The 56926-nt window shown below is 67.5% G+C and carries 60 protein-coding genes and 1 pseudogene (2 of these 61 only partly in view); 31 read left to right on the top strand and 30 right to left on the bottom strand.

Features of this window, described 5'->3' with window-relative positions:
• Nucleotides 1-265, bottom strand: partial view of a malate dehydrogenase (quinone) gene (gene mqo, locus U3653_RS12675; RefSeq protein ID WP_195078774.1) — the 5' end (the start) only. 1250 nt of this gene lie to the left of the window's left edge; the window shows 265 of its 1515 coding nt (coding positions 1-265); it begins with the start codon at nt 263-265; its stop codon lies beyond the left edge, outside the window.
• 296 nt (nt 266-561) lie between these two features.
• Between mqo and U3653_RS12670 the strand changes: the two genes are divergently transcribed.
• The gene (locus U3653_RS12670; RefSeq protein WP_195078773.1) at nt 562-1623 is read left to right on the top strand and encodes an alpha/beta hydrolase; all 1062 of its coding nucleotides are present in this window, start codon (nt 562-564) and stop codon (nt 1621-1623) included.
• On the opposite strand, the gene U3653_RS12665 is transcribed toward U3653_RS12670, so the two are convergent.
• The 5 genes from U3653_RS12665 to map form a co-directional block, all read right to left on the bottom strand.
• Nucleotides 1603-2166 carry an alpha/beta hydrolase gene (locus U3653_RS12665; protein WP_195078772.1) on the bottom strand — a complete coding sequence of 188 codons (564 nt, stop codon included), beginning with the start codon at nt 2164-2166 and terminating at the stop codon, nt 1603-1605. The genes U3653_RS12670 and U3653_RS12665 overlap by 21 nt on opposite strands.
• Nucleotides 2167-2219: 53 nt before the next feature.
• Nucleotides 2220-2612 (bottom strand): type II toxin-antitoxin system VapC family toxin, encoded by a 393-nt coding sequence (locus tag U3653_RS12660; protein ID WP_039799424.1) that lies wholly within the window; start codon nt 2610-2612, stop codon nt 2220-2222.
• Nucleotides 2609-2896: an AbrB/MazE/SpoVT family DNA-binding domain-containing protein gene (locus tag U3653_RS12655; RefSeq protein ID WP_228826967.1), complete on the bottom strand. Its 288-nt coding sequence runs from the start codon at nt 2894-2896 to the stop codon at nt 2609-2611. Before U3653_RS12655 ends, U3653_RS12660 begins: the two co-directional genes overlap by 4 nt.
• 87 nt (nt 2897-2983) lie before the next feature.
• The gene (locus U3653_RS12650; RefSeq protein WP_195078771.1) at nt 2984-4522 is read right to left on the bottom strand and encodes a cobyric acid synthase; all 1539 of its coding nucleotides are present in this window, start codon (nt 4520-4522) and stop codon (nt 2984-2986) included.
• A gap of 37 nt (nt 4523-4559) precedes the next feature.
• The gene (gene map, locus U3653_RS12645) at nt 4560-5423 is read right to left on the bottom strand and encodes a type I methionyl aminopeptidase (protein ID WP_195078770.1); all 864 of its coding nucleotides are present in this window, start codon (nt 5421-5423) and stop codon (nt 4560-4562) included.
• 184 nt (nt 5424-5607) lie between these two features.
• Here map and U3653_RS12640 point away from each other — a divergent pair, with 184 nt between their 5' ends.
• Nucleotides 5608-6231, top strand: a complete 624-nt coding sequence (locus U3653_RS12640; protein WP_195078769.1) for a DUF4126 domain-containing protein — start codon at nt 5608-5610, stop codon at nt 6229-6231.
• 203 nt (nt 6232-6434) lie between these two features.
• Here U3653_RS12640 and U3653_RS12635 read toward each other — a convergent pair whose 3' ends face one another.
• From U3653_RS12635 to U3653_RS12625, 3 genes are all read right to left on the bottom strand, one after another.
• Entirely contained in the window at nt 6435-6794 is a 360-nt protein-coding gene (locus tag U3653_RS12635) for a DUF4254 domain-containing protein (RefSeq protein WP_195078942.1), read from the bottom strand.
• A gap of 544 nt (nt 6795-7338) precedes the next feature.
• Nucleotides 7339-7719, bottom strand: a complete 381-nt coding sequence (locus U3653_RS12630) for a DUF1304 domain-containing protein (protein ID WP_195078768.1) — start codon at nt 7717-7719, stop codon at nt 7339-7341.
• Nucleotides 7720-7812: 93 nt separating this feature from the next.
• Nucleotides 7813-8628: an amidohydrolase family protein gene (locus U3653_RS12625; RefSeq protein ID WP_195078767.1), complete on the bottom strand. Its 816-nt coding sequence runs from the start codon at nt 8626-8628 to the stop codon at nt 7813-7815.
• A gap of 284 nt (nt 8629-8912) precedes the next feature.
• Between U3653_RS12625 and U3653_RS12620 the strand changes: the two genes are divergently transcribed.
• Nucleotides 8913-12335 carry a protein kinase domain-containing protein gene (locus tag U3653_RS12620; RefSeq protein ID WP_195078766.1) on the top strand — a complete coding sequence of 1141 codons (3423 nt, stop codon included), beginning with the start codon at nt 8913-8915 and terminating at the stop codon, nt 12333-12335.
• 105 nt (nt 12336-12440) lie between these two features.
• Here the strand turns inward: U3653_RS12620 and U3653_RS12615 are convergent, their stop codons facing one another.
• The 3 genes from U3653_RS12615 to U3653_RS12605 form a co-directional block, all read right to left on the bottom strand.
• Nucleotides 12441-13718 carry a diguanylate cyclase domain-containing protein gene (locus tag U3653_RS12615; RefSeq protein WP_323124224.1) on the bottom strand — a complete coding sequence of 426 codons (1278 nt, stop codon included), beginning with the start codon at nt 13716-13718 and terminating at the stop codon, nt 12441-12443.
• A gap of 117 nt (nt 13719-13835) precedes the next feature.
• Entirely contained in the window at nt 13836-14948 is a 1113-nt protein-coding gene (locus U3653_RS12610) for a terpene synthase family protein (protein ID WP_195078765.1), read from the bottom strand.
• A gap of 287 nt (nt 14949-15235) precedes the next feature.
• Nucleotides 15236-15907, bottom strand: a complete 672-nt coding sequence (locus U3653_RS12605) for a PAS and ANTAR domain-containing protein (protein ID WP_195078940.1) — start codon at nt 15905-15907, stop codon at nt 15236-15238.
• 531 nt (nt 15908-16438) lie between these two features.
• Here U3653_RS12605 and U3653_RS12600 point away from each other — a divergent pair.
• The 3 genes from U3653_RS12600 (at nt 16439) to U3653_RS12590 (ending at nt 19392) form a co-directional block, all read left to right on the top strand.
• The gene (locus U3653_RS12600) at nt 16439-17308 is read left to right on the top strand and encodes a helix-turn-helix domain-containing protein (protein WP_195078764.1); all 870 of its coding nucleotides are present in this window, start codon (nt 16439-16441) and stop codon (nt 17306-17308) included.
• A 103-nt stretch (nt 17309-17411) separates the two neighbouring features.
• Nucleotides 17412-18800, top strand: a complete 1389-nt coding sequence (locus tag U3653_RS12595; RefSeq protein ID WP_195078763.1) for an APC family permease — start codon at nt 17412-17414, stop codon at nt 18798-18800.
• A 94-nt stretch (nt 18801-18894) separates the two neighbouring features.
• Nucleotides 18895-19392: a hypothetical protein gene (locus U3653_RS12590; RefSeq protein WP_195078762.1), complete on the top strand. Its 498-nt coding sequence runs from the start codon at nt 18895-18897 to the stop codon at nt 19390-19392.
• 1 nt (nt 19393) lies between these two features.
• On the opposite strand, the gene U3653_RS12585 is transcribed toward U3653_RS12590, so the two are convergent.
• Together U3653_RS12585 and U3653_RS12580 are read right to left on the bottom strand one after the other, a co-directional pair.
• Nucleotides 19394-19990, bottom strand: coding sequence for a DUF4254 domain-containing protein (locus U3653_RS12585; RefSeq protein ID WP_323124223.1), 597 nt, complete (start codon nt 19988-19990; stop codon nt 19394-19396).
• 583 nt (nt 19991-20573) lie between these two features.
• Nucleotides 20574-21332, bottom strand: a complete 759-nt coding sequence (locus U3653_RS12580; protein ID WP_397068856.1) for an SDR family oxidoreductase — start codon at nt 21330-21332, stop codon at nt 20574-20576.
• 68 nt (nt 21333-21400) lie between these two features.
• On the opposite strand from U3653_RS12580, the gene U3653_RS12575 reads away from it, so the two are divergent.
• From U3653_RS12575 to U3653_RS12565, 3 genes are all read left to right on the top strand, one after another.
• On the top strand, nt 21401-21745 hold the full coding sequence (locus U3653_RS12575; RefSeq protein WP_067808687.1) for a winged helix-turn-helix transcriptional regulator: 345 nt from the start codon (nt 21401-21403) through the stop codon (nt 21743-21745).
• Nucleotides 21746-22220: 475 nt separating this feature from the next.
• Entirely contained in the window at nt 22221-23276 is a 1056-nt protein-coding gene (locus U3653_RS12570; RefSeq protein WP_195078760.1) for a DNA polymerase III subunit beta family protein, read from the top strand.
• Between the two features lie 350 nt (nt 23277-23626).
• Nucleotides 23627-24127 (top strand): hypothetical protein, encoded by a 501-nt coding sequence (locus U3653_RS12565; protein WP_323124222.1) that lies wholly within the window; start codon nt 23627-23629, stop codon nt 24125-24127.
• Nucleotides 24128-24175: 48 nt separating this feature from the next.
• On the opposite strand, the gene U3653_RS12560 is transcribed toward U3653_RS12565, so the two are convergent.
• Nucleotides 24176-25486 (bottom strand): TIGR03118 family protein, encoded by a 1311-nt coding sequence (locus U3653_RS12560; RefSeq protein ID WP_397069171.1) that lies wholly within the window; start codon nt 25484-25486, stop codon nt 24176-24178.
• Between the two features lie 152 nt (nt 25487-25638).
• Here U3653_RS12560 and U3653_RS12555 point away from each other — a divergent pair, with 152 nt between their 5' ends.
• Nucleotides 25639-26136, top strand: a complete 498-nt coding sequence (locus U3653_RS12555) for a peroxynitrite isomerase (RefSeq protein WP_195078939.1) — start codon at nt 25639-25641, stop codon at nt 26134-26136.
• Nucleotides 26137-26142: 6 nt separating this feature from the next.
• Here the strand turns inward: U3653_RS12555 and U3653_RS12550 are convergent, their stop codons facing one another.
• Together U3653_RS12550 and U3653_RS12545 are read right to left on the bottom strand one after the other, a co-directional pair.
• Entirely contained in the window at nt 26143-26571 is a 429-nt protein-coding gene (locus U3653_RS12550) for a DUF4254 domain-containing protein (protein ID WP_323124221.1), read from the bottom strand.
• Complete coding sequence (locus U3653_RS12545; RefSeq protein WP_195078756.1) at nt 26568-27029, bottom strand: DNA-directed RNA polymerase subunit beta; 462 nt, start codon at nt 27027-27029, stop codon at nt 26568-26570. Before U3653_RS12545 ends, U3653_RS12550 begins: the two co-directional genes overlap by 4 nt.
• Nucleotides 27030-27279: 250 nt before the next feature.
• Between U3653_RS12545 and U3653_RS12540 the strand changes: the two genes are divergently transcribed.
• The 9 genes from U3653_RS12540 (at nt 27280) to U3653_RS12500 (ending at nt 33691) form a co-directional block, all read left to right on the top strand.
• Nucleotides 27280-28161: a helix-turn-helix domain-containing protein gene (locus U3653_RS12540; RefSeq protein ID WP_195078755.1), complete on the top strand. Its 882-nt coding sequence runs from the start codon at nt 27280-27282 to the stop codon at nt 28159-28161.
• Nucleotides 28158-28370: a DUF397 domain-containing protein gene (locus U3653_RS12535; RefSeq protein WP_195078754.1), complete on the top strand. Its 213-nt coding sequence runs from the start codon at nt 28158-28160 to the stop codon at nt 28368-28370. Before U3653_RS12540 ends, U3653_RS12535 begins: the two co-directional genes overlap by 4 nt.
• Before the next feature lie 198 nt (nt 28371-28568).
• Nucleotides 28569-29135 (top strand): DUF3558 domain-containing protein, encoded by a 567-nt coding sequence (locus U3653_RS12530; protein WP_195078753.1) that lies wholly within the window; start codon nt 28569-28571, stop codon nt 29133-29135.
• Nucleotides 29136-29176: 41 nt separating this feature from the next.
• Nucleotides 29177-29653: a hypothetical protein gene (locus tag U3653_RS12525; protein WP_323124220.1), complete on the top strand. Its 477-nt coding sequence runs from the start codon at nt 29177-29179 to the stop codon at nt 29651-29653.
• Complete coding sequence (locus U3653_RS12520) at nt 29653-30819, top strand: WXG100 family type VII secretion target (RefSeq protein WP_195078752.1); 1167 nt, start codon at nt 29653-29655, stop codon at nt 30817-30819. The genes U3653_RS12525 and U3653_RS12520 overlap by 1 nt, the downstream gene beginning before the upstream one ends.
• A 96-nt stretch (nt 30820-30915) precedes the next feature.
• Complete coding sequence (locus tag U3653_RS12515) at nt 30916-31692, top strand: ESX secretion-associated protein EspG (protein WP_195078751.1); 777 nt, start codon at nt 30916-30918, stop codon at nt 31690-31692.
• Nucleotides 31693-31767: 75 nt separating this feature from the next.
• Complete coding sequence (locus U3653_RS12510) at nt 31768-32604, top strand: hypothetical protein (RefSeq protein WP_195078750.1); 837 nt, start codon at nt 31768-31770, stop codon at nt 32602-32604.
• Nucleotides 32604-32924 (top strand): hypothetical protein, encoded by a 321-nt coding sequence (locus tag U3653_RS12505; RefSeq protein WP_195078749.1) that lies wholly within the window; start codon nt 32604-32606, stop codon nt 32922-32924. The genes U3653_RS12510 and U3653_RS12505 overlap by 1 nt, the downstream gene beginning before the upstream one ends.
• Nucleotides 32921-33691: a hypothetical protein gene (locus U3653_RS12500; protein WP_195078748.1), complete on the top strand. Its 771-nt coding sequence runs from the start codon at nt 32921-32923 to the stop codon at nt 33689-33691. The genes U3653_RS12505 and U3653_RS12500 overlap by 4 nt, the downstream gene beginning before the upstream one ends.
• On the opposite strand, the gene U3653_RS12495 is transcribed toward U3653_RS12500, so the two are convergent.
• Nucleotides 33684-33869 carry a hypothetical protein gene (locus tag U3653_RS12495; protein WP_323124219.1) on the bottom strand — a complete coding sequence of 62 codons (186 nt, stop codon included), beginning with the start codon at nt 33867-33869 and terminating at the stop codon, nt 33684-33686. The two genes, U3653_RS12500 and U3653_RS12495, sit on opposite strands and share 8 nt — an antisense overlap.
• Nucleotides 33870-33945: 76 nt before the next feature.
• On the opposite strand from U3653_RS12495, the gene U3653_RS12490 reads away from it, so the two are divergent.
• Complete coding sequence (locus U3653_RS12490) at nt 33946-34242, top strand: hypothetical protein (RefSeq protein ID WP_323124218.1); 297 nt, start codon at nt 33946-33948, stop codon at nt 34240-34242.
• A gap of 66 nt (nt 34243-34308) precedes the next feature.
• Here U3653_RS12490 and U3653_RS12485 read toward each other — a convergent pair whose 3' ends face one another.
• The gene (locus U3653_RS12485) at nt 34309-34611 is read right to left on the bottom strand and encodes a hypothetical protein (RefSeq protein ID WP_195078745.1); all 303 of its coding nucleotides are present in this window, start codon (nt 34609-34611) and stop codon (nt 34309-34311) included.
• Between the two features lie 710 nt (nt 34612-35321).
• Here U3653_RS12485 and U3653_RS33255 point away from each other — a divergent pair.
• From U3653_RS33255 to U3653_RS12455, 7 genes and pseudogenes are all read left to right on the top strand, one after another.
• Nucleotides 35322-35564, top strand: a pseudogene (locus U3653_RS33255) (IPT/TIG domain-containing protein); the annotation flags it as partial.
• Between the two features lie 9 nt (nt 35565-35573).
• Nucleotides 35574-36116: an IPT/TIG domain-containing protein gene (locus tag U3653_RS12480; protein ID WP_323124217.1), complete on the top strand. Its 543-nt coding sequence runs from the start codon at nt 35574-35576 to the stop codon at nt 36114-36116.
• 769 nt (nt 36117-36885) lie between these two features.
• Nucleotides 36886-37107: a hypothetical protein gene (locus U3653_RS12475; RefSeq protein ID WP_195078743.1), complete on the top strand. Its 222-nt coding sequence runs from the start codon at nt 36886-36888 to the stop codon at nt 37105-37107.
• A complete protein-coding gene (locus U3653_RS12470; RefSeq protein WP_195078742.1) occupies nt 37104-37541 on the top strand; it encodes a hypothetical protein in 438 nt (145 codons plus the stop codon). The genes U3653_RS12475 and U3653_RS12470 overlap by 4 nt, the downstream gene beginning before the upstream one ends.
• A complete protein-coding gene (locus U3653_RS12465) occupies nt 37538-37843 on the top strand; it encodes a hypothetical protein (protein ID WP_067808723.1) in 306 nt (101 codons plus the stop codon). The genes U3653_RS12470 and U3653_RS12465 overlap by 4 nt, the downstream gene beginning before the upstream one ends.
• 337 nt (nt 37844-38180) lie before the next feature.
• Nucleotides 38181-42113 carry a beta strand repeat-containing protein gene (locus U3653_RS12460; RefSeq protein ID WP_323124216.1) on the top strand — a complete coding sequence of 1311 codons (3933 nt, stop codon included), beginning with the start codon at nt 38181-38183 and terminating at the stop codon, nt 42111-42113.
• Between the two features lie 121 nt (nt 42114-42234).
• Nucleotides 42235-43239: a hypothetical protein gene (locus tag U3653_RS12455; protein WP_195078740.1), complete on the top strand. Its 1005-nt coding sequence runs from the start codon at nt 42235-42237 to the stop codon at nt 43237-43239.
• A gap of 18 nt (nt 43240-43257) precedes the next feature.
• Here U3653_RS12455 and U3653_RS12450 read toward each other — a convergent pair whose 3' ends face one another.
• The 5 genes from U3653_RS12450 to dxr form a co-directional block, all read right to left on the bottom strand.
• Nucleotides 43258-45045: a penicillin-binding transpeptidase domain-containing protein gene (locus U3653_RS12450; protein WP_195078739.1), complete on the bottom strand. Its 1788-nt coding sequence runs from the start codon at nt 45043-45045 to the stop codon at nt 43258-43260.
• 74 nt (nt 45046-45119) lie between these two features.
• Nucleotides 45120-45983, bottom strand: a complete 864-nt coding sequence (locus U3653_RS12445) for a GNAT family N-acetyltransferase (RefSeq protein ID WP_195078738.1) — start codon at nt 45981-45983, stop codon at nt 45120-45122.
• Nucleotides 45984-46050: 67 nt separating this feature from the next.
• A complete protein-coding gene (gene ispG, locus U3653_RS12440) occupies nt 46051-47208 on the bottom strand; it encodes a flavodoxin-dependent (E)-4-hydroxy-3-methylbut-2-enyl-diphosphate synthase (protein ID WP_195078737.1) in 1158 nt (385 codons plus the stop codon).
• Nucleotides 47209-47316: 108 nt separating this feature from the next.
• Nucleotides 47317-48516, bottom strand: a complete 1200-nt coding sequence (locus U3653_RS12435) for a M50 family metallopeptidase (RefSeq protein WP_195078736.1) — start codon at nt 48514-48516, stop codon at nt 47317-47319.
• 164 nt (nt 48517-48680) lie between these two features.
• A complete protein-coding gene (gene dxr / locus U3653_RS12430) occupies nt 48681-49820 on the bottom strand; it encodes a 1-deoxy-D-xylulose-5-phosphate reductoisomerase (protein WP_195078735.1) in 1140 nt (379 codons plus the stop codon).
• 144 nt (nt 49821-49964) lie between these two features.
• Between dxr and U3653_RS12425 the strand changes: the two genes are divergently transcribed.
• On the top strand, nt 49965-50231 hold the full coding sequence (locus U3653_RS12425) for a DUF2631 domain-containing protein (protein ID WP_195078734.1): 267 nt from the start codon (nt 49965-49967) through the stop codon (nt 50229-50231).
• A 132-nt stretch (nt 50232-50363) separates the two neighbouring features.
• Nucleotides 50364-50678, top strand: coding sequence for a hypothetical protein (locus U3653_RS12420; protein ID WP_195078733.1), 315 nt, complete (start codon nt 50364-50366; stop codon nt 50676-50678).
• A gap of 48 nt (nt 50679-50726) precedes the next feature.
• On the opposite strand, the gene U3653_RS12415 is transcribed toward U3653_RS12420, so the two are convergent.
• Complete coding sequence (locus U3653_RS12415; protein WP_195078732.1) at nt 50727-51647, bottom strand: LysR family transcriptional regulator; 921 nt, start codon at nt 51645-51647, stop codon at nt 50727-50729.
• A 61-nt stretch (nt 51648-51708) separates the two neighbouring features.
• On the opposite strand from U3653_RS12415, the gene U3653_RS12410 reads away from it, so the two are divergent.
• On the top strand, nt 51709-52122 hold the full coding sequence (locus tag U3653_RS12410; protein WP_195078731.1) for a DUF5997 family protein: 414 nt from the start codon (nt 51709-51711) through the stop codon (nt 52120-52122).
• Between the two features lie 63 nt (nt 52123-52185).
• On the opposite strand, the gene rlmN is transcribed toward U3653_RS12410, so the two are convergent.
• Nucleotides 52186-53295, bottom strand: coding sequence for a dual-specificity RNA methyltransferase RlmN (gene rlmN / locus U3653_RS12405; RefSeq protein WP_195078730.1), 1110 nt, complete (start codon nt 53293-53295; stop codon nt 52186-52188).
• 124 nt (nt 53296-53419) lie between these two features.
• Between rlmN and U3653_RS12400 the strand changes: the two genes are divergently transcribed.
• On the top strand, nt 53420-53764 hold the full coding sequence (locus tag U3653_RS12400; RefSeq protein WP_195078729.1) for a LapA family protein: 345 nt from the start codon (nt 53420-53422) through the stop codon (nt 53762-53764).
• A gap of 9 nt (nt 53765-53773) precedes the next feature.
• Here the strand turns inward: U3653_RS12400 and U3653_RS12395 are convergent, their stop codons facing one another.
• From U3653_RS12395 to tsf, 4 genes are all read right to left on the bottom strand, one after another.
• Nucleotides 53774-54688 carry a phosphatidate cytidylyltransferase gene (locus U3653_RS12395; RefSeq protein WP_397069173.1) on the bottom strand — a complete coding sequence of 305 codons (915 nt, stop codon included), beginning with the start codon at nt 54686-54688 and terminating at the stop codon, nt 53774-53776.
• A 195-nt stretch (nt 54689-54883) separates the two neighbouring features.
• On the bottom strand, nt 54884-55441 hold the full coding sequence (frr, locus tag U3653_RS12390; protein WP_195078728.1) for a ribosome recycling factor: 558 nt from the start codon (nt 55439-55441) through the stop codon (nt 54884-54886).
• A 50-nt stretch (nt 55442-55491) separates the two neighbouring features.
• Nucleotides 55492-56220: a UMP kinase gene (pyrH, locus tag U3653_RS12385; protein ID WP_039799499.1), complete on the bottom strand. Its 729-nt coding sequence runs from the start codon at nt 56218-56220 to the stop codon at nt 55492-55494.
• 195 nt (nt 56221-56415) lie between these two features.
• Nucleotides 56416-56926, bottom strand: partial view of a translation elongation factor Ts gene (gene tsf / locus U3653_RS12380; RefSeq protein WP_195078727.1) — the 3' portion only. It continues 314 nt past the right edge of the window; 511 of the gene's 825 nt are visible here — the last part of the coding sequence; the start codon falls outside the window, past its right edge; its stop codon occupies nt 56416-56418.

Raw genomic sequence — 56926 nt, 5'->3', positions numbered from 1 at the left:
GGGAGACCTGGAAACGCTCGTTGATGTCGACGGCCTTGGTGATGTCCACCGAGCCGTCGGGCGCCTGCGGGCTGTAGTTCAGCTCGCACAGCGCGGAGTGTCCGGTGCCAGCGTTGTTCCACGGATCGCTGCTCTCCGCCGCGGCGGCGTCGAGCCGCTCGAACAGGGAGATCGACCAGTCCGGCTGCAGCTGCCGCAGCAGCGCGCCGAGAGTGGCACTCATGATCCCGGCACCGATGAGTACTACATCGGTCTTTTCAGTCATGGCAGCGTTCGGCACGGGTAGATCGACTTCCTTGTCTGCGCGGGCCCACCGGGCGGGTGGACCAGCCTGGGCACGGTGTAGTTGTGGCTCGGTTCCGGCGTTCGCCGGCCCCGAACGGCATGGCGGGAGTTAGGTTACCCGTCGTTCACCTATGCCCAATTGTGCACCTCACCATGCCCCCATCCCGCAACGAACCTGCTGATTGTGCGGAATGCGACAGAGACGACCGTCACTTCGCCGGTCGGGCCGGCGGCTGCCGTCTGCCAGCGTTTGACACCGTCCAATAGATTGGTCGCGTGACGAACGAACAGTCGCTTGCCGAGCCGGTCGGCACCTCGCCGGATGGCGAAGGCTGGCGCCCCGACGTGCTGGGTCCGCACTATCAGCAGCGCACGCTGCCGCTTGGCCCCGATCCCGACGGCGAGGGCGAGGTGGTCGCCACGCTGGTGCGCTACGTGCCCTCCGGCGCCGTCGAGCAGACCGCCGGTGCGGTGCTCTACGTCCACGGTTTCACCGATTACTTCTTCCAGGAGCACCTCGCCGAGCACTTCGCCGCCCGCGGGTTCCAGTTCTACGCTCTCGACCTGCGCAAATGCGGTCGCTCGCTGCGCGAAGGACACACCCCGCACTATGTGACCGATCTCGCTTTCTACGACCGGGAGCTCGAGGAGTCGCTGCGGATCGTCCGCGCGGAGACCGGCGCTCCTGTCGTGCTCACCGCCCACTCCACCGGCGGCCTGGTCGTGCCGCTGTGGCTGGACCGGCTCAACCGCTCCCGGGGGACGGCCGCCGCGGGCATCACCGGCGTGGTGCTCAACAGCCCGTGGTTCGACCTGCAGGGCCCCTCCTACTACCGGACCGTCGGAACGCCGATCATCAAAGCGCTCGGCCGGTTCCGGAGGATGGTGCAACTGCCCGGCGGCAAGGTCAGCACCTACGGCGACAGCCTGCACCGGTCGGTGTCGGGCACGTGGGATTACAACCTGGACTGGAAGCCGTTGCACGGCTTCCCCGTCCGGTTCGGCTGGCTGCGCGCGATCCGCAACGGCCACGCGCGGCTGCACCAGGGCCTCGACATCGGGGTGCCCTCGCTGATCCTGCGCTCCCGGATGACCAAGTTCGCCAGGCGGTACGGTCCCGCCGTCGACGTGGCCGACGCGGTGCTCGACGTCAAGCAGATCCAGCGCTGGTCGGGCTGCCTGGGCGATCGCACCAACATGGTGCCGATCGACGGAGCCAAGCACGACGTGTTCCTGTCCGGCCCCGAAGCGCTGGCCCAGGCGTTCGGCGAGCTCGACAGCTGGCTCGACTGGCTCGCGGGCTACCAGGCCGCGACGTCACCAAAGGCTGGTGCGTAGCACGATCTCGGTGGCCAGCTCGTGGTCGGCTTCGGTGGCCACGTTGGTGACGTCGACCTCGACCACCCGGAATTCGCCGTAGACGAACCGCCCGGAGGTGTCGGCCACCGAGCGCGGCAGATTCTTGGTCACCAGAAGCGTGGTGGGCACCTCGACCGGGCCGGTGGCCGGGTCCGCGACCGTTCCGTCGGCGCCGGGCGTCGCCGGGTGGCCGCGATCGGCCACGACCAGGCTCTGGAAGCGGCCGAAGCCGCGTGCGCACGCCTGCCAGGCCAGCACCGCGCCCGCGCCGCATCCGGCCACGTTCACCCAGGGCAGTTTCAGCGCGTCGAGGATCGCGGTCACCCCGGTCGAGTCGAGGCCCTCGATCGATTCCACCGCGAAGGTGCGCAGATCCGAGGTGTGCAGGCGGGCGCACACCTGGTCGAAGACGTCCGCCGGCTCGCCCGCGTCGGGCAGCAGCAGCACGCTGTGCCGGGATTCCGGTCCGTCGATCCGCACGGTCCACGCCCGGTCACCCACCGTGATCTGCCGAGATTCCATGCCGATTCACGCTACACGGCTCGCGGGGCGGTGGCGGCGGGTCGGGGGCGGATTCAGGCGAGCAGGCGCATCCCGGCCCGCTCACCCGCGTTGTGATCGAAGGTGACGGTCAGCTCACACCCGGCCTCCTGGCCGAGTTGCTGAATCAGCGCGTCGGCGAAGTCCGCGCCGTCGGCGGCCCGGCGCAGCGCCTGGCGCACGGTGTCGGCGCGCTCGACCACGATCTCACTGGAGTCCAGCAGGCCGAGCAGCACGTCGGTGACGGCTTCGGGGTCCTGCTTGTAGCCGCGGCGCAGCACCCAGTGGATCTCGGCGAGCACGATCATGGTGACGTAGCCGGGTTTGCTCTCGCTGAGCCCGTCGATCACCTGATTGGCGCGGGCGGACTGCTCCGGGTCGTCCTGGGTGAGATAGCGGATCAGCACATTCGCGTCAAGGCCGATCATCGCGCCTTCCCTTCCACCACGTTGCCCGCGATGGCCTCGTTCATCTCCGCGAGGCCGATCGGCGAGCCGGACCAGCCGACGATGCCCTTCAGCGACTTGATCGTGCGCGTTTCGGGCACCAGTTCGTAGGTGCCGGTGGGCGTGGGAACGAAGGCGACCCGCACGCCGGTGCGCAGTCCCATCGCCACTCGCACGTCGATCGGGATGGTGATCTGCCCCTTGCTGGTCACCGTCGCCGACACCACATTGCCCCCTCGGCTGTTGGGTCTCTTCTCCGCCGCCATCATCCTCGCACCCGACCGCACTCGCTCGACCCAGCCTTACCTGGAGCCGAATTCCTTACTGCAAGGTAAGGCGCGGGGTGGCTCCCGTCAACCGATACGGTCGCTCGGGGCGAGCACGTCGGTGGCCAGGATCGGCAGACCGGCGGGCGCGCCCTCGGCCAGCAGGCGCTCGAGCGCGGCGAGGTCGAGATGGGCTTCGGTCAGATCGGCCAGCAGATCGAGTTGCGCGGCGCGCACCGCAGCGACCGAGACATCCTCGGCCACAGCGAAACCCGACCGCCGCGCCGCCGCGGCGACAGTGCGCAGCCACCTGCGGCGGAATTCGTCGGATTCCAGCAGCCCGTGCAGGTGCGTGCCCCACACCGCGCCTCGGACGCTGCCCTCCGGCTCGCCGTCGACGGTGAGCCACGCCGGGTCGCCACGGTGCGTGACGCGGCCGTGATGGATCTCGTAGCCGCGCACGGCGACGCCCGCGGCGTGCCCCGCGCTGCGGCGCAACACTTTCGGGTCGGCGAATTCGACGGTCAGGTCCAGCAGCCCGAGCCCTTCCACCTCGCCCGCGCCGGACTCGACCCGGTCGACGATACGAGCGCCGAGCATCTGATATCCGCCGCACACGCCCAGGATGGGATCGCCGGCGGCGGCCCGCGCCACCAGCGCGTCGGCGATGCCGGTACGCCGCAGCCACCCCAGATCCGACACCGTCGCCTTGCTGCCGGGCAGCACCACCAGATCGGCGTCCGCCAGCCGGGACGGCTCGCTCACCCAGCGCACCGCGACGCCGGGTTCGCAGGCCAGCGCCTCGACGTCGGTGGAATTGGAGATGCGCGGCAGCCGGATCGCGGCGACTGTCAGCCATTCGTCGCCCACCGGCGGCCGGGGGCGGCCCACCGGCGCGTCGGCGACGGTGCCCAGCGAGTCCTCCGCATCGATCCAGAGGTCATCTACGTAGGGCAGCACGCCCAGGGTGGGACGGCCGGTGAGTTCGGTGAGACGCTCCAGCCCCGGCCGCAGCAGCTGCACCGAGCCGCGGAACTTGTTGACGACGAAACCCGAGATCAATCGCTGGTCTTCGGGTTCCAGGATGGCCACGGTGCCGAACAGATGGGCGAGCACGCCGCCGCGATCGATGTCCCCGACCAGCAGCACCGGCAGCGCGGCGGCGCGCGCGAGACCCATGTTCGCCAGATCCGTCGCGCGCAGGTTGATCTCGGCGGGTGAACCGGCGCCCTCGCAGACGACCACGTCGAACTCGGCGCGCAGCGCGGCCAGCTCGGCGGCCACCACCTCGCGCAACCGGCGCCGATGCCGGAAATAGTCCTCGGCGCCGACCGTGCCGATCGCCCGGCCCCGCACCACCAGCTGGGAGCGGCGGTCGCTGCCCGGTTTGAGCAGGACGGGATTGAACCGCACGCTCGGCTCCAGCCCGCACGCCTGGGCCTGCAGCGCCTGGGCCCGCCCGATCTCCCCGCCGTCGAGGGTGACCACGGAGTTGTTCGACATGTTCTGCGCCTTGAACGGCGCGACGCGCACGCCGCGCCGCGCCAGCATCCGGCAGATCCCGGCCACGACGACGCTCTTCCCCGCGTCCGAAGTCGTGCCGGCGACCAGCAACGCGCCCTTCATCGCAGGCCGGTCTTCCGGAGCCCGGCCGCAGCGCCGGTCACGGGAGGGTCAGGATCTCGGCCCCGGACTCGGTGACGACCAAGGTGTGCTCGAACTGGGCGGTCCACTTGCGGTCCTTGGTGACCACGGTCCAGCCGTCGTCCCAGATCTCGTAGTCGATGCCGCCGAGGTTGATCATCGGCTCGATGGTGAACGTCATGCCGGGTTCGATGATCGTCTCCACCGCGGGCTGGTCGTAGTGCAGCACCACCAGCCCGCTGTGGAAGGTCGGGCCGACACCGTGGCCGGTGAAGTCGCGCACCACGCCGTAGCCGAAACGGTTGGCGTAGGACTCGATGACGCGGCCGATCACGTTCAGCGCCCGGCCGGGACGCACCGCTTTGATCGCCCGCATGGTGGCCTCTTCGGTCCGCTCGACCAGCAGGCGCACCTCCTCGTCGACGTCACCGGCGAGGAAGGTCTTGTTGGTGTCGCCGTGCACGCCGTTGATGTAGGCGGTGACGTCGATGTTGACGATGTCGCCGTCCTCGATCACAGTCGAGTCCGGGATGCCGTGGCAGATGACCTCGTTCAGCGAGGTGCAGCACGACTTCGGGAACCCTTTGTAACCGAGGGTGGACGGGTAGGCGCCGTGGTCGCACATGTACTCGTGCGCGATGCGGTCCAGCTCGTCGGTGGTGACGCCCGGCGCGACCGCCTTGCCCGCCTCTTCCAGCGCCTGCGCGGCGATCTTGCCCGCGATGCGCATCTTCTCGATCGTCTCCGCGGTCTGCACCCAGGGCTCGCGCCCCTCGTCGGCGGTCTTCTTCCACGCGTATTCCGGGCGCTCGATGGCGCGCGGGACTTCACGGGTGGGCGACAGCGTGCCCGGGACGAGGGGCTTGCGAGTGCGGACAGACATAGCGAACAGCGTAATCGGCCGACCACGCCGATGCCGAGGGCCAGCGGGAACAGTGCCGGACCGCGGTCCGGTTGACCGGGTCGCCGAGACCTGGTCGAAGTGGGGCCGCGGGGGCTCGCCTGCCCCCGGGCGGACTCGGTGCAGCGCAGGGCAGACTGTCACCCCGTCGCCATACCATGGGCTCGTGTCCGCACTCCCTCTCATCTTCACCGCAGGCTGGGCCAGCGGCGTGAACGCCTACGCGGTGGTGCTGCTGCTCGGCCTCCTCGGCCGGTTCGGATTCACCGATTCGGTGCCGGAAGGGTTGCAGCGCACCGATGTCCTGATCGCGGCGGCGGCGTTGTCCCTGATCGAGGCCGTGGCGGACAAGATCCCGTATCTCGACTCGTTCTGGGACGCGGTGCACACCGTGGTGCGGCCGATCGCGGGCGCCGTGGTCGCGGCTCTGCTGGCGGGACAGGACGGTTCGCTGCCGCAACTCGCCGCGGGCGCGGTCGGCGGTACGGCCGCGCTGGTGAGCCACTTGGTGAAGGCGGGAACCCGCATGGCGGTCAACACCTCCCCCGAGCCCGCCAGCAATATCGTGGTCAGCACCGCCGAGGACGTGACCGTCGCGGGCGTGGTCACCCTGGCCGTGTTCCACCCGCTGGCGGCGGCGGTGATCGCGGCGGTGCTGCTCGTCCTCGGCCTGGCGCTGGTGTACTTCTGCGCCAGCCGGATCCGGCGCTATCTGCGCAGACGCCGCGCCCGCAGGGCAGCGCGCATCGGCGGTCGAGTAACAGTCGCTGAACAGTTGCCACGCAGGTGAATCCGTCACGGGCGTGCCGCGCCAGTCGACCACGCGGCACGCCGGGCGGGGCGCCCCGTTGCGCCCGCCGTCACTGTGCCGGCGACAAGAGCGCCCGGCTGGAGCCACTGGTCGCGAGACTCGGCGCCGGGACGTCGCCATTCGGACGAGTGACGCTGCGGGGCAGTGTCACTACCGCGGACGAGACCACCGTCGCGACGAACTCACTGTTCGGGCAAACGGCGGCGGCCACCGGCCACGTCGGTTACCAGGTCAGTGTACCCGTCGACGAGTTCGGCCAGTTGGTACCAGTGTTTATGGGTGTTGTCGCTGCGCCCGCCCTCGGAGTGGATGACCTGATTGGCGTCCACCCAGCTACGTGCCATCCGGTCGACCACGGCGCCCAGGCTTTCGGTGTGCAACGAAGCCCCGTTGCGATGCTGCGGGATCTCCTGCGCGACCCAGTCGTTGATCTCGTCGACCAGTTCGCGGCGCCGGCAGTCGATCTCGGCGACGAGTGCGGCGTCCACCACCTGCGCGCGGCGCTGGTGCAGCTCGGCGAGTGCGTGCGCGGACCGCAGCAGTTCCCGGTCCTGGAAACGCCGTCCCTGGAAAGCACACAACAATTGCGGCGCGGTCGGTATGGCGCCGACCGTCGGCGCGCTCACCGCCACACTCCGAGTTGACCCGACCCCAACGCTGTTTCTACCAACATAATTGGCTCTCGATTCGGTTATCCCGGCCATCGGATGGGTTGTCACAACTAGGCTAGCTGGATCATGCACGTACAGATGCAAGAACGCAAGATTGCGTCCGCATATCTGCGGTCAAGGGCTGCTGACGACGCGCGGCCACTCAGAGCAGACCGGTCGCAACCTTTTTCGGCGCATCGACCGTGCACGCCCGGCACCGATCGGCGATGACGAGCGCTACCGGCTGCCCGCCATCCGTACGGCCGTTCACCGGCTCGCGCGTGCGAATTCGCCCACCGCTTCGAACTTTCGGTAGCCGAGAATGCGCTGCCGATTGATCGCGCGGCGTCGAAACCCTCGCCGAAGCAATCGCGCAGTCACACCGATTTCGCACCGCCCCACCGGCGCTCGGCCACCCGTCGGCTACGCGGACGGGTTACAGCTGGGTCACGGCGGCGAGCAAGGTCAGCGCGGGCAGCGCGCCCTGCACCACCGCGCCCCTGGCGAAGCGGCGGTCGTGTGCCACCAGCACCACCGCAGCGGCCAGCATCGACCCGCAACCGGCGAGCACCAGAGCCCACCCCGCCTCCGGCACCGTTCGCAGGATCGCCACGCCGACCAGCGTCGTCACCGCGAGAAACAAGTTGTAGAAACCCTGATTGAACGCCCACGGCCGCGCCGCTGCCAGCTCGGCTCCGGAAACCCGGAAGACCCCTTGGTACACCTTGGGGTCGCCGAACCGCACGGACTCCATGACGAAGATGCCGACATGGAGCAACGCGGCCGCGACGGCGAACACCTGTACAACCCAGAGCATTCGACCTCCTCACGATGCGCGCCGGGGAATCCTATGGCCCGAACCGCCCATCGTCGCGCAAACGCGCCGCCGACACGCCGCCGCGTAAGTCGGTCAACCGGCCAGTCCGAAAACCCTTCGGGCATTGCCGTCCAGATACAGCGCGCGCGTCTCGTCGTCCAAGCCGAGAGCGGCGAGGCCGTCGAGCGCGTGCTGCGGGAAGATCATCGGATAATTCGTGCCGAACAGCACCTTGCGGCGGCCACTTCCGGACTTCAGGTACGAGACCAATTCCGGCGGAAGTCGTTTGGTCGTGTACGCCGAGGTATCGATGACGACGTTCTCGTGCTTGCGCGCGACCGCGATCATCTCCTCGGTCCACGGATAACCGATGTGCCCGCAGACGATCGTCAACTCGGGGAAGTCGAGCGCGACCTGATCGATGTACGGGATGGGACGCCCGGTTTCCGACGGCCGCAACGGCCCCGTGTGCCCGACTTGCGTGCAGAACGGGATTCCCGAATCGACGCACGCCGCGAACAACGGATAGAAGCGCCGATCGGTCGGCGGCGCCTCCCACAGCCACGGGAGCACCCGCAGCCCCTTGAAGCCCTGGTCGACGCGGCGGCGCAGTTCCCGGACCGCGTCCATCGGCCTGCGCAGGTCCACCGACGCGACCGGAAGCAGGCGCTCCGGCGCCTCGGCCGCCCAGGCCGCGACCTCGTCGTTGGAGATGAGCACGCCTTCCGGCCCGTGCCACGCCGAGATGAACGCTCGTTCGACGCCCGCGGCGTCCATCGCGTCGAGGGTGAACGACAGCGGGATCTCGTCGGTGGGTATCACGGCTCCGGTCCACCGCCGCAGCGAGGCGAACATGTCGTCGGCGAGGAACCGCCGGGTCGGATGCTGCGCCCAGACGTCGATGGTCATGCGCGGATTCTGACATACGTCATAGCCACTCGAACACCCCCGCTCATAAAGTTCGCCATAGGCCGATTCCACGGCGAAATCTCTGCGCCCCAGCTCTTTTCACCGCGCTGGAAATGAGATTGCCGAATCGCGGCGACCAGACCGGATCGACAGGCGGGGGCCCGGCGACAATACCCTCCTCACCTCATTGTCTATATCAGGCGTAATAACCAAGGGTGCGGTTCGCTGGGCATAAACTGGGTATCCAACCGCAGGACTACAGACATCCGACACAGAGCAGGGCCATGGCAGGATCGGACCCGTTCGCCACACAGCACGATCGGCCTCCAGGTATCGAGCGGGAACTGGAGGGCGCGGGTCTCGACGATCCCGAAGTGATCGGCAAGGGCGGGTTCGGTGTGGTCTACCGCTGCAGGCAACGGGCGTTGAACCGCAGCGTCGCGGTCAAGGTCCTCACCGCACGCCCCGAACTGGAGCCGGAGAACGTCGAACGTTTCCTGCGCGAGCAGCAGGCCATGGGCGCCCTGTCCGGGCATCCGAACATCGTGCCGATCCTGCAAGTGGGCACCACCCGCAGCGGACGCCCCTACCTGGTGATGCCGTATCACTCGCGCGGTTCGCTGGAGAACCGCATCCGCCGGGAAGGCTTCCTGCCGTTGCCCGAGGCGATCGCGATCACCGTCAAGCTGGCGGGCGCTCTGGAGACCGCGCACCGGGCCGGCATCCTGCACCGCGACATCAAGCCGGGAAATGTGCTGCTCACCGACTACGGCGAGCCGCAACTGACCGATTTCGGGATCGCCCGGGTCGAAGGCGGTTTCGAGACCACCACGGGAGTGGTGACCGGCTCACCCGCGTTCACCGCGCCGGAGGTGCTGCGCTCCGGCGTTCCCTCGGTCGCCTCGGACGTCTACGGGCTCGGCGCGACGCTGTTCGCCATGATCACCGGTCACGCCGCCTACGAGCGGCGTTCCGGCGAGCAGATCGTCGCGCAGTTCCTGCGCATCTCCGCCGACCCGCTGCCGGACCTGCGGCTCGACGGCATCCCCGACGAGGTCGCGGCCGCCATCGAGGCCAGCATGGCGCATAATCCCGCGGATCGGCCGCCCTCGGCCGCCGCGTTCGGCGAGATGCTGCGCGAGTTCCAGCGCGGCAACGACATGCCGGTCGAGCACATGACCCTTCCCGCGGGCGCGCAGCCGGCGCCCGAGGACCTCAGCACCCGGCCGATGACCGCCACCGCGCGTTTTCCCACTCCCCACCCGAAGACGCCGCCGACTCCCGAGACGAAGTTCCGCCCTGCGATGTCCACCCGACCGCTGGTCCAGCGCGAGCGCCTGATCAACGCGTTGCAGACCGAGCCGCGACCCCGCCTGGCCGTCATCCACGCACCGGCCGGGTTCGGCAAGAGCACACTGGCGGCCCAATGGGCCAAGCGCCTCGCCGACACCGAGAACGTGGCGGTGGCCTGGTTGAACGTCGATCGCGACGACAACAACGTGGTCTGGTTGCTGACCCACCTGACTGAGGCGTTCAACCGTGTGAGCCCCACGCTGGCGCCCGGCCTGGCCCCGGTCCTGGAAGAGGGCGACACCGCCGCCGCGCGCTACGTGCTCACCACGCTGATCAACGCCATCGATGAAGGCGAGCAACGATTCGCCCTGGTGATCGACGACTGGGACCGGATCACCGATCCCGCCGCCGTCGACGCCCTGCTCTACCTGATCGACCAGGGTCCGCGGCACCTGCAGATCATCCTGACCAGCCGGTCGCTGGAGGGCCTTCCGCTCGGCACCCTGCGCGTTCGGCACCAGCTCGTCGAAATCGACGCCGCCGCATTGCGTTTCGACACCGAGGAGGCACAGGCCTTCCTCACCGAGCAGACCGGCCTCACCCTGGCCGACACCGAGAGCGCCGAGTTGCGCGACTACACCGAGGGCTGGGCGGCGGCGTTGCAGCTGGCCTCCCTGTCGCTGCGCGAGCACCCCGATCCGGCCTCGCTCATCGCTCACCTGTCCGGGCGCCATCACGCCATCGCGGAGTACCTGGCCGAGAACGTGCTCGACACCGTCGAGCCCGAACTGCGCGAGGTCCTGCTCGCCACCTCCTTTCCCGACCGGATCTCCGGCAGTCTCGCCACGGCGCTGACCGGGATGCCGCACGGGCAGTCTCTGCTGGAGAACCTCGAACGCCGCAACCTGTTCCTGCGCCGCGTCGACGACAGCGGCGAATGGTTCCGCTACCACCATCTCTTCGCGGAGTTCCTGCGTCAGCGACTCGAGCGCGACAATCCCAAGCGCGTTCGCGAACTGCACTGCAAGGCGGCCACGTGGTTCGGCGACCACGGGATGCTCAGCGAGGCCATCGACCACGCGCTGGCCGCGGACGACGGCGACATGGCCGTCGATCTCCTCGAGGGGAAATCCCGCGCTATGGTGCAGGACGGGCAGCTCGCCACGTTCCTGGGACTGCTGGCCAAACTCCCGCCCGCCATCGCCGCGACCCGTCCCATGCTCCAGGTCGGCGTCGCCTGGACGCACGTGCTGCTGCGGCGGCCCACCGAATTGCATGCCGCGTTACGGCTGGTGCGGGCGTCGCTGGACAACGATCCGGCCGCCGATCCCGATCTCACGCTCGAGGCCGACCTCATCGAGAGCGTGGAACGCGCGTTCGGCGACCATCCGGAAGGCTTGGACGCCGTGGTCGGCAAATGCCTGGGCCGGGCCGACACGTTGGGACCGTGGGCGCTGTGCGCGGCCGCCAACCTCGCCGCGTTCTCCGCGATCAGCAAGTTCGACTACGAGGGAGCGCGGGAGTGGAACGACTGGGCCACCCCCTTCTACCGGAAGAACCGCAGCACGTTCACCTTGATGTACAGCCACTGCCTGGTCGGCATCGCGGCCAGGGAACAGCTCGACATCGCCACGGCCGAACACAGCTTCCGCACCGCCGTCGAGATATCCACCAGTTCCTCGGGCCCGCGGTCTTATGCCGCCCGGCTGGCCGGCGCGCTGCTCGGCGAACTGCTGTACGAACGCGACCAGCTCGCCGCGGCCGAGCGCCTGCTCGACGAGGCGGGCAGGCTCGGCACCGAGGGCGGTCCGGTGGACTTGCTGATGGCCAACTACGCCACCGGCGCGCGGATCAAAGCCCTGCGCGGTGACCTGGCCGCCGCCGCGCGACGGCTGGACGAAGGCGCCGAGGTGGCGCGGGCCCTGAAACTGCCGCGCCTGGCCACCCGCGTGGCCAACGAGCAGGTGCGGCTCGGCCTGACGGCCACCTACGTCACCGAACCGCCGGCCGGGGAAGGCGGTATCGCCACGATGGCCGCGGAGATGCGCGAGGATTCCGCGATCCGCATGCTGCTGCGTTCGGGAGCCGCCAAGAGAGCCGCCGCCGCTGCCGCGCGCGCCGGTCAGCTGCGGGACTCCATCGACGCCGATCGACGCCCGCGCGCCGCGGCACAGGCATCGCTGCTGCTCGCGTCGTGCCTCGCGGCGTCGGGCAAGACCGAGGCGGCGAAGGACGAACTGGTCCCGGTCGTGCTCCGGTACGCCGACGCCGGTCTCATCCGGCCGCTGCTCGACGAGGGACCGTGGATCATCTCACTGCTGCACAGTCTGAGCTACGACCTGCGCGAAGGCCACTGGGACGAGGAACGGCCGATGGTCCCACCCGCGTTCCTGCACAGGTTGCTGGCCCGCTGAGCAACCATCGGCCTCCTGAACTCCCGCGCCGCGGCCGCTTCCACTCGAATGCGAACGCTCGGACACCACTCGGCCGCCCCTGCGCGCAAAGGATCGCACCGCCGTTCACAACACCGGTTGCGGGCCGAGGGAGGTGTCGGTGTCCAGAATGTGCAACACCCACCGGCCCTTGCCGTCGGCCTTCGCCCGGTAGAGGCCGGTGTCGGCCGCGTCGAGCAGCGACTCGGCATCCGCGCCCGCGACCGCGGTGACCACCGCGCCGATACTGATCGACATGCGTAGTCGCCGGTCACCAGCCGTGATCGGATCTACCAGCGCCTCCAGCAGGCTGTTCGCCACGGTGGCCACCCGGTGATCGCTGGCCGGCGGCGGGATCAGCGCGACGAACTCGTCCCCGCCGATGCGGGCGACCAGACAGCCGGTTCCGCGCACGCTGTCCTGCAGGCGTTCGGCGACCGCGGTCAAGATCTGGTCACCGGTGCCGTGGCCGTAGCGATCGTTGATGTGTTTGAAGCGGTCGATGTCGACGAAACACAATCCCGCTCGATCCCCGTTGCGCGCGTCGGCGATCATCGCGTCGATGCGTTCGATGAGGTGGCGACGGTTCGGCAGGCCGGTGAGCGGATCGTGCCGGGCCTGCCGATGCAGTTCCTCGCGCATCCGGTGCTGCTCGGTGACGTCCTCACCGACCGCGAGCAGGTAATCGCTCTGCCCGTCCGTGCCCTTGACGAAGGTGATGGCGAACGACGCCCACCCGTAGCTGTCGTCGGCGCGCCGGATGCGCTGCTCCAGTTTCACCGTGCCCGCGCCGGCCGGGACCAGCTTCTCGTACACCAGCGTGCGAATCGCCTCGCGGTCGTTGGGGTGGGCGAAGTCGTAGACCGACACCCCGCGCAGGCTCTCCACCGGGACCCCGATCATCTCGGCCAGACCCCGGTTGACATCGAGCAACGTCCCGTCGGTGTCCCCGATGGCGATGGCGATCGCCGCGTTGTCGAACACCACGCGAAAGCGCGCGTCATCGGATCGGCGCGCGTCCTCGTGCGCGCGCGTCTGCGCCTCGTAGCCCTGACCGACCTCGGCGAGCAGCGCCGCCAGTCGTCGCCCGGCCTCCGGGGACGCCGCGTGTTCGGCCAATCCGTACAAGACCTGGGCGGACGTACTCGGCACGGCCGGGTCGGCCAATCCGGTGGAGGCCAGCGCCGCGCCCACGCGCCTGCCCACGCTCGCGTCGAAAGGCTCGGCTTCCACGCCGGAAGCCAGTTCCTCCACCATCCCGAGCAGCACGATCTCGGGGTCCGGTACAGACGCGGACCCACCGGCGACGGCCTGCAGAGCGCGCCACCACAAGTTCGCCATCCTGGCGAGTTCGATCTGTTCCACCGCAACCCCCTCACCATTCAGGCCGGAGATAGCCCCCGACGCATCGTATCCACACATGTTCGAGACCGTCGAGTACTGCCGCCTGGAAGCATTCCCAGGAATGGTGAGGGCGGGGCGCTACTGTAACCCGTTCTCCCGGAAAATAGACGCACCCTTGTACCGCAGGGTCTTCACCTGCCAGACCCAGGTCGCCTGCACGCAGGCGATCAGATCGGTGATGTGGGTGGCGACGGTGGCCGCCAAGGCGGCGTCCTCCGCCGCGAGGCGGTCGCATCGTTCGGTGGCCGCCGCGCACAGTTCCCGGAACTCGGTCAGGCGCGCGCGCACGATCTCGGTGGCGCCAACCACGGCGTCCGCCAGCGCCCATCCGGGATGGTTCAGCAGCAGCGCCGGGATCAGGTTGAAATCGGCCAGATCGACGATGCACTCCTTCTCGAAGGAGAACACGTCGTTCATCAGCGCGCCGATCTCCACGGTCAGCACCCGTAGCCGCAGCAGCTCCTCGGCAGGCCCGGCCCGCCGGATCCGCTCCCAGGGCAGGTAGTCGTCCCGGCCGAACTCGCACAGCGCGATCGCCGGATACATGCCCGAGACCTGGGCCCGCAGATCGATGTACTCCGCGACGCTGAGCAACCCGCCGCGGGCGCGGGCGTTCTGATCCTGGATCGCGGGCCGCAGGTGCTCGATGGTGGATTCGACGAATCGGTCGAGCCAGTCCGCGTCCGCGCTGGCGGACAACCTCGTGAGGAACGCCGAGGTCGAGGTCTCCAGCGGGGTGGCGTCCCGCGGCGCCGACCGGGTGCGCAGCAGCACGCACAGCCGGTCGATCGCCACCCTCGCCTGTCGCTGTTCCTCGTCGCCGAGGTGCCCGAACTTCTCCCGTCCCACGGTGTCGTTGAGCCAGAACAGGATGGCGTTGTACAGGCCGATGATCGTCATCCGTTCGGCGCTGACGGCGCCGGGATGCAGATAGGGCGTCATGCTGTTGTAGTGCGGGCCCGCGGGCTCGAGCCAGATCCCGTGCTCGCGGCAGAAGCGTTCCACCTCCGCACAGGCTTGTTCCCCGAACCGGCTGGGCCGGAAGTCGCGGCAGTAATCGACGATGTCCCAATCGGGTGTGCCGAACATCGCGCGCAACGACCACTGCCGCCCGGTCCGCAGCAACGTCTCGTGTTGCGCGCGCATGTCGAGGATTTCCCGCTCGAGTGCCGATGTGTACTCACTGACCACAACGACTCCCTCCCACTATGGTTACTTCTAATGAATTGTCTCCGACTTATCGGTAGTGGGACCGGTCGAAGGGCGAAGATCACGCAACCCCCGCGCCCTGGATGACGTTGGCGCAGCGCGCATTCGGCGGCGACGCTGCGGCAAACGGGGAGTTCGCTCCGCGGCGCGCGGAGCCGTGGCACACGGAGGCAAGCGGCCGGTTCAGGACACGGCAGGGCGCTGCGGCGTTGATGTCACGGGAGCCGCGGGCACGGCTGCCTATCGGATCTCGGTCACCGGCGCGGCGCTCATTTCGTCGCCAGGACGTCGTGCATGGTCAGCAGCAGGTGGTCGAAGCGGGCCCGTTGGGCCGTGGGTCCGCCGCCCATCGCGGGGACCTCGCCGACCAGCTGGCGCGCCAGCGTCCGCAACTTGATGTTGGTTTCCTGGGAGCGCCATTGCAGCACCCGGAACGCCTGTTCGGCGTTGATGCCGTAGACGACCATGAGCACGCCCTTGGCCTGCTCGATCACCGCTCGCGATTCCACCAGTTCGGGCAGGGTGTCGTCGAGGATCTCCTGCCGGTTCTCCTCCAGCGTGCCGGACACGTCGATGAAATAACCCGCGGTGCCGATTATCAGACCCTGGTCGTCGAGCATGCGATCGGCGACGACGATGACGTGATGGACGCGCCCGGCGGTGTCGATGACGCGGTGGCGTCCGCAGAACGGCTCACCGGTGTGCACGGCGGTGGCGATGGAATCGGCGACCAGTGCGCGGTCGTCGGGATGCTTGTGCGCCAGCAACAGTTCCGTACTGGGTCGCGTGCTTCCCTCGGTGTAGCCGTATATCGCGGCCGCTTCGTCCGACCATTCCCATCGTTGATCCTCGAACCAGAAGCGGAAGCTACCCACGCTCTGCGGCGTGCCCGCGATGACGCTCTCTACCGCGGAGGCGCTTCTCAGCGCGAGGTCGTCCATCCTCGTCACGCGGTCATTATCCATCGGCGACCCGGGGCGATGGTCGGGAACACGAGATGAAACCAAATTGTGGCAAACTCTTGGCACACTTCAAAATGTGGCATCTACCTCGACATAGTTCTCCGATGGCATATGTATGAATACATTGGCAATTAATCTGCAATAGCTTCGCGACCCGCGGCCAGCGCTATTCCCGACGACCATCGCGAGCCGGAATCCCGTCGGACACCGGAGGCAGAGGTCGGCGACCATCGGGCGCGGGAAATGGCGTTCCCGCCGCCCGGAAAGCGACTCCGGGCAGTTCGGCGAGTCTCCGGGGGCCCGCGTAACCGAGCAGTCGGTCCGATTCACCCCGCGATGTCGCCCACCGGCCGCAACCGCGCGCGAAAACACCGACCATAACGTGGATCACGGGAGGTAGTCTCTGTTGCTGTGCCCACACCAGGCACAGATCCGCTGCACGCAGGCCGCATTCGAGGGCGAACGTCATAACACGTTCCAGCAGGTGCGCAGACCGAAGGGGTTGGACTGATGGCAGGCAAGCGCACCGTACTGACCGTCCGTTTGCGGCGGCTGGCGGCGATGCTGCACGAGATGCGCGAGAACGCCCAGCTGAGCAAGGAAGAGGTCAGCGCGAAGACCGGCATCAACGTCACCACGCTGTACCGGATCGAAACCGCGCAGGCGCGGCCGCAGCGGCGCACGCTGATGGCGATGCTCGACCTCTACCGTATCGGCGACGAACAGCGCGAGGACGCACTGGAGTTGCTGTCCGACGCGCTGAAGCCCGGCATGTCGCGCGCCTACGAGGGCAGTGTGTCGGAGGTATACGCCGCCTACATCAACTTCGAGTCCGAGGCGTTGTCCGCCCGGCACTACCAGACCTCCTTCATCCCGGGCCTTTTGCAGACCTACGAGTACGCGACAGCCGTGATCGATACCTCGATGCCCAAGCTGGAGGCGTCGGTCATGGAGAGCAGGGCGAAGGCGAGGATGGATCGCGCCGTCAACCTGACCAAGGAGGACCCGCTCGAACTGTGGGTCGTCCTGGACGAGGCGGCCATCCGCCGGACCGTCGGCGGGCCCGTGGTGATGCGCGGACAGCTCGAGCGGCTGCTGCAGGAGATCAAACGGAAGAACGTGATCCTGCAGATACTGCCCTTCGACGCGGGCGCGCACCCCGGCATGGCCGGCTCGTTCACCTTGCTGGACTTCCCCGACCCCGCCGATCCGGAACTGGTCTACGTGGAGGGCATGGCGGGTGACGAACTGATCGAGGGGCACACCGAGATCCGGCGTTTCGGCGTGATCTTCGATCAGCTCCGCGCCATGGCGCTGAGCCCGCGCGACTCCGCGGCCATGATCGTGGAGGCCGTGCGCGGGATGGACCGGGAGGATTAGCGGCCCGGCTCGTCCCGGGTGAACATCAAGCCGAATACCGCGCGGTGCCCGACTATTCCGCGCCGGAATGGGTACCCTCGGCCTACTGCCGAGGGGAGGACGCATGTCCGAAGTCACTGCCGATCCGACATCCGATTCCGGGCCCGAACTCAAACGGGTGATGGGGCCGGGATTGCTCCTGCTGTTCGTCGTCGGCGACATCCTCGGCACCGGCATCTACGCGCTCACCGGCAAGGTGGCCAACGAAGTCGGCGGGGCGGTGTGGGTGCCATTCCTGGTGGCGTTCCTGGTCGCGCTCATCACCGGGTTCAGCTATCTGGAGCTGGTCACCAAGTACCCGCACGCCGCGGGCGCGGCCTTGTACACGCACAAGGCTTTCGGCATCCATTTCCTCACGTTCATGGTCGCCTTCGCGGTGATGAGTTCCGGCATCACCTCCGCTTCCACCGCCTCGCGGGCGTTCGCGGCCAACTTCGCCGAGGCTTTCGACCTCGATCTCGGCAGCGGCACCGCGGTGACGGTGATCGCGCTGCTGTTCATGGCCGTGGTGGCGGCGGTCAACCTGCGCGGGGTGAGCGAGGGCGTGAAGCTCAACGTGGTGCTCACCTGCGTGGAGCTGACCGGACTGCTGATCGTCATCGGGATCGGCTGCTGGGCGCTCGGCGTGGGCGACGGCGACTTCTCCCGCGTCGTCGAATTCGACACCGGGGAGCGCAACGCGGTGGGCGGCGTCATCGTGGCCACCACGCTCGCGTTCTACGCGATGGTCGGTTTCGAGGACTCGGTGAACATGGCCGAGGAATGCAAGGAACCCACCCGGATCTTCCCGAAAGTGCTGCTCGCCGGGCTGATCATCACCGGCCTGATCTATGTGCTGGTGTCGATCAGCGCGGTCGCGCTCGTGCCCGCCGATCAGCTCGGCGCGGGCGACACCCCGCTGCTGAAGGTGGTCGAGGCAGGCGCGCCGAGCTTCCCCACCCACATCTTCGCCTACATCACCATGTTCGCCGTCGCCAATTCGGCGCTGATCAACATGCTGATGGCCAGCAGGTTGATCTACGGCATGGCCCGCCAAGGCGTGCTGCCCCGGCCGTTCGGCCGCGTGCACGAGCGCCGCAGGACGCCCTACAACGCCATCGTCTTCACCACGCTGCTCGCACTCGGGTTGATCCTGCTCGTCGGTGAGGTGCCCGAACTCGGTGGCACCACGGCATTGCTGTTGCTCGCGGTGTTCACGGTGGTCAACGTCGCCGTGCTGGTGCTGCGTCGAGACCCGGTGGGGCACAAGCACTTCAAGACGCCGACGCCGCTGCCCTTCGTGGGCGCGCTCAGCTGCGGCTTCCTCGTCACACCGTTCACCGACCGCAATCCGGCGCAGTACGCCATCGCCGGCGTGCTGCTGGCCATCGGAATCGCGCTGTGGGGCTTGAACTATCTGGCCATCCGGGCCATGCGGGCGCAACCTCTGGACAGCGGGCCCGCCGCGGAGTGATCCGATCGCGTTGGCCGGCGGCCGATCACCTTTCGACGGTATGCCCGGATTCCGCGGATGACTAGTCGCCGACCGATAGGTAAGGTGGGCGCCGATGACCAGCATGGAAGCTCGTTTCGGGGATGCCGCCCGGACCGTGCCCCTCCCGAACCCGTGGAACCTGACCGCTTATCTGGCCGCGGTGGCCGCCCACCGCGGACGCTCGATCAGCCTGCACCCGGTACCGAAGGCGATGTTGGCTGACACGGGTTGCGGCGGAGGCGGCCTGTGGGTGGCACGCAAGCACGACGACATCATCGTCTACGACGCCGCGGCGACCGGCCGCAACGCCGATCACGTCATCCTGCACGAGGTCGGCCACATGCTCCTGGGTCACGACAAGGACCGAGAGCGCGGCAACCCGGTGCCGCCCTCGTTGGCCGTGATCCTGCCGTCGATTTCGCCGCGCTCGATCGAACATGTGCTCGGCCGTGCCGATTTCGGCGTCGATCGCGAGCGGGAAGCGGAGGTCTTCGCCGACATGACCATGGTGTATTCGACCCTGCCGCGCCGACGCCGGCGCTCGTTCCGGCTGTTCGGACGGGGCCGATAGGCTACCAGCGGTCGTAGCGCCCCTCCGGTAGTCGTCTCGCTCCGGCCCGCAGGTCGTCGACGAGATCCTGGTAGCCGTCGGCCAATTCATCGATGCGGACCCACGCGTCGTAGAAGACCGATTCCGGCGCGTGCGCCAGCGCCACGAACGCCTGGGCGGCCAGCACGGCCAGTCGGTCCACGATATGGCCGACGGTCTCGGTGTGTTCGGGCGCGGCGGGCGGCGGGATCGGCGTCGCCAAGGTGACCCAGCGGTCGATGCCGCGCACGAGTTGCGCTCGGCGCCGGTCGAGTTTGTCGCACCGGCTCGCGGGAGTCCGCTCGCGCGTCTGGTGCAGCTGAGCCAGTTCTCCGGCCGCCTCCAGCATCGGATGATCCATGTGCGGCAAGCCGCGGAAGGCGGCCAGCAGGAGTTCCTTGCCCGGAATCACCCGGGCCTCGGACACCTGTTCCATTTTCCGGACCCCCATCTCGACCAGGGTGGACGCGTCACGAGCGCGTCCTCGATGCCTTGCCTCGCCGGTGTCCCGGCACTGCCCGAACATCCACATATGCCCAGCGTGACCGAGAGTGGCCCGGCCCGCGTCGAATTCGGTCACTTCCGCCACCGCGACACGCCCATTGACCGATTTATCCGGTCGCGCGCCGTCCCTCGAACTTCCGCAAACATTCAGTGACCTCACGGTTTTCGACGAGAGAGTCGTCTCTCCTGGGATTATCGCCAACCCAGCCGACACGCCAGCCACTCTTCGGCGACTCCGGCAAACAACGACTGATGCGTGCGCAACCGCGGCGAGCGCGGCGGCCCCGGCTTCCGGCAGGCCATTGCCCGATATCCGGCGAGCGCGCAGACGAAGGCGTCGACCGCCGCACGATCCACGTCGCGGGTGACCGGATGGGTGGCGAGGATCGGATCCGGGTCCACACCGGCGGCACGTCGATCAGCGGACTCGGAGTCAGCTCCGTGGCCAATCGCGTCATCAGGTCGAGGGTGTCGCGCAACTCGCCTGGCCGGTCGAACCGAGGGAACACCCCCGACATCATCGAACGGTGCGAAAATCGAAGTGCGCGTTCCGGTCGGCTCGGCGCTATCGCAACCACTTCAATCGACGCGGCGGGCTCGACGCCAGGGCGAGTCCAGTTCTACGACCGAGGTGAGCGCGGCTGCGGACCGGGTCGACCTCAGGAACCGACCTCCTGCGCGTCGAGGTAGTCCAGGCCGCCGATATAGATCGTGTGGCCGGGGTGGGCGGGGGCGGTGGTGGCATCGGCCACCGCGGTGGCGAACTCCGTGACCGTGGGCAAAGTACCGTGCTCTCGGCGCGCCGCGACGGCGGCGGGGTTTCGGCGCTCGAGCAGCTGGACGATGATCGTGCCGTCGATCATGTCACCGGAGACGACGTGCAAGGCGATGCCCGCGGCGGTGAGATCCGGGATCATGGCGCGCAGCGCGTCCTCGCCCGCGCGCTTGCTTGCGGCGATGGGTTCGTAGTCGGCGGGGACGGGCTTGCGGCCGTGGAAGTGCGCTTGGTGGCTGGTAACGAAAACGATGCGCGAGCCGGACGGCATGTGCGGCAACGCCAGTCGGACGATCCGTTCTTGCGCGTCACGATTGAGCGCCATCGCGTAGTCGGGGCGGGCATTGCGCTCCAGCCCGCCCGACGCATTCAGCACCAGCACATCCAGACGGCCGAACTTTTCGACGACCCCGGCAACCAGGGAACGAGCCGAATCCGCGTCGGCGATGTCGGCGCCCGCCGTCGTCGCGCTGCCGCCCGCCTGCCGGATCGACTCCGCCAGCGCGTCGGCCCGCTTGGCCTTCTCCCGGTAGTTGATCACCACGTGGTCGCCGCGCGCCGCGAGCACCCGGGCGGTCTCCGCGCCGATCCCGCGGGAGGCGCCCGTGATCAGCACGATTCGCCGTCCGATCCTGTCGTCCACCGTCACCCTTTCGGTCCGCCCGGCACCGGGCCGATGCTTCTGATTCAGAATCACTATGCTGGTTCTAAATGAGAAGCGCAAACGAACCCAAGCCGCCGCGCGGGCGGGACGACCCGGCGAACGCGCCGTTGCTGGCCACCATGGACCTGCTCGGCCAACGCTGGATCCTGCGCATCCTGTGGGAACTGGAACCCGACCGCCTCGGCTTCCTCGAGTTGCGCCGGCGCATGGGCAACTGCTCTTCGAGCATGCTTTCGGTGCGCCTGCAGCACCTGCAGTCCGCGGGCCTGATCGCGAAGAATCCGGACAAGTCCTATGAGCTGACCACCGCTGGCGCCGAACTCGGCACCGCACTCGGCTCGGTCTGGGACTGGTCGCGCCGCTGGCGCGTCACCCCCACCGAGGCCGACTGACTAGCACCGAGCGCGACCGCCGATGGTCTGGCCTCGCAGGATGGACGCCCCTGCACCGAGGCGGTTCCCTCGGCCCGAGGCAGTTCTGCGCCGGGATCACCGCGAGCACCACCAGCGCGGCGACGGCCAGCCGGGCGGCGGTTGCCGTTGGCGCGCAACGCGGCCGACCGATAGGCCAGTAGGGCGGCGACGGCCAGCCGGGCGGCGGTTGCCGTTGGCGTGCAATGCGGCCGACCGATAGACCACCGGCGCGGCGACCGTCACCGTGACCACAAGATCCCTCGTGCGTGCGTCCCGCGTGACAACAGCGAACGGAGCCGTCTGCCGCCCGGGTGTCACGTCCACGGGTATGCACCGCGCGGGTCCCAGCAGCCGACGCTGATGGTCCCGCGACTCCTCCCCGGACTGGCCGACGGTGTTGTCCCCGCCGGGAGGTTGACCTTCGAGTTGGTTGAGGCTCCATGATGACCGGGTGATGGGATTGGAATCGGCACAGTTGATCACGATCGGTGTGCTCGCGCGGGCCAGCGGGCTCACGGCGAGCGCGCTGCGGTTCTACGACGACTGCGGTCTGCTCGTCCCCGCCCGGGTCGATCCGCTGACCGGGTACCGCTACTACACCGAGGCGCAGCGGGAGCGGGCGGTGCTCATCCGGCAGCTGCGCGCGATCGACCTGCCGCTGGATGCCATCGCGGAAATCCTCGCCGGTGACAGCGAGCGGGCGCGCCGCCTGCTCGACCGTCACGTGGCGGAACTGGCACATCGAGCGGAAGAGGCCGCGCGCGTCGCCGCCGTGGTCAAACAGGCGCTCGGCACGCACGTGGCGGTCGATGCGGCGGCGCTGGCCGAGGCGCTCGACCAGGTCCGCACCGCCGCAGCGCGCACCCGCGAGATACCCGTGCTGGCAGGCGTCCTGCTGGAAGCGAGCGCGAACACGGTGACTCTGACGGCAACCGATCGTTACCGCCTGTCCACCCGCACCGTCGTGGCGAACCGGCAGCACGGCGGCGATTGGTCCGCGGTGCTCGATTCCAGCGGGCTCGAGTCGATCACCGAGCAGCTGCGCGGCATGCACGAGGTCGTCGTCGCACCGTCCGACGACGGACTGCTTCTGATGGGAGACGGCGCGCAACACCACTCGCCCGTCATCGACGGCCCTTTCCCCGACCACCGCGCCCTACTGGCGGGACTGGGACCGGTGCGCACCAGGGTCGTCGTCGCCCGGCACTCCATGCTGAATGTTCTCGAAAGCTCATACGGCACAATGCAATTCGCGATTCATCCGAACGAGATCGCAGTATCAGGGCTCGGAGAGGCGCACTGCCTGCCCGCGCAGGTCACCGGTTCCGCCGTCACGCTGTCCTTCGACCCCGCGACTCTGCTACCCGCTGTCCACACCGCGCTCGGTCCCGATCTCATGCTCGACGTCATCGCCGCCGATCAGCCGGTGGTCCTGCGCTCCGCCACCGACGGCGACCTCACCACCCTGGCCATGCCGGTCCGGCCCCTCCGCGAGAACGCCTCCGGATAAGTCGTCGGACACCGGCGCCCCTCACCCGTGCAACCGCCGCGCACGCACGACCCGCCCTTCGGTCCGACGACCGTGCAGGCACTGCGCACGCGCAACCGCGTCCCTCCGGTCCGACGACCGACAGCCGTGCAACCACTGCGCACGCACAACCGCGTCCCTCCACCGGCGGCGCGCGATCCGATTACTCGTCTCGCGATCGCGACGCCCACCCACGGCTACTTCCGATCGCCCAGACCGCCCCGCAGCCGCATCCGGCGGCTGCCCGCCCAGCCCCGACCGTCCACCGCCGAGCCGACCCGGCCGGACTCGCACACGAACAGGCATCTATCACCCCCATGAAGGAGACCCGAATGTATGCAGCACCCGACCACACCATGGAAACCATCACCAACGCCGTAGCCCTCGGCCGTGAGGGCCGTCCGGACGACGCACGGGAGGCTCTGCTCACCGTATGGGCCTCACTCGGGCCGCAGGGTGACCCACTGCACCGGTGCACCCTCGCTCATTACCTTGCCGACCTGTACGACGACGCCGCCGAAGCGCTCACTTGGGACATCCGGGCCTTGGACGCCGCCGACAGCCTCTCCGACGATCGCGCTCGAAGCTTCGACGGATCGCTGCGGGTGGCCGCGTTCTACCCGTCGCTGCACCTCAATCTCGCCGACGACTACCGCAGGCTCGGCTCGTTCGGTGCCGCGCAGCGCCAGATCGACGCCGCCCGCACATGTCTGCACACCCTCGCCGACGACGGCTACGGAGCGATGATCCGGACGGCGGTCGAGGAAGTCGAGTCCGCCATCCGCGAACGGCGCACCGAACCGCGAGCCTCCGCGCCGACCGGAGGCCGCTGAAGCGCGAGCGGCCCGCACCGAATCGGTACGGGCCGCCTCGCAGCGGGACTACTTCAAGCGGAGCTTGCCGAACAGACCGTCCTTCTCGTCGTCGGGTCCGGCGGTGAAGTACAGCGAGTCGGCGTCACCGAGGCTCTCGCCGTTGCCGAACATCAGCGCCCACAGTCCTTCTATGGCGACCGGCTTGCCGTCGGCGTCGCGCAGGTAGTCGGCGAACTTGCCGGTGATGTCGTCGTAGGCCAGCACGTGCCCCGCGCCGCCGAAGTTGCCGACCAGCAGTTTTCCGCTGAGGGGACCGAACCCGTCCGGCGCGATCGTCACCGCCCACGGCGCGTTGAGGCGCTTGCCGTCGTCGATGATGCGCACCAGCTTGCCGCCCGCGTCGAACTCGGCGAGCTTGCCCTTGTCCGGCTTGCCGCCTTCCTCGTCCTTGTCCAGCGAGTCCTCTTCACCGGCATCGAACTTGGTCGCGTCCTTCTCGTCCGGCTGAGTGGTGGCATAGGCGACGAAGACCCGGTTGCCGATGGTCGAGACGTTGAACGGCGCGGGGTCGCCTGGCTTGGCCTTCTTGCCCTTCTCCGGCGCGGCCGGGTCGATCGCGTCACCGGTGGCGAACGGGTTGGCGAAGCCGGTGGTCGGGATCAGCTGCCAGTTCTTGTCGAACGTCCGCACCTGCGGGTCGGCGCCGAAATCGGCCGCCAGCAGCTTGTCACCGGAGGGAGCCAGCGCGATCCCGAAGAACTGCATTCCCTGCGCCTGCCCGTCGAATACCAGGTTGGCGGGCCCGTCGTGGCGCACGATCCGGCCCTCGAAGCCCAGCTCGGTCCAGGCGGAGATCTTGCCGGAGTCGGTGGCGAAGATGAACCGCGCCGAACCGTTCAGCGGCCCGCCTTCGGCCTCCACCGGCTGGTCGTGCACCACGAACAGGTCGGAGGTGATCGGCGCGGGGTTGAACACCACGCCGGTGGTCTTGCCCGCGCTCTTGTCCGAGGTGTCGGCATCCGCCCCGGGAATGGTGACTATTTTCAAGTCGTCCTGGAACAGCTTGTGCAGCTTGTCGTCCGGGGACTTGGTCACGTCGCCGACGAACTGGAACGACTTGCCGCCCGCGCCGACCCAGAAGTGCCCGCCCGCGCCCTTGGGGCGGTTGGCCAGCCCCCAGGCGTTGACCAGGTCGGGGAAAACGAACTGCGCCTTGTACTCCGCGTTGTTGGCCGCGAGATTGGTCTGGACGTATTTGTTGCCGTCGAGCGCGGGCACCTCGTCCGGCTTCGAGTCCGAGCAGCCCGCCGCCACGACCAGCGCGACACCAAGCGCCGACGCGCGCAGCAGACCACGTCGGGTCCGCGACCGAGGCAAACCGCCACGGCGCGACTCATTCCAGCGTCCGTTCAACTTCTTGTTTCCTTTCCGACCACACCACATTGGTGATAAGGCGAAGCTAACCTTAGCCTGCAGCAAAATCGGGAGTACCCGAACGGTTGGACGAGCGCAGGTTTAGGCTGTTCGCCGTGGTCGAACCCCAGCCTGCTATTGCCCTGCACCCCGATATCGCTCCGCTCGCTCCACTGCTCGGCACGTGGCGCGGTAATGGGCAGGGTGAATACCCGACCATTCAGCCGTTCGGCTATGTCGAGGAAATCCGGTTCGGCCATCTCGGCCGGCCGTTCCTCACCTACCGGCAGAAGACCCGCGCCACCGACGACGGCAGGCCGCTGCACGCCGAAACGGGCTATCTGCGTTGCCCGCGCCCCGACCGCGTCGAATTGATCCTCGCCCATCCCACCGGAATTACCGAAATCTGCGAAGGCTCGCTCGCCGTCGAAGACGGCACGCTGCGCATGGAATTGGACTCCACCACCATCGGGCGCAGCAGCACGGCGAAACTCGTGACCGCCCTCGGCCGGTCGCTGCGCCTGTCCGGCGACACCATCGACTACACCCTCCGGATGGCGGCGGTCGGCGAACCACTGCGGCATCACCTCGCCGCCACCCTGTTGCGAAACTGACCCGCGCTAGAAAGCGCTCGGCAACCTGCGCCGCCCACTGCTCAGCTCGCCGACCAGATCCTCGTAGGCGACCGCCGCTTCGGCCAGCCGCTCCCACGCGAACCACAGGTCCCACTCCTGGTCGCCGGCCATGGCCGCGTAGGCACACGCGCTCAGCCGCGCCAAGCGATCGACCACCGAGCCGAACGATTCGGTGTGCAGATAGGCTCCGCCGCGAGCCACGGGCAAACGCGCCTCGACCCAGCGGTCGATCTCGCGGATCAGCCGCGCCCGGCGCTCATCGCCACCGCAGCCGCATCCTCGCTCCGAGCGGAGACGGCGAAAATGCAGGTCACTCAGCGTTCGCGCCTGCACGAGCACCGGATGCGCAGGCGGCGGCCCGTCCTCCCGGCAGGCCCGCAGCAGTTGACTCCGCGTCGGCAGACCCTCGCTCACGGCGCACCTTTCCCACCCGCGCGGGCCAGCACGCAATTCACGATCACCACTCCGGACGGACGAAACGTATCTCGCGGCGCGACCACCCATCGGCGAAACGCATTGCTCGCGTCGGCCGGTGAGGGCAGCGCGATTTCGCTGCCGAACGGCACGATCGAAACGTCCATCCGGAACAACGCGGCGAACAGCCGCACGTCGTCGGGCAGATCCGGCCTGCACAGGAAAGTCCACCGGCGAGAACGGATATGCGCGACGACAGGGCCGATCGCCTGGCCACGGAAAAGCATGTCGTCGCGCACGCACTGCCCCAGCCGGTCGGGCATCGTGATCCCACCCACCACGCCCGCCTTCACGACGATGCGGCCGATCTCCGGATGTATCCCGGCGGGCAGCCCACAGGTGCGGCGGTAAAACGCGCAGCGGGACGCGGGAGTGTCCGCGAATGCCGCATGATTCATTCGCCATCCTCGATTCACATAGTTCGGTACGCGAGATATCCCGGTCGCTGGACCTGGAACCGTTGGCGCGGTTAAGGTTTCAGCACTTCTTCGATTGGGTCCGGGCGCGTTCAGTGAAGCACCGGATATCGCTGGGCGGGAATGTTCTCAGTGGTGGAATCGGGCGGAAACCGCCCAGGTTCCAAGGCCCCCCGCCACATGGTTCCAGTTAGGTACCCGGCCGATAGTTTGGCTACGAAAGGGATTCGTCGTGAGTTCAACAGGTTCCACCCTGCCCCGCCGGATGCTGGGGCGTCAGCTGCGCGAGCTGCGGATCAAGTCGGGCGTCAGCGCGGAGTACGCGCGGGATGCGATCGACGTGGGCAAACAGACCCTCTGGCGGATGGAGACCGGACAGCCGGTCAGGCTGCATCCACTGTTCATCGAGCGGTTGTGCCAGGTCTACGGTGCTTCCGAAGAGCGCACCGCGATTCTGCTCAACCTGGTCGAGGAGACCAAACATACGGGGTGGTGGCATGCATACGGTGACACCATCGCCGCAGAGTTCAGCCTCTTCGTGGAACTCGAGGCGTTTGCCAAGCGTCTGGTCTCCTACCAGACAACCCTTCTGCCCGGACTCTTGCAAACCGATGAGTATCGACGAGCACTGATCTGGGTCGACCTCCCCTCTATACCCGGACCTGAAGTCGAACGAAGGATCGAGATGTTCAGGCAGCGAAAGGCTCGCGTGGACAGCGTCTCGAATCCCGTACTTCTGGAGGCTGTTGTCGACGAATCCGCGCTCCGACGCGCGATCGGCGGTCCCTCAGTCATGGAGCGGCAGCTTCGACATCTGATGGTTGTCGGTGAACAACCCAATGTTTCAGTGCGAGTGGTGCCCCTCTCGGCCCATGCGTACGCGGGCCTGGGCGCTGGCTCGTTTGTGATGCTCGACTTCCCGAAGCACCCAACAGCCCATCTCACCGAGCCACCGGTCGTTTACATGCAGGGGCTCACAGGTGACCTGTATCTTGAGAAGCCCGAGGAGATCCGGCGGTATCGCCAGACGTACGCCGATATCCAGCGATCGGCACTCGACCAGGAGCGAAGCCGCACTCTCATCGACCAGATCGCGAAGGAGTACGCCGAGTGAACGCCGACCTATCCGCTGCCAACTGGTTCAAGAGCAGCTACAGCAGCGCCGAGAAAGACTGCGTCGAGGTCGCGTTCCTGCGCGAAGGCTCTGTGGGTGTTCGCGATTCGAAGAATCCCAGTGGCCCTGCTCTCGTGTTCAGGCCGGGCGACTGGGACTCATTCACTGTTCGCATAACCAGCGGTGACCTGGTCCTTTCCCAGTCCTGACCGAGCCGCTCTCCTACAACCCCGGCCTCCTCCTCGCGCGAGGCCGGGGCTCTGGGCGGTCACTCACCTGCAAAGCAGGTCAGGTCGCTTGCACCCGGCAAACGCCGCCGGTAGCGTCAGGTTTCACTGCAGGGGGCGGAGGAGCCGGTCCGGCCCTGGATAGGCCAGGAACAAGACACCGGTGTGCGAGGGGAACCAATGACCTCAGGGCAGAGTTCGCGGCGACTGACCACCCTCGCCGTCGGCGCCGCACTCGTTCTGGCAGGCTGCGGTCCGGCTGATGACGGTGCAGCGTCAAGCGGAACCTCCTCCGCTAGCGCAACCCTCGCCCCTGACGTACCAACGGGCTACGACCCGTGCACCGACATTCCGCAGAGCATCCTCGATTCAGAGAATCTGCGCAGCAAAGACAAGCAGGACTCGAACGCGTCAGGGGGAGTCAAGTGGCGTGGTTGCGGCTGGGTCCAGACGGATGGATATGCACCTGTCATCAGAACGACGAATATCACCGTCGACATGGTGCGGGACAAGAAGTTCGCCGACACCCGTGAGTTCGCCATCAACGGACGTCGTGCGATCTCGACGCGGCAGGTCGAGGAGCACCCCGACGCCGTGTGCACGATAAACGTCGAGATGAAGGGCGGAAGCCTTGAGATCTTCCTCAGCAACCCGCCGTCGAATCGAAAGACAGGCCAACTCGACACCTGCGCACTTGCGAAGACTCTGGCGGAGAAGGTAGTCCCAACAATTCCTTCAACCGTTTGAAAATGCTGAAGCGATCGTGCTCACCGGGAGGGATTTAGCACATGAGTGACGACAACGCACAGCCACCTCGGCCGATGGGCAACATCTTGAACGCCGCACGAGAAGGGCAGCTAGGCATCCAGATGTCCCCGGAGGATTTCGTCTACATAGACCGGGACTGTCAGTATTTCAAGGACGCAATTCGGAAGATTCAGAGGTATATGGATCTCGTGTCAGGGCAGTCTCACTGGGGCCTGGGTGAGGGTAACGGCGACATGGTCTCGGCACAGACGCTGGTCGATAGGTTCAAGAAGAAGGCTCGGGGAGCCGAGGACCGTAACAGCGTCCATCAGATCATGGAAGAGCACTATCGCATCGTCGAGGACATCCAAGAAGTGCACCGGCTTGCCCGGGATCGAATCATGCAGGCAGACAGTAACTTTGCCGCGGAGTTCAATAGGCTGAACACCACGCTGCCCGAGCGCCCACCGGTCGGAGTCCAATTCTCGCCGCCCAGGCTCCCGAATGGAGCCAACTAATGAGCGGCTACGAGAACAAGCGCATCCCAAACGGTGGTGAGCACACCGACAGTTGGGAACACTCCCGGATCAACGACACGTTCAAGCCACTCGATCCCACCGACACGTTCACCCAAGCTGACACGTACTGGCAAGCTCGCAACGAGTGGGAGCGGGGTGTCGAAACCTTCGCGCGCTCGATCCAGGCTTCCATAGCCCAAGCCTGGTCCGGCCCCGCAGCGGAGCAGTCCAAGAGCGCCATCGCCAAATACACCAGCGACGCTCAGAATCTGACGACATCGCTGGAAGAGCTGTATTACCGAGTCCGCGACGCCGCCACCGCGATCACCAACACCAAGAAGGCGATCCCCGACCTCGTCAATATCCCGTTCGAGGATCGCATCTTCCACCCGCGACGCTGGAACCTGTCGAGTGAACGATTCCTGGCCGAGCAGTCGGCGCGGGTCGCGATGAACGAGTACTACGTACAACCGTTCAGCGAGATGGACGGCAAGATCCCGGTGCTGCCCACTCCGGTCGGCCCTACCGCGTCGGTGGACATCCCAGCTCCTCCGCCGGGCGGATACAAGAGCGACGACAGCGGCGGCCCCGCTTCCAACGACTCCGGCAACGGTCCTACCACCGATTCCGGCATTCCCGGCGACAAAGACGGCGACGGCAAGCCCGACGAGTCGAGTACCGAGGAACAGCAGCAGCAGTCCACCGACGAATCGACACAGGATCAGCAGTCTTCCGACACGTCGGCGTCCGACACCACTACCAAGCCCGCGGGCGTGGACCCCACCTCGACGACTCCCGCCTCCACCACGGACCCGACCAAGACCGTTCCGGCAGGCACCCCGACTCCGCACAGCCCCGGCACACCGGGTATGCCCGGCACGCCCAGCACAACGAACCAGCCGCAACCGGCCCGCAGTGTCCCGGGCACACCGGGAACGCAGAACCCAGCGATGAACCCGGCTGCTGCCGCGAGGGCGACCTCCGGACTCCGGGGCACGAGCGGCATGCCCGGCATGATGGCGCCCGGTGCTCGCGGCGGCGGCAAGGACGACGAATCCGAGCACAAGACGCCGGACTACCTGATCACCCAGGAGAACACCGACGAGTTGCTCGGTGAACCTCCGAGAACGCTGCCCGGCGGCGTCATCGGCGGCACGCCCGACTGATCAGCCGCAACCTTCTCGACTCCGCGCACGCCGGCCTCGCTCGCGGGCGTGCGCGCGCGGACATGGCCGCTTCGACGCGGCCGGATTGGACCTCACATGGCTGAATGGACCTGGGACCCGGACGACTTCGCCGCTCTCTGGTACGGCGACGCACACGATCGCATCCCCAGCCCATTGCGCTACACCAGCCGTTTCGCCTTCCGCGACGACTTCGCCGCCCACCGCACCGCCGTATGGCAGCGCTATTCCCCTGACGAACTCGACGAGATCGCCGCAGCCTTCCGCACCCTCGGCGACTCCGAGCTCCGGATCGAAATCCTCGGCGGCACCTGCAAGCACAAGAACAGCACCGGTCCCGACGACGTCCGCGAATACCGGATCCTCGGCGCCCGCGACAGCTACCACGCCGTCGTCCTCAGCCAAGCAGGCAACCACCACGAGCACGGCCCGATCCGCGCCCGCCTGTTCCCCGCCGACCAACTCCCCGCCCGCCTGGTCAACGCAATCCCCGCCTGCGCCCCCGGCAAAGAGAAACCAGCCACCTTCCACCCCGACGACCTGGTCCCCCGCCGCGACACCTACCTCCAGGACAACGCCCGCAACACCCCCCGCGAGCAATACCAACGCCTCCTCGGCCGCCCGGTCGACGGCGGCGGCACCGCCGTCCTCATCACCGCCCCCCTGCACACCCACACGAAACCCACCAAAGTCCTCCAGTGGCACGACATCTCCACCGACGGCCGCTACACCGAACACCGCACCGACCACATCACCATCCGCCCCACCACCCCCACCGACCTGACCACCCACTTCACAACCTGGATCACCCAAGCCCTCCAACGCCTCGAAGAGACCCGCGCCGAAAAGTGGTAGGTGCGTAGCGAACTCGTTGCGCAGCCGCTTGCCGACGGCCCGGCACGCCGGTAGTGTCTGGAACCCAAAGGGGAGTTGATCAGCCTGCATGAATCCATCGACAGGCTGCCGAGAGGGGAGTTTCGCGAGCATGAATACCGCAGCCGTCGAGTTCGCTGGACGACGACTTTCCGAGTATCAGGCACTGCCGAGTTCGAAAGCGGACAAGTGACGCCACACACCCCACCTCCGTGGGACGACCCAAATTATTGGGAGGACGAATCCGACGACAATCGGCGGCAGGATCAATCGGCCGCCGCCGATCGAGGTGGTTACGCTGCTGGTACCGAGCGCGACACGCTCACGGTGGCGCAGAAGTCGGCGTTGGTATCGGTAAAAATAGGTGAAGACTGCCTGCCCACCGAAGTGAAAATCAGTCGCAACTGGAAGGGCAGCTGGGAGCCGTCACGCTATGCGGAGAGCATCATGACCGCATACAAGTATGCTCTCTATGAGCGGCAACTCCGATATGCCGAGTCCGGCTCGATCCCCGAATCGACGATTCCATCCTTGCACGATGTCGCACCCGCGCTTCTGCGAACGCGAGACACTCATGACTATCAGGAGACCTTCGCGCGCCTGATTGGTCCAGTCACGTACGAAGCACACGGCCCCGGCTTGACCGAGTCCGATGAGCCCGCGCTGACCGTGACGGCGAATGAAAGAAGGATTATCGCCATCCGAATCGATCCGCGATGGGCCCAGTCAGCCGAACCTTTCACGATCGCCCACGACATTGTGGCATGCGCCGATAGGATCCGCGCGATGAAGCCGGTTTTCGTCAGAGATCCTTATCTCGATCGAGAACCAGAGGCCGAAGTTTCCAAGCGGCTTGCCGAGCACATTCGAAAACTGACCGAGAACGAGATCTGATGGCCGACAATCTCTCCGTAGAACTGGATCTACTCGAACGAGCATCGAAAGCCTGGACCGAAACCGTGGATCGGGCACTTTACAAAGCCGCGGATCAAATAGAGCCGCTGAAGTTCTCCAGGATTCAATTCGGGATTTTCCAGATACCCTGGGACCAGTACACTCAGACCGCTGCCTATATCCAGAACCGCCTCCGTGAAGGCGGCACCGAGGCCACCGAAATGGGCGTCGCATTGCACCGAGCGGCGGCCACTTACAGAAGCCAGGACGAGGCGAACGAAGGCGGCCTCAACAAATTGGATGTGGACTTCAGCATATGACCGAGACTCTCAAAAAGGAAGACCTGGACAAATCAATCGGCGACTTCGAGAAGGCGTGGGATGATTGGAACAATCTTCCGGACAAGTTGAACGACGCGGTGGACGGCCTGAAGTGGAAGGCGCCGCCGCTCTATGCGCTGGTGACTTCTAAACGTGACGACGCACAGGTAGAACTCAAGAAGGTGATGGATAAATTCGTCGAGATCGGCGAGGGAATTGCCGCCCCCTACCTGTTCATTCAGTACGCGGCCGACTGGCAAGCGGTGAGCGGGACGGTCCGTGGGGCGGAGAACGCACAATCCAATCCTTCCATCAGCCTGGACGGACATTGGACAGGAGCCGCCAAGGACCGGTACAGCGCGTCGCGTACAAGCCAGCAGCAGGCGATGGTCACCGCAGCAGAATTGTGTGACAAAGTGCACGACCAGTTGATCTCCTTGGCCAGGAGTGGGCATGCCCTCTACACCGAGATCGTCAAAGCCATTGCTGGGTACTACGGCAAGATAGTCGAGTTGATCGTCGATATCATCGAGGTAGTCGGAGCACTCGAGGCCGCTGGCGTAATCGGGCAAATGGCCGGCCAAGCATTCACCGCGATGGCGGATATCTTCACCGCCGCCGTCGGCAATCTGCAAGAGCAGGGGATCGCGGCGAACGAACTCAAGAATCTCAGGAACAACCCGCGCGGGATGCCGGAAAACACCTGGCCGAGCTCTGTTTCCAACACTTTCGAGGACCCCAAGCTGTGGGAGTTGGTGGTCAAATGATTTCACCACGTTGCACCGCCCGGCGATTCATGCGGCGCACTTCGACCATTGCGGCGATAGCCATCGCCTGCACCTCGGTCGGCTGCGGATCAACACCGGATACCGGTGGCAGCTCGATGAAGACAAGCACGGTGGCATCGTCGACAACCCCCGCGAAAATCGACAGTTGTCTTCCCACGCAGGAGATCGAAGAACCTGACCTGGCGAGATTCGCCGATGAACTCCGGCTCCCACCCGACGTCAACCTCTTCGACGTGAACTCAGGCATCGCACCCGATGATCGGGGTAGGGGCATCGTCTTGGTTCATCTCTGCGTACCGGCGTCGACGAATCCCGATACACTTCGGCCGATAGCGACCACCGTCGCCCACGCGTTGAAGAAAAGTGAATTAGGGGCGCGCACAGGGATCCTGTACGTCACCGACACCGGCTCCGCGAAAGTGAAATACCGAGCATATCTGGTGGATCACGACTTCCATGCGCATCCATGGGACGGAAGTCCCTCTCCGGAGGCTGAACTCGCGAGGTGGGAGATCTACGACGTGCCGTGACAACACGTGTAACCCAACCGCGATCCGTTCGACGGTATCGCAGCCAAGATCATCTGGATGCTGCGGCTATCGACGCCGCAGCATCGCGTGGTGGATGTAGTACTTGTCGACCTGGCGGGTGAAGACGCTCACCAGTTCCCAGCCGAAGTGCATGTCCAGCCATTCGATGCAGGAGGTCAGCGTCGACAAGCTCGCTTGGTGGTTGGCCTTCAGCAAGCCGATGTCCCACGCGAGACCTCGCCGGGGGTGCACGTAAATGACCAGATGCTTGCGCTGGTAGGTGCGCATGTCGACGGTTCCGTTCAGGACTGCCCTGGCCTCGAGCACAGATCCGGGGCCCGCAGGGAGCAGTGGGGGCTGGCCGTTCACGCTTCCATTCCTACCCGCGGGTCGACAGAGCCGTGCATCGACCGCACGTCAGCGGCGGCCGGCCGACCCCATGCATCGAATGCCGCGCCGGTAGTATCGGTCAACGAATCCCCCTCGGACACAACGTACTCGGACAGCACGACCGGGTCCACGATACCGCTCTCGAGCCGGTGCCGACGCCCTCCAGGCGTCGCCCGAGCTGCCACCGTTTTCACCTGGTGCCGCCGGAGCAGGTGACGCAGTCGGAAGGTCACCGCAGCGGGGTCCTCTCACGATGAGCCGTCACAGGGGGTGCAATGTTCCGGCGGGCAACGTCCCGGGCGACCTCGCCGCGAAGGCGGCGGCCTGTTCCCCACTTCCGACGCGATGCTGGTGCGCATGGTGACCAGCACCGATCCTTGCTCGCTCACCGTGACGGCATTGGTGATCGACCGCATTGCCCCGGCGCACAGCTCTCGTCCCCGCCGAGCGGCAACCACGGTTGGTGGAACTGGTCGAGCTCGAGACTGGGCGCTGCGGCCCCTCGAAGCACCGGATGAGGTGGCGGCCTTGCGGAGCCGAAGTCTTCCGGACGAGGCCGTCTGACTCGAGCGGTGATTCGCGCGAGCACACCGAGTCGGGGCTCGGATGAGAAACGGACAAAAACGGAGTGGGCGGAGCATTGCCGAAGTGGCGGTGCCGGGCGCTAATGGGAAGTGCCGGGCCACTGAGTGAGTCAGGGCGCCCCTCCCCCGGTGCTGAGAAACAATCTCCACAGAACGAGGAGGCATCGCCGTGCCCACCATCACATCAATCACCCGACCTCTGGCCCCACCACGGGAGGCACCAGCGTCACGATCGCGGGCACGGGCTTCACCGGCCCGCTGACCGTGCGCTTCGGCTCTACCGCAACGACCTTCACGATCGACTCCGCGATACAGATCACGGCCATTGCTCCCGCGGGGTCGGCCGGTCCGGTGCAGGTGACGGTCAGCGACTCGGGCGGGACCAGCAACGGGGCCACCTACACCTACCTCGCCGTCCCGGCCCTGAACTCCATCGCTCCCGGCCAAGGGTCCGCCGGAACGACGGTCACGCTCACCGAATCGGGACTGACGGGCGCCACCGCGGTCACTTTCGGTACCACACCGGCGACTTCGTTCACCGTCGACTCGGACACGCAGATCACGGCCGTCGCCCCTGCCGGGACGGGAATCGTGACGGTCACCGTCACCGCTCCTGGCGGCACCAGCAACGGCGCCACCTTCATCTATGTCGTGGAGCCCACCATCACCGCTGTCGCTCCCGCTTCGGGTCCCACATCCGGCGGTAACAATGTCACGATCTCCGGCTCCGGCTTCACCGGCCCGCTGACCGTGCGGTTCGGCAGCACCGCGACGACCTTCACCATCGACTCCGCGATACAGATCACCGCCGTCGCTCCCGGCGGAGCGGCCGGAGCCGTGCAGATCACCGTCACCGGCTCGGGTGGCACCAGCAACGGAGTCACTTACACCTACGTCTGATCCGGACAGCTCACGGGCCGTCGCCGGGATTCCGGTGGCGGTCCGTTCGCGTTGCCCGGCCGAGCATCCGGCACTATCGCGGCCCGATCCAATGGACCGCTCCGCGCGACCGGCCGGACCTTCCTGCACACCGGCGGATGGTCGCCCCGAGGCCGAGCAGGCACCCACACCCTGACAGCCACTGCGCGCGTGCGGATTCCGTCCATCGAGCGAATGGTGGACAGCGAGGACGACAGTCCCGGCCCGCCATACCGGCGAGAACAACTTCGCGGCAAGGCCGGACGCTGCGCACCCGGCGCGGCACGCGGCACTGGTCAACACGTGGCAACAATCCGGAAAACGGACAAAAACGGATCACCCGACACATTGCCGACGCGCCTTTCCTGCGGCATAACGGAGTTAACCGATCCGGCACCAGCTTCGCGCACCCCCGCTTCGGAGGAACCAGCAAACAGAGAGGCAGCGCCATGCCTACCTTCCTCCCCCCGCCTTCGGGACCGCACGCGCCGGATCCTCGTGCCACGGTGACGACCGGCATTCGACGGGACGTCACCGCCGCGGTGCGGGCGGGAATATCGCACCACGAACCGTCCTCCCCCGCACACGGGTTCAACTAGTTCCCCGGTCGGGGTAGGACGCCACGACACCGACGCGGTCAGAACTCCTGACCGTGTCCCAACGGACCCGACGATTGGGTGCATCCAGTGATCGGGCTTCGCGTTCGGCCGGCGGCGCCGTTGCCGCCGCCAAGAGAGAAAGGGAAGAACCGATGAACAAAGTGATCACGATCCTGCACAGCGAGCCCGTCCGCGCCTTGCTGTATCCACTGCTGGTCGCGCTGATCGGGTACGGGGTCACCAAGGGCGTTGTCTCGTCCGACCTTTCCGGGTTCGTCCTGGCCCTCGTCGCGGCGGCGCTGGGTCTGCCCGCGGTCGAGTCGGCGCGCCACCGGGTCAGCCCTGCGCCACCGGACAGCGGTGAACCAGCATGAAGGCCAGGAAGGAGAAGACCCGCCACGATCCCTTCGAGGTCGTGCTGTGCGCCGTCTTCGGTGCCTCGATGCTGTTGCAGTGCGTCTATGGGCCGCCGCCCGATTCGGCGTTCGCCGCCATGCCGCCGGGATTCCGCACGCTGTGGCTGGTCCTCATGCTGATCGGCTGCGCCACGACACTGGTCGGTCTGTTCGCCCGGCGGGTCTGGGGCTATCTGATCGAGCAGGTCGGTCTGGGCGCGCTCGGCTGGTCCCTGGTCGCCTTCGGCGCGCAGCTGCTGCTGTTGCAACTGCAGCACGGAACCCTCGGCCCGGCGACGGTTCTCGGAGGGCCGCTGCCGATCGCGTTGGGTCTGGCGTTCCTGTGGAAGCGCCATCAGGTGTTGCAAGACGTTCGAATACTGCGCGCCGTGAAGCTGAGGGAGGCGTCATGAATCTGGTCCAGCAGTCGCCGATCTTCGCGGCGCTCGTGCTCATCGCCGGCTCGTCGGCCCTGTCGGCGGCGGTGACGGCGTGGTTCAAACGCGGCGACGTCGACGCCCACATGACCAAGACGAAGGCGGACGCCGCGAAAGTATTGAGCGACCTCGCCATTTCGCAGACCCAGCAGATGTCCCAGCAGATGGGCGAGTTCCGTATGGCACTCCGGGTGCACCGCGAGTGGGATCGGAAGATGGTGTCCCGAGCGCGACAGGCGGGCATCGAATTCGACGATCCGCCGGAACTGTTCCTGTAACCCGGAAAGGGCTGGCGAGCCCGGGATGCCGACGGACTTTCCGGATGGTCGCCAACCGTTCGCCGAGACCGAAGATCTCGGCATGCTGCGTGCTAGCGGTGTACTCATCGGCAGCGGCGTAGCACCGTCGAAATTTTTGCTGCCACAACACCTGCCAGGATGTTCGCGCCGCTACCCGACGTGCCACCGGCGAACCGAAAACGGACCAAAACGGATCGCGAGATACGTTGCCAGCCACCAATCCAAAGGCGTTAATGGAGATAGCCGGGCCGTTGAAGAGCGGCGGGCGCCCCCCGGTGCAGAGGAATCATCACCACGGCAAAAAGGAGGCAGCGCCATGCCTACCATCACTTCCCTCTCCCCGACATCAGGGCCCGCAACGGGTGGAACCAGCGTCGTTATCACGGGTACCGGATTCGGCGGTCCGACGACCGTGCGGTTCGGCGGTACCGCGACCACTTTCACGATCGACTCACCCACTCAGATCACGGCCATCGCCCCGGCCGGCTCGGTCGGTACGGTGCAGGTCACCGTCAGCAACGCGGGGGGAACCAGCAACGGCCTCCCCTACACCTATGTTCCGGTTCCCGCGCTCAACAGCATCAGCCCGAACCAAGGCTCCACCGCGGGCGGGACGACGGTCACGCTCACCGGATCGGGCTTCACGGGAGCTACCGCGGTCAATTTCGGCAGCACACCGGCGACCTCGTTCACGGTCAACTCCGACACCCAGATCACGGCTGTCACGCCGGCCGGTACAGGGATCGTGCCGGTCACGGTCACCGGTCCGGGCGGCACCAGCGGTGCGGTGCCGTTCATCTACGTGGTCGTCCCCACCATCACCTCCATCTCGCCGACCGCAGGGCCTGCCTCGGGAGGTAACACCGTCACGATCACCGGCACCGGGTTCACCGGCCCACTGACTGTCCGGTTCGGCAACACCGCAACCATTTTCACGGTCAATTCGCCCACTCAGATCACCGCCATCGCGCCTCCCGGAACGGGGAGCGTGCAGGTCACGGTCACGGGTTCGGGCGGGACCAGCAACGGTGTCACCTACACCTATGCCGGCGTCCCCGCGCTGACCAGCCTGGTACCCACGACCGGTCCGACAACCGGCGGAACAACGGTCGTCATCACGGGCACGGGCCTGTCGACTGCCACCGCGGTGAACTTCGGTGGCACACCGGCGACCTCGTTCGTCGTCAACTCCGACACCCAGATCACCGCCGTCTCTCCGGCCGGAACGGGGACCGTTCAGGTCACCGTCACCACTGCCGGCGGAACCAGCAACGGCCTTCCCTTCACCTATGTGGCGGTGCCCGCCATCACCACGTTGGTGCCCAACGCCGGTCCGGTCACCGGCGGGACGACGGTCGTCATCACCGGCACGGGCCTTACGGGAGCGACAGCGGTCAACTTCGGCGCCACACCGGCGACCTCGTTCGTCGTCAACTCGGCCACTCAGATCACGGCGGTCGCCCCGGCCGGGACCGGAACCGTGCAAGTCACCGTCACGACACCCGGCGGAACCAGCAACGGCCTGGCCTATACCTACATCCCGGTGCCCGCCATCACCACGGTGGTGCCGAACGTAGGGCCGGTCACCGGCGGAACCACGGTCGTCATCACCGGCACGGGCCTGACCGGAGCCACCGCGGTGAACTTCGGCGCCACACCGGCAGCTTCGTTCACCGTCAACTCCGACACCCAGATCACGGCCGTCGCACCCGCCGGAACCGGAACCGTGGGAGTCACCGTCACCACCGCTGGCGGAACCAGCAACGCCGCCGCTTACACGTACGTCGCCGTGCCCGCCCTGACCACGGTGGTCCCGAGCGTAGGGCCGGTCACCGGCGGAACCACGGTCGTCATCACCGGCACGGGCCTGACCGGAGCCACCGCGGTGAACTTCGGCGCCACACCGGCCACCTCGTTCACCGTCAACTCCGACACCCAGATCACGGCCGTCGCACCCGCCGGAACCGGAACCGTGGGAGTCACCGTCACCACCGCTGGCGGAACCAGCAACAGCGTCGCCTACACCTACGTCGCGCTGCCCACTGTCACCGCGGTGGTACCGAACGCGGGCGTGGAAGCAGGCGGGACAACAGTGGTCATCACCGGCACAGGATTGACCGGCACCACCGCGGTGAACTTCGGCGCCACACCGGCCACCTCGTTCACCGTCAACTCCGCCACCCAGATCACCGCCGTCGCCCCGGCGGGGACCGGAACCGTGCAAGTCACCGCTACCACCCCCGGCGGAACCAGCAACGGCGTCGCCTACACCTACATCCCGGTCCCCGCCGTCACCACGGTCGTGCCGAATGTGGGTCCCGCGACCGGTGGCACGACAGTCGTGATCACCGGCACGGGATTGACCGGAGCCACCGCGGTGAACTTCGGCGCCACACCGGCCACCTCGTTCACCGTCGATTCCGCCACCCAGATCACCGCCGTTGCCCCGGCGGGGACCGGAACCGTGCAGCTGACCGTCACCACCCCCGGCGGAACCAGCAACAGCGTCGCCTACACCTACATCGCGGTGCCCACCCTGACCACGGCGCTTCCCAATGTCGGCTCCGTATCGGGCGGAACGACAGTGGTTCTCACCGGAACAGGACTGACCGGCACCACCGCGGTGAACTTCGGCGCCACACCGGCCACCTCGTTCACCGTCGACTCCGCCACCCAGATCACCGCCGTCGCCCCGGCGGGGACCGGGACCGTGCAAGTCACCGCTACCACCCCCGGCGGAACCAGCAACGGCGTCGCCTACACCTACATCCCGGTCCCCGCCCTGACCACGGTGGTGCCGAACGTAGGACCGGTCACCGGCGGCACGATCGTCGTCCTCACCGGGACAGGGCTGTCCACCACCTCCGCGGTGAACTTCGGCGCCACACCGGCCACCTCGTTCATCGTCGACTCCGACACGCAGATCACGGCCGTCGCCCCGGCGGGGACCGGAACTGTTCAGGTCACGGCCGACACGGCGGGTGGAACCAGCAACGGCGTCGCCTACACCTACGTCGCGCTGCCCACCCTCACCGCGGCGGCTCCGACCCTGGGCTCGGTGTCCGGCGGCACGACAGTCGTTCTCACCGGCACCGACCTGACCGGTACGACAGCGGTGAACTTCGGCGCCACACCGGCCACCTCGTTCACCGTCGACTCCCCAACCCAGATCACGGCTGTCGCCCCGGCGGGGACCGGAATCGTCCAGATTACGGCCACCACCCCGGGCGGAACCAGCAACGGCGTCGCCTACACCTACGTCGCGGTGCCCACCCTCACCACGGTGGCTCCGAATATCGGCACGGAAGCGGGCGGGACAACCGTCGTCCTCACCGGCACGGGCCTGACCGGAGTTACCGCGGTCGACTTCGGCGGCACACCGGCGACCTCGTTCACCGTCGACTCCGCGACACAGATCACAGCCGTCGCCCCCGCCGGGACCGGAACCGTCCAAGTCACCGCGACCACCGTGGGCGGGACCAGCAACGGCGTCGCCTACACCTACATTCCGGTGCCCGCCCTCACCGTGGGCGTGCCCAGCGTAGGACCGGCCTCGGGCGGCACAACGGTCGTTCTCACCGGAACGAACCTGACCGGAACGACCGCGGTCGATTTCGGTGGCACACCGGCGACCTCGTTCACCGTGGACTCCGCGACGCAGATCACCGCCGTCGCGCCCGCCGGTACCGGAATAGTGCAGATCACCGCCACCACCCCGGGCGGAACCAGCAACGGCGTCGCCTACACCTACATCGCGGCGCCCAGCCTGACCGCCTTGCTTCCGAACGTAGGCGTGGAAGCGGGCGGCACGATCGTCGTCCTCACCGGGACGGATCTGACCGGCACTACCGCGGTCGATTTCGGTGGCACACCGGCGACCTCGTTCACGATCGACTCACCAACTCAGATCACCGCCGTTGCTCCCGCCGGGACCGGTACGGTGCAAGTCACCGCCACCACCTCCGGCGGAACCAGCAACGGCCTTGCCTACACCTACATCGCGGTACCGACACTCGCGGTCGTGCTTCCGAATGTAGGGCCGGCGGCCGGTGGAACGACGGTCGTCCTCACCGGGACCGACCTGACAGGCACCACGGCCGTCGATTTCGGCGGCACACCGGCAACCTCGTTCACCGTCGACTCCGCAACACAGATCACCGCCGTCACTCCCGCCGGAACGGGAACAGTGCAAGTCACCGCGACCACCTCCGGAGGAACCAGTAATGGTCTCCCATTCACCTACATCTGACGGCTGAAGCGGCTGGGCCGTCGGCAGGCACTTGCCGGCGGCCCAGTTTCGTCGCGGTTGAGCGAATACGACATGAGTCTCCGTCACCGTGGACGGAGGCTGCAGGGGTAAGGGGGTTTCGTTGGCGACCGTACTCAAGATGCTGCTGGCGGAGCGGCATCTCAAAAGTCATCACGATTTTCTGGCCGCGTACGACCGGTGCGCGGCGCGGCTCGATCCGCCCATCCCGCCTGGGCACGGGCCTGCGAAGGCGCAGTACTACCAGTGGCTGTCCGGACGCATGATCGGATTGCCGCGCGACTATCACTGCCGGGTGCTGGAACGAATGTTCCCGGGCTGGACCGTCGAGGGACTGTTTCAAATGGCCAACTCCACACCCGTCGACCGTTCCCAGGAGACGGGTTTCATCGGCGTGGACGCCTCACTGGAGGCATTCCTCGGGGCGGAGGCGACCACCGACGGAACGACGCTGGTCTACCCGGCGTACGAATTGGCGCAGTCGTCGGTGGAAGCGCTTCGAGCGGCCCGGATCAGCCGACAGCGTGTGTTCCAGAAACCGGGCGGCGCGCTCGGCAACCGGTACGCCGACCTGCCGTCGGTAGTGGCGGAGAACGATCTTCGCGGATTGCTGTACGTGCTGTCCTTCCTACAGCGTCACACCAGCGTTCCGGTCGACGTTCGCAGCGACCGCGATGTCCGCGCGCACCGCGACCGCCCGTACATCAGCTTCGGACTCATCGGCAACGACTGCCTGCGGCTGTATCTGGACACCGCCCAGCGCCCGCTGTTCACCGTGCGGGAGAGCCCCGCCGACGACGGCTCCCAAGCCGTGCGGCTGCGGCTGGCCGACGGGAGCGGGTACGACTCCGGCGACGACCGCAATATCGGCGTCGTCGCCCGCGTGCGTCCCAGTCCGCAGCGGCATCCCGGCCGCTACTGGATGTACTGCGGCGGTTTGGGTCCACGCGGCACCGCCGGAGCGGGGTGGTACCTCGCCCACTCGTGGGGCGCGTTGCAACAGCGTGCCGGTGATCGGGACTTCGTCGCCGTCATCGGCGTCGACGAGTACTCCGACCACACGGTCAGCTTGGAACATCTGCTGATCGGGCCGCCCCCCGATGACTGACGACCGAGCCCGCACAGGTCAATACTCGGGTGGCAGCGCCGCCAGCATGTCGCGTGTCACCGCGACGGCGTTGTCGGAGCTGCCACCTTTGACCAGGAGCGTCGCGAAGGCGAGGTCGCCGCGGAAGCCGACGAACCAGGAGTGCGACCCGCCGTCCACTTCGGCTTCGCCGGTCTTGCCGTAGACCTCGCCTTGATCGGCGATCCGCTCGGCCGTGCCGCCGACGACCACCTGGCGCATCATGGTGCGCAGTCCCTCGATGACATCGGGGGCCAGCGCAGGACGGTCGCCATCGATCTGGGTGGGCCGCCCGGCGATCAGGTACGGCACGGGCGCCGAGCCGTGCGCGATGGTGGCCGCCATGAGAGCCATGCCGAACGGGCTGACCACCACTTTGCCCTGGCCGATCCCGTCCTCGGTGCGCTGGATCAGGTCGTCCGACGCGGGCACCGAGCCGGAGGTCGTCGGCAGTCCCACCACCGAATAGGTGGGCCCGACACCGAGCTTCGCGGCGGCCTCGCGTAATGCCGGACCGGGCAGAGCACTGGCGAGTTTGGCGAACGAGGTGTTGCAGGACCGCTCGTAGGCCGTCGACATCGGCACATTGCCGACGGTGAACAGGTTGTAATTGGGAATGGTCCGCTCGCCGATCACGATTCGGCTCGGGCACGGCAGCACCGTGTCGGGAGTCGCGAGGCCGTTCGACATGGCCGCGGCGGCGGTCACCGTCTTGAACACCGACCCGGGCGGATACTGACCGATCGTGGCGAGGGGGCCGTCCCGATCGGCGGCCTTGTTCTGCGCGACCGCCAGAATCGCGCCGGTGGACGGGCGCAGCACCACCATCATGGTCTGCTCGGTACGCGGCTGCACGGCGCTCTGGGCGGCGTTCTGCACATTGCGGTCGATGCTCAGCGAGAACGACGGCGCCGGCTGCGAGGGCACCTCCATCAGGACATCGGTGTCAGCCCCGTTGGCGTTCAGGGTGACCACGCTCCACCCGGCCTTGCCGTCCACTTCCGCGATCACCGTTTTGCGCACCTGGGTCAGCAGATCGGGCGCGAACTCCCGATCGGTGGCGACCAGATCCCATTGCTGCGTCACCGTGACGCCGGGCAGCCCGATCAGATCGGTAGTCACCTGGGCGGATTCGAGGTCGTTGAGCAGCGCGACCGTATAGGGGCCGTGTGCGGCCTCGGCCGCGTCCAGAATGGACTGCGGCGTCAGCGATTTGTCGAAGCGGTACAGCGCGGCCGACAGCGCGGTGGCCACGCTTTTCGGATCGGCGGCGTCGGCCGCGACGAACGCGACCCTGGACACCTTGCCCGGCACCATGACGTCGCTGCCGGATTGCTCGTTCACCCGCGCCCGCGGCGGTGGATCCGAGCGCAACGCCATGGTCTGGGTGTCGCCGAGTCTGGGATGGATGTCGGAGGAGGTCCAGCGCACCATCCAGCGCCCGTTGCTGCGTCCCATCTGCAGTTGGCCGGAGTACTTCCAGATCCGGTTCTTGGGCAGCCGCCACTCGTAGGTGTAGTCGACGGTCGCCGTGTCACCGGTCACGCGCGCCGCGCCGGTACGGGCGGTGAGCTGTTCGGCCTGCAGCTGATCCCAGGCGGAACGCAGCGCGGCGCTTGCCTTCTCCGGCAGATTCGTGAGGTCGGCGGCGGCGCTCACCCGGTGCTCGGCGAACGCTGTGACGAACGCGTCCGCGACGGGGACCGGCCCCTGCGGCTTGCTCGCGCAACCGGCGGCGACCACCGTGACGGCCGCGACGGCGAGCGAGAGGAGCATCCGAGTCGACATCGGCACCGATGGTAGTAGTGACTCACGGGCAAACGCCTGCGGCACTCCGGGATTCGCCGCGCGGACGGCCACGCTCAGTCGACCAGGACGGTGGCGAAGGTCGCGATCTGCCGGAATCCGACACGGCTGTAGGCGCGGCGAGCTATCGCGTTGTAGTCGTTCACGTACAGGCTCGCGGTGCGGCCCGAGGCGACCACGGCGTTCGCGACCGCCGCGGTGCCCGCGGTGCCGTACCCCCTGCCCCGGTGATCCGGGTGCACCCACACGCCTTGGATTTGGCCGGTGCGCCGGGACACGGAGCCGACCTCCGCTTTGAAGACCACTTCCCCGTCCTCGAAACGAGCCCAGGCACGGCCGGATTCGATCAAGCTCTGGATGCGCCGGCGGTAGCCACGTCCGCCGTCACCCGCGCGCGGATCGACGCCGACCTCCTCGATGAACATGGCGATCGCGGCCGACAGATAGCGGTCGAGTTCGTCCCGACGCACCCGGCGGACCTCCGCGTCCGGCGTAGCCAGCGGCGGCTGGGCCAGCGCCAGCAGCGGCTGTTCCCCGCGTAGCTCGCGCTCCGGACCCCAATGACCGGACAGCATCTCCCACAGCGGCAACGTCAGTTCCCTGCGCCCCACCACCGAGGAACAGACCCGAGGCCAGCGGACAGCGCGGTCTGCGAACGCGCGCAACGCGTCGCGATCCCCCAGCAACGGCACCAGGTTCGCCCCCGAGAAACACAGCGACTCCGCCGGACCGCCCCTGCTCCACAGCTCCCCTTGGCCGCACCGGTTGTCCAGGCCGAACTCCTGTAAGCGGGCCGCCACCATGCACGAGGCCACCGGATCGGCATCCAGCACACGCAGCACCTGGGCAAGATCCCGATTAGCGAGCTGCCGCGCAGGGGCGTATTTGGCCCGACGCGCCGGCTCCAGCAGACTCCGCACGGTGACAGCCTGCCACGAACCGGCGCGATGCGGTATGGCTATGCCGAAAGCGCTGGTAGGCGTGTCCTCAGCGAACGGTGACGACCGGTTCGCCGGTGCCGGCCTCCTCGCCCATCTCCTCGGCGATGCGCATCGCCTCTTCGATGAGCGTCTCGACGATCTGCGCCTCCGGGACGGTCTTGATGACCTCGCCCTTGACGAAGATCTGGCCCTTGCCGTTGCCGGAGGCCACGCCCAGGTCGGCTTCGCGCGCCTCGCCGGGCCCGTTCACGACACAACCCATAACGGCCACCCGCAGCGGCACCGCCATGCCCTCCAAGCCCGCGGTCACCTCGTTGGCCAGCGTGTACACGTCGACTTGGGCGCGCCCGCAGGACGGGCACGACACGATCTCCAGCTTGCGCGGACGCAGGTTCAGCGATTGCAGGATCTGCCCGCCGACCTTGACCTCCTCGGCGGGCGGCGCGGACAGCGACACGCGGATCGTGTCGCCGATGCCCTCCGACAGCAGCGCGCCGAACGCCACCGCCGACTTGATCGTGCCCTGGAACGCCGGGCCTGCCTCGGTGACTCCGAGGTGCAGCGGGTAGTCGCACTGCGCGGCCAGCTGACGGTAGGCCTCCACCATGATCACCGGGTCGTTGTGCTTGACCGAGATCTTGATGTCGCCGAACCCGTGTTCCTCGAACAGGCTCGCCTCCCACAGCGCCGACTCCACCAGCGCCTCCGGCGTGGCCTTGCCGTACTTCTCCAGCATCCGCTTGTCCAGCGAACCGGCGTTCACGCCGATGCGGATCGGGATGCCCGCCGCGCCCGCGGCCTTGGCGACCTCCTTGACCCGGCCGTCGAACTCTTTGATGTTGCCGGGGTTGACCCGCACCGCGGCGCATCCGGCGTCGATCGCGGCGAAGATGTAGCGGGGCTGGAAGTGGATGTCGGCGATCACCGGGATCTGGGATTTCGCGGCGATCGTGGCCAGCGCGTCCGCGTCCTCCTGACGCGGGCAGGCCACCCGCACGATGTCGCACCCCGACGCGGTGAGCTCCGCGATCTGCTGCAGGGTGGCGTTCACGTCGTGCGTCTTGGTCGTGGTCATGGACTGCACCGAGATCGGGTGGTCGCTGCCAACCCCGACATTGCCCACCATCAGCTGGCGGGTCTTACGCCGTGGAGCGAGCACTGCCGCGGGGGCGGTCGGCATCCCCAATCCGATTGTGCTGGTCACCTTCGGCTGCCTACTTTCGTCGTGTCCGGCCGGTTCGGTGCCGAGTCTAGCCGTGGTGCGCTAGGCCCACCGTACGTCACCGGTCACACCAACGATCGGCGGCCTCGGTCAGAACAGCTTGATCGGGTTGACGATGTCGGCGGCCAGGGTGAGCAGCATGTAGGCGCCGCCGATCACCACCACGACATAGGTCGCGGGCAGCAACTTCAGGTAGTTCACCGGCGCTCCCGGCGCGAGCCCCTTCCAGCCGCGGATGGTGTTGCGGATCTTCTCGTAGATCACCACCGCGATGTGCCCACCGTCGAGGGGCAGCAACGGCAGCAGGTTGAAGATGCCGAGGAAGAAGTTCAGGCTGGCCAGCACCAGGATGAAGATGTTCCACAGGCCGCGTTCGGCGGTCTCGCCGCCGATCTTGCTGGCGCCGTACACGCTGACCGGGGTTTCCGGATCACGCTCACCTCCGGTCACCGCGTCCCACAGCGCGGAGACCTTCGCAGGCATCTGGGTCAGCGAGTCGACCGTGCGCAGGAACATGTCGCCGGTGAAACCCGCGGCCGCCGGAACGGCGCCGAGCAGGTCGTATTGCACGGGGTCGTAGCGCTCCGGCGCCACGCCGATGGCGCCGACCACGCGGCCCTCGCCCCCGCCTTCGGGGTAACGCACGACGCGCTCCGGGGTCACCGGAATGGTGAGCGTGCGGCCGTCGCGCTCGATGACGTAGGTGAACGGGCCGGTCTGCTTTTGAGTCTCGGCCTGGAACTGCCGCCAGGTGTCCACCTTGACGCCGTTGACCTCTTTGACGATGTCGCCGCGCTGCAGTCCGGCCCGCTGCGCCGGGCCCGTGCCGGTGCAGGGCTCGCTCGAGCCGTCCGGCTTGCCTTGCGGCACGCAGCTCATGACCCCCAGCGCGGTCGCGGGCGGTTCCTTCAGGTTCGGCAACCCCCAGCCGACGGCGAGCACCACGATCAAGATGAAGCCGAGCACGAAGTTCATCGCGATGCCGCCGGACATCACCACCAGCCGCTTCCAGGTGGCCTGGCGGTACATGGCGCGGTCGAGTTCCTCCGGGCGCAGTTCGTCGAGCGCCGTCATGCCGGCGATGTCGCAGAAACCGCCGAGCGGAAGCGCCTTGAGGCCGTATTCGGTCTCACCGCGGCGGAACGAGAAGATCTTCGGCCCGAAGCCGATGAAATACCGTCGCACCTTCATGCCGGTCGCCTGGGCGGTCCACATGTGCCCACATTCGTGCAGCGCGATCGACACCGTGATGCCCAGTGCGAACAGCACGAACCCCAACGCGAACACCATTTGCTCTACAGCCCTCCTGCGTATGCGCAGCTCGTATATCCCGCCCGCACGCGTCCGCTCCTGGCCGCGAGCACTCTGACCACCCTAATGGGACAAAGTCCGGTCCTGTGTGTTCAGTGTGCCAGGACGCCGTCGCCGCGCGCGTCCGATCCGGCGCCAGGGCGTCACGCGCGCACCCGGGCTGCGGCGAACTCCCGCGCCCAGGCGTCCGCGGCGAGGACTTCGTCGAGCGAATCGGGCTCGGCGCGCCACTGCCCCGCGGCCTCCACCGCGGCGGCCACCGTGCCGACGATCTGCGGGAAACGGATGACGCCGTCCAGGAAAGCCTGCACCGCCACTTCGTTGGCGGCGTTGTAGACGGCGGTGACGCTGCCACCGGCCTCACCGGCGGCGCGCGCCAGCTCCACCGCGGGGAAGACGTCGTTGTCGACCGGTTCGAACGTCCAGGTGGACGCGGTGGCGAAATCGCAGGCCGCGGCGGCGCCCGGCACCCGGTCCGGCCACCCGAGCGCCAGCGCGATGGGCAGCTTCATGTCCGGCGGGCTGGCCTGGGCGAGCGTGGAGCCGTCGGTGAAGGTGACCATCGAGTGCACGATCGATTGCGGGTGCACGGTGACATCGATGCGGTCGTAGGGCACCCCGAACAGCAGGTGCGTCTCGATCAGCTCGAGTCCCTTGTTCACCAGCGACGCCGAGTTGAGGGTGTTCATCAAACCCATCGACCAGGTGGGATGCGCCTTCGCCTCGGCGGGCTCGACCGACTCCAGCATCTCGGCGGTCCAGCCGCGGAACGGGCCGCCGGACGCGGTCAGCACCAGCCGGTCGACCTCGTCGGCGCGGCCGCCGCGCAGGCACTGCGCCAGCGCGGAATGTTCCGAGTCCACCGGGACGATCTGCCCGGGGGCGGCGGCACGGGTGACCAGGGAGCCGCCCGCGACCAGCGACTCCTTGTTGGCCAGGGCCAGGCGCGTACCGGATTGAAGGGTGGCCAGCGTCGGCTCCAGCCCGAGCGAGCCGACCAGGGCGTTGAGCACCACGTCCGCCTCGGTGCGGCGCACCAGCTCGGTCACCGCTCCCGGACCGCCGAGGGGCAGGTCCAGCCGCTGGGCCGCGGCCGGGTCTGCCACGGCCACATTGCGGGTGCCCGTTGCGGCCATCTGGGCGGCGAGCAGCTCGGTGTTGCCGCCGCGCGCGGCCAGTCCGACCACCTCGAAGCGGTCGGGATTGGCGGCGATCACCTCGAGCGCTTGAGTGCCAATGGATCCGGTGCTGCCCAGCAGCAGGACTCTCACGATGTCGGACACGCCTTCATTGTGTCCTACCTTCGAAACACGTTCGACGGGCGCGGGCCGACTTACAACGACGCACCGTCGTATGTCACGATATGCGGCAGCAGCTCATCGAGGGTGTACCGGAATCGCGGTACAAGTAACAGCTAAGGAGCGATCGTGGCCGCCACGGAACTCGAACACGTCGAAACCGAGCGCGTCGTCACTCGCGTCGATCCCGCCGAAGTTCCCTCCGCGGCCTGGGGCTGGAGCGGCGAGTCGCGCCGTACCTTCCGGATCGCGGGCTGGATCGTCGCGCTGATCCTGCTCGCCATGCTGGTCGGCAACCACAAGGGCAAGGTCGAGGACATCTTCCTCGTCGGCTTCGCCGTCCTGATCGCGGGCATCCTGATCCGCGACTCGCTGCTCCAGCGCAAGCCGCGCTAGCCGAGAATCCTTCCCGCACAAGTTCATTCGTCCTGTACCGCGGGCCATGGCCCGGTACCGTGTGCGTCCGAGGTCCGCGTCCCAGCCGGGTCGCGGACCTCGGTTTCTGTTCCCACGACCACTTAGGACGCAATGATCAAGACCTGTTCGGCCGCCCTGCTCGCCGTGAGCGCGTTCGGCTCGCTGCTGCTGTTGCCCGCCGCGCCCGCGCATGCCCAGTCACCGGCCTGCGGCGCGGCCGTCGACGCGATCAACGCCGCCATCGACGAGTCGGGCGGCAATCTGGACCCGACCGTGCAGCAGTCGCTGGCCGCCAAGCTGTCGGCCATCCCGGCAGAGGGCGCGGAGAAGGACGCCATCGCCGCCTATGCCCGCGCCCTGACCGATGACAAGGTCACGAGCATGGACGCCGCGACCGACGAACTGAACCGAGTCTGCAAGGGCTGATCGCCGGGCGGCGCGGACCCGGGCCGGTTCGTGCCGCCGCCGGACCGGCTACCGTCCGCGACGCCGGGCGGGCTTCTTGGCCGGGGCCGGGCGCCCTCCGGTCTTCTTGACGGCAGCCTTCTTCCGCGGCTCGGTCTTCTCGGCTCGGGCCTGGCCGCGGGAGCTGCGCTCGGAGCGGCCACGGACGACCCCGATGAAATCCTCCACCAGATCGGTGGTGCGATCGGCGGGCCAGGCCAGCGCGACCTCGGTGTCGGGGATGTCGAGCATCGGACGGTAGACGAGGTCGCGGCGGTGATGCAGGCGAGCGAGCGAGTGCGGCACGATCGCCGCGCCACCGGCCGCGGCGACCAGTTCCAGTGCGCCGCCGACCGCGTCGACGTCCGAGGTGTCCTGCAGCCGCTCGTCGGCCAGGTCGGCCATGCGCACCTCGTCGAACACCGACAGCGGGTGCTCCTTCTGCACCACCACGACCGGAACCTCCCGGTAGAGCGGGATCGCGCTCATGCCTTCCCGGTCGATCGGGAGCCGGACGAAGCACATGTCCACCCGGCCCGCGCGCAAAGCCGCTTCCTGATCCGCCTGCGCCAGCGCGCTCACCTCGAGTGGGACGTCCGGGAACCGCTCGGCCCAGATCCGGGTCCACTTGGACACCGTGACACCCGGCACGAAACCAACCCGCAGGGGGGCCGGAGCCTCCGGCTCGTCCCGCCGAGCCACCGATTCGGCTCGGGCGATGATCTCGCGCGCCTGCTCCAGCAGCTCCCGCCCCTCATCGGTGAGCTGGGTCGGCTGCGCGCCCGGCACGAACAGCTTTGTGCCGAGCTCGTTCTCCAAGTCGATGACGGTATGGCTGAGCTTCTGCCGCGAGATGTGCAGCGAGTTCGCCGCGCGCGCGAAGTGCAACTCCTGCGCGACCGCGACGAACCAGCGCAGGCGCACCACATCGATCGACTCCAACCGGCTCATTCGTGGAAGCGTATGCCACCGCACAGTCGGGCCCCGCCGCGCCGCCCAGTAAGCTGGCCCGGTGAGCCCGGACCAGAAATCGCAGATGATGAAGCCGTTGACGGCGGCGGACAAGCTCGGCATCTATCTTCCGGCCGCACCCGAGGAGTTCCGCAACGCGCCGATCTCCCGCGCCCAGCTCGACGCGCTGCGCAACGATCCACCCGAATGGCTCACCGAACTGCGCCGCACCGGCCCGTTTCCGCGCGATGTGGTGGCACGCAAACTCGGCGTCTCCAACACCGGCCTGACCCGCGCCGGGGTCTCCGACCACCTCACCGTCGACGAGATCGACGCCTTGCTCGCCGACCCGCCGGAGTGGCTCGTGCGCGAGCGGGAGAACTACGCCGCGGTCCGCGCGGAGAACGAGCGCATCAAGGCGAAGGAAGCCGAACGTCGCGCCGCGACCAACCGTCCGGCGAAGAACCGCGGGTAGGGCGTCCGTCGACCGTCGCCGTCAGCGAGCGACGACAAGCCGGGGTCACGCCGACCAGGTAGCTCAGTTCTCCGCGGCCAACTGTCCGCAGGCGGCGGCGATCTCCTGGCCGCGGGTGTCGCGGACCGTGCAGGGCACGCCCTTGGCATTCACGCGGCGGACGAACTCCTGCTCGACGGGCTTGGAGCTGGCGTCCCACTGGGACCCCGGAGTCGGGTTGAGCGGGATGACGTTGACGTGCACCCGTGAGCCGAGCGCCTTGTGCAGCTTCTCGCCGAGCATGTCCGCGCGCCATGGGTGGTCGTTGATGTCGCGGATCAGCGCGTATTCGACCGAGACGCGGCGGCCGGTCTTGTCGGCGTAGTAGCGGGCCGCGTCGAGCACTTCGGCGACGGGCCAGCGATTGTTGACCGGAACCAGGGTGTCGCGCAGTTCGTCGTCGGGCGTGTGCAGCGACACCGCGAGCGTGACGGACAAGCCCTCGTCGGCCAGTTTGCGGATGGCCGGAGCCAGTCCGACGGTCGAGACCACGACATTGCGCTGGGAGATCCCGAGGCCGTCCGGCGCGGGCGAGGTGATCCGGCGGACCGCGGCGACCACTCGCTTGTAGTTCGCCAGCGGCTCCCCCATGCCCATGAAGACGATGTTGGACAGCCTGCCCGGCCCACCCGCCACTTCCCCGTCCCGCAGCGCGGCGGCCGCGGCCCGCACCTGGTCGACGATCTCCGCGGTGGACAGGTTGCGGTTCAGCCCGCCCTGGCCGGTGGCGCAGAACGGGCACGCCATGCCGCAACCGGCCTGGCTGGAGATGCACAGGGTCGCCCGATCGGGATAGCGCATGAGCACGCTCTCCAGCAGCGTGCCATCGCCGGCGCGCCACAGCGTCTTGCGGGTCTCCCCGTCGTCGCAGGCCACATGCTTGACCACGTCGAGCAGCGGCGGGAACAGCGCTTCGCCGATCTTCTCCCTGACCGCGGCGGGCAGATCCGTCATCTGCGCAGGATCGGCTTGCAGACGCGCGTAGTACTGCCGGGCGATCTGATCGGCGCGGAATTTCGGCAGGCCCAGTTCCGCGACGGCCGCGCGCCTGCCCTCGGCGTCGAGGTCGGCGAGATGACGCGGCGGCATGCCGCGGCGCGGAGCGTCGAAAACCAGGGGCAGGGAGACGGTCATAGTTTCTCCATTCTCCCATCCGGAGCAATCTCCCCCGCACTCGACCACGTGCGGCGGCTCGACACCCCCGGTTCGTCACGAGGAAATACCTGCGGGCGGGATGGCCGTCGGCCATGATCGAGATATGTCCACGCCTCCCGAACACCCGCTGGAACCGGACCCGGATCTGTCCCAGCGTCAGCGCCCGACGCCGCCGGGCGTCCCGCCCGCCGTCCCGGTCAAGAAGTCTCTTGCCTCGCGCACCGGTTACGCCTGGACCGGGCTCGTCGCGGGCGTCTTGATCCTGGTGCTGTTGCTGATCTTCATCGTGCAGAACCTCGAACAGGTCCAGGTGCACTTCTTCTTCTGGGACTTCTCGCTGCCGCTCGGCGTCACCGTGCTGCTGTCGGTGATCGGCGGCGCACTCGTCATGGCCTCGGTGGGCGGTGTGCGCATCCTGCAACTGCGCCGCGCGGCCAAGAAGGTGTGACGCGCGGGCTCACAGCAGCGTGGACAGCACCAGCCAGGAGACGAACGCCGAGGGGAGCATCGAGTCGAGGCGGTCCATGATGCCACCGTGGCCGGGCAGCAACGTGCCCATGTCCTTGATGCCGAGTTCCCGCTTGATCTGCGATTCGATCAGATCGCCGCAGGTGGCCACCAGCACCAGGCCGACGCCGAGGACGACGCCGATCATCGAGTTGGCATCCAGCAGCAGCGTCACCGTGAGCAGGCCGCCGATCACGCTGAACACCAGCGAGCCGCCGAAGCCCTCCCACGACTTCTTGGGACTGATCGAGGGCACCATCGGATGCTTGCCGAACAGCACGCCGGCCACATAACCGCCGACGTCGGAGCAGACCACCAGGATCATGAAGGTCAGCACCCGCAGGTTGCCGTCCGGTTCGAGCAGCAGCAGCGTGGCGAACGAGGCGAGCAGCGGAATCCAGGCCAGCGTGAACACCGTGATGGCGGTGTCGCGCAGGAAGTTTCGCGGTGCGGTCCGCAAGCCGTGGTCGAACAGTCGCCATACCATGCAGATCAACGTGGTCGCGGCGAACGCGCCCGCCACCCCGCTGGCGCCGTACGGCCAGCCCAGCCAGAACACCGCCTGGCCGCCTGCGATCAGCGGGACCCGCGGAACGAGCACATCGGCCTCGCGCAGCCGCTTGGCGACCTCCCAGGTGGCCACACCGACCCCGGCCGCCGCGACGCCGATGAACACCTTCGGCACGAACAGCAGGATCGCGATCAGCGAGAGGCCGAGTCCGAAGCCGACGGTCAGCGCGGCGGGCAGATTGCGACCCGCGCGTGAACCGCTCGACGCGGGAGCCGGATTCGCCGCGGCAGGATTCGCGGGACTGCTTAGCGGTTCATGACCGGAAGCATCAGCATCGTGCGCGTGCTGTCGCATCGCATCGGCTGTCCCGTTCACCGGCGGCTCCTCTGCCGCACCGGTCGCGGCGGCGTTCTCGGCCACGATTGTCCCGTCGCTCAACTCGTCGTTCCGTTCGTCCCCCGCCCGGGTGGGCCTCGGCGCAATCACCGGCGGCACTCGCGGTGACCTGGGCCTCCTCCGGGCCCGGTCCCGCGTGCCGACCGATCCGCGTCAGACCTCGAGCAGTTCGGCTTCCTTGTGCTTGACCAGTTCGTCCACCTGGCCGACATACTTGGCGGTGGTCTTGTCGAGCTCCTTCTCGGCACGCCCGACCTCGTCCTCGCCTGCCTCGCCATCTTTCTGGATGCGGGCCAGTTCGTCCATCGCCTTGCGACGGACGTTGCGGATGGCGACCTTGGCGTCCTCGCCCTTGCCCTTCGCCTGCTTGGCGAGTTCACGGCGGCGCTCCTCGGTCAGCTGCGGCACCGAGATCCGGATGATGTCGCCGTTGTTGGTGGGGTTGACGCCCAGATCCGAGTTGCGGATCGCGGTCTCGATGGGCCCCAGCTGAGCCGCCTCGTAGGGCTTGATCACGACCATGCGCGGCTCCGGCACCGTGATGCTGGACATCTGGGTGATCGGGGTCGGCGAGCCGTAGTAGTCGACCACGACCCGGGAGAACATGCCCGGATTCGCCCGACCGGTACGAATGGTTCCGAGATCGTCCTTCGCCACCGAGACGGCCTTCTCCATCTTCTCCTCGGCGTCGAAGAGCGCTTCTTCAATCACGACCGTTTCCTCCACAGCGTCGTCATGTCATGATCCGCGGTCGGCGGGTATCAGGACCGAACCAGTGTGCCGATCTTCTCACCGGCGACCGCGCGGGCGATATTGCCCTTGGTCAACAAATTGAACACCAGAATCGGCATCTGGTTGTCCATGCACAAGCTGAAGGCGGTCGCGTCCGCGACCTTGAGGTCGCGCTCGATGACCTCTTTGTGGGTGATCTCGGTGTACATGGTCGCGGTCTCGTCGACGCGCGGGTCGGCGGTGAACACTCCGTCGACCGCCTTGGCCATCAACACCACGTCCGCGCCGATCTCCAGTGCGCGCTGCGCGGCGGTGGTGTCGGTGGAGAAGTACGGCATGCCCATGCCCGCTCCGAAGATGACCACGCGGCCCTTCTCCAGGTGCCGCTTGGCGCGCAGCGGGAGGTAGGGCTCGGCGACCTGACCCATGGTGATCGCGGTCTGCACCCGGGTGTCCACGCCTTGCTGCTGCAGGAAGTCTTGCAGCGCAAGGCTGTTCATCACCGTGCCGAGCATGCCCATGTAGTCCGAGCGCGCGCGTTCCATGCCGCGCTCCTCGAGTTCGGCGCCGCGGAAGAAGTTCCCGCCGCCGATCACCACGGCCACCTGGACGCCGGTGGCGACCACCTCGGCGATCTGCTCGGCCACCGTCTGCACGACGTCCGGGTCGAGTCCGACCTTCCCGCCGCCGAACATCTCCCCGCCGAGTTTCAGCAGCACCCGGCGATATCCTGGGCGATCGGTCCCCGGGTCCGTCATGGGTCTCCAGTCTCCTTCGGCGAGGGATTGTCGTTCTTGCGGCGATTCGTTGCGCACGGCAGGCGCCTGTGACGTAGAGCAAGGCAGAGCGGCACCCATCCTGCCTTATTCGGTTGGAGCGGCAGCAGAAGGCCCCCCGTCAACCGGCGTTCGTTCGGTCGGCGGGGGGCCTGCACGCTGGAGGTGCGGCGAAACTCAGTTCGCGCCGACCTCGAAGCGGGCGAAGCGGGTGACGGTGACACCGGCCTCGTCCAGCAGCGCCTTGACGGTCTTCTTGGAATCGGTGACCGACGGCTGCTCGAGCAGCACGACGTCCTTGAAGAAGCCGTTGACCCGGCCTTCGGTGATCTTCGGCAGCGCGGCCTCCGGCTTGCCCTCCTCGCGAGCGGTCTGCTCGGCGATGCGGCGCTCGTTCTCCACGACGTCGGCCGGAACCTCGTCGCGGGTCACGTACTTGGCCTTGAGCGCGGCGACCTGCATGGCGGCGGCGCGGGCGGCCTCGGCCGCTGCGTCGCCCTCACCGGTGTACTCGACCAGCACGCCGACGGCGGGCGGCAGGTCGGAGGCACGCTTGTGCAGGTAGATGGCGACCGGGCCGTCCAGCGAGATGACGCGGCGCAGTTCCAGCTTCTCGCCGATCTTCGCGGCGAGCGCCTGCACGGCCTCGTCGACGGTCTTGCCGCCCAGGTCCAGCGCCTTCAGCGTG

The sequence above is a fragment of the Nocardia implantans genome (assembly GCF_035544775.1).
In the GTDB taxonomy this organism is placed as follows: domain Bacteria; phylum Actinomycetota; class Actinomycetes; order Mycobacteriales; family Mycobacteriaceae; genus Nocardia; species Nocardia implantans.
Note: the sequence above shows the minus strand (reverse complement) of the source record. Positions and strands in the feature narration are given on the sequence as shown.

Bases quoted from the DNA above. Each gene is read 5' to 3' on its own strand.
- U3653_RS12665 (WP_195078772.1), bottom strand. From the start codon at position 2,166: ATGGAATCTCGGCAGATCACGGTGGGTGACCGGGCGTGGACCGTGCGG.
- U3653_RS12660 (WP_039799424.1), bottom strand. From the start codon at position 2,612: ATGATCGGCCTTGACGCGAATGTGCTGATCCGCTATCTCACCCAGGAC.
- U3653_RS12655 (WP_228826967.1), bottom strand. From the start codon at position 2,896: ATGGCGGCGGAGAAGAGACCCAACAGCCGAGGGGGCAATGTGGTGTCG.
- U3653_RS12650 (WP_195078771.1), bottom strand. From the start codon at position 4,522: ATGAAGGGCGCGTTGCTGGTCGCCGGCACGACTTCGGACGCGGGGAAG.
- map (WP_195078770.1), bottom strand. From the start codon at position 5,423: ATGTCTGTCCGCACTCGCAAGCCCCTCGTCCCGGGCACGCTGTCGCCC.
- U3653_RS12630 (WP_195078768.1), bottom strand. From the start codon at position 7,719: ATGCTCTGGGTTGTACAGGTGTTCGCCGTCGCGGCCGCGTTGCTCCAT.
- U3653_RS12625 (WP_195078767.1), bottom strand. From the start codon at position 8,628: ATGACCATCGACGTCTGGGCGCAGCATCCGACCCGGCGGTTCCTCGCC.
- U3653_RS12620 (WP_195078766.1), top strand. From the start codon at position 8,913: ATGGCAGGATCGGACCCGTTCGCCACACAGCACGATCGGCCTCCAGGT.
- U3653_RS12605 (WP_195078940.1), bottom strand. From the start codon at position 15,907: ATGGACGACCTCGCGCTGAGAAGCGCCTCCGCGGTAGAGAGCGTCATC.
- U3653_RS12600 (WP_195078764.1), top strand. From the start codon at position 16,439: ATGGCAGGCAAGCGCACCGTACTGACCGTCCGTTTGCGGCGGCTGGCG.
- U3653_RS12595 (WP_195078763.1), top strand. From the start codon at position 17,412: ATGTCCGAAGTCACTGCCGATCCGACATCCGATTCCGGGCCCGAACTC.
- U3653_RS12590 (WP_195078762.1), top strand. From the start codon at position 18,895: ATGACCAGCATGGAAGCTCGTTTCGGGGATGCCGCCCGGACCGTGCCC.
- U3653_RS12575 (WP_067808687.1), top strand. From the start codon at position 21,401: ATGAGAAGCGCAAACGAACCCAAGCCGCCGCGCGGGCGGGACGACCCG.
- U3653_RS12570 (WP_195078760.1), top strand. From the start codon at position 22,221: ATGGGATTGGAATCGGCACAGTTGATCACGATCGGTGTGCTCGCGCGG.
- U3653_RS12565 (WP_323124222.1), top strand. From the start codon at position 23,627: ATGTATGCAGCACCCGACCACACCATGGAAACCATCACCAACGCCGTA.
- U3653_RS12545 (WP_195078756.1), bottom strand. From the start codon at position 27,029: ATGAATCATGCGGCATTCGCGGACACTCCCGCGTCCCGCTGCGCGTTT.
- U3653_RS12530 (WP_195078753.1), top strand. From the start codon at position 28,569: ATGACCTCAGGGCAGAGTTCGCGGCGACTGACCACCCTCGCCGTCGGC.
- U3653_RS12525 (WP_323124220.1), top strand. From the start codon at position 29,177: ATGAGTGACGACAACGCACAGCCACCTCGGCCGATGGGCAACATCTTG.
- U3653_RS12520 (WP_195078752.1), top strand. From the start codon at position 29,653: ATGAGCGGCTACGAGAACAAGCGCATCCCAAACGGTGGTGAGCACACC.
- U3653_RS12515 (WP_195078751.1), top strand. From the start codon at position 30,916: ATGGCTGAATGGACCTGGGACCCGGACGACTTCGCCGCTCTCTGGTAC.
- U3653_RS12505 (WP_195078749.1), top strand. From the start codon at position 32,604: ATGGCCGACAATCTCTCCGTAGAACTGGATCTACTCGAACGAGCATCG.
- U3653_RS12500 (WP_195078748.1), top strand. From the start codon at position 32,921: ATGACCGAGACTCTCAAAAAGGAAGACCTGGACAAATCAATCGGCGAC.
- U3653_RS12475 (WP_195078743.1), top strand. From the start codon at position 36,886: ATGAACAAAGTGATCACGATCCTGCACAGCGAGCCCGTCCGCGCCTTG.
- U3653_RS12470 (WP_195078742.1), top strand. From the start codon at position 37,104: ATGAAGGCCAGGAAGGAGAAGACCCGCCACGATCCCTTCGAGGTCGTG.
- U3653_RS12465 (WP_067808723.1), top strand. From the start codon at position 37,538: ATGAATCTGGTCCAGCAGTCGCCGATCTTCGCGGCGCTCGTGCTCATC.
- U3653_RS12460 (WP_323124216.1), top strand. From the start codon at position 38,181: ATGCCTACCATCACTTCCCTCTCCCCGACATCAGGGCCCGCAACGGGT.
- U3653_RS12450 (WP_195078739.1), bottom strand. From the start codon at position 45,045: ATGTCGACTCGGATGCTCCTCTCGCTCGCCGTCGCGGCCGTCACGGTG.
- U3653_RS12435 (WP_195078736.1), bottom strand. From the start codon at position 48,516: ATGGTGTTCGCGTTGGGGTTCGTGCTGTTCGCACTGGGCATCACGGTG.
- U3653_RS12420 (WP_195078733.1), top strand. From the start codon at position 50,364: ATGATCAAGACCTGTTCGGCCGCCCTGCTCGCCGTGAGCGCGTTCGGC.
- U3653_RS12415 (WP_195078732.1), bottom strand. From the start codon at position 51,647: ATGAGCCGGTTGGAGTCGATCGATGTGGTGCGCCTGCGCTGGTTCGTC.
- rlmN (WP_195078730.1), bottom strand. From the start codon at position 53,295: ATGACCGTCTCCCTGCCCCTGGTTTTCGACGCTCCGCGCCGCGGCATG.
- U3653_RS12400 (WP_195078729.1), top strand. From the start codon at position 53,420: ATGTCCACGCCTCCCGAACACCCGCTGGAACCGGACCCGGATCTGTCC.
- U3653_RS12395 (WP_397069173.1), bottom strand. From the start codon at position 54,688: ATGCGACAGCACGCGCACGATGCTGATGCTTCCGGTCATGAACCGCTA.
- pyrH (WP_039799499.1), bottom strand. From the start codon at position 56,220: ATGACGGACCCGGGGACCGATCGCCCAGGATATCGCCGGGTGCTGCTG.